This window comes from Vibrio sp. TH_r3, assembly GCF_033101115.1.
Taxonomy (GTDB): Bacteria; Pseudomonadota; Gammaproteobacteria; order Enterobacterales; family Vibrionaceae; genus Vibrio.
The window spans coordinates 1-47,654 of sequence record NZ_JAWMPW010000025.1; the positions used below are offsets into that span (position 1 = coordinate 1).

At 39.5% G+C, this 47,654-nt stretch carries 35 protein-coding genes; 19 read left to right on the forward strand and 16 right to left on the reverse strand.

What is annotated here, in order from left to right; all coding sequences use genetic code 11:
- Together R3X26_RS15915 and R3X26_RS15920 are read left to right on the forward strand one after the other, a co-directional pair.
- On the forward strand, window positions 1-599 hold a 599-nt coding region (locus R3X26_RS15915; protein WP_317718316.1), incomplete at its 5' end, for an antitoxin Xre/MbcA/ParS toxin-binding domain-containing protein.
- Between the two features lie 2 nt (window positions 600-601).
- Window positions 602-1,063, forward strand: a complete 462-nt coding sequence (locus R3X26_RS15920; protein WP_317718317.1) for an RES family NAD+ phosphorylase — start codon at window positions 602-604, stop codon at window positions 1,061-1,063.
- A 63-nt stretch (window positions 1,064-1,126) separates the two neighbouring features.
- Here R3X26_RS15920 and R3X26_RS15925 read toward each other — a convergent pair whose 3' ends face one another.
- From R3X26_RS15925 to R3X26_RS15935, 3 genes are all read right to left on the reverse strand, one after another.
- Entirely contained in the window at window positions 1,127-1,819 is a 693-nt protein-coding gene (locus R3X26_RS15925) for a 1-pyrroline-5-carboxylate dehydrogenase (protein WP_317718318.1), read from the reverse strand.
- Between the two features lie 11 nt (window positions 1,820-1,830).
- Window positions 1,831-5,031 (reverse strand): bifunctional proline dehydrogenase/L-glutamate gamma-semialdehyde dehydrogenase PutA, encoded by a 3,201-nt coding sequence (gene putA / locus R3X26_RS15930; protein WP_317718319.1) that lies wholly within the window; start codon window positions 5,029-5,031, stop codon window positions 1,831-1,833.
- Between the two features lie 235 nt (window positions 5,032-5,266).
- Entirely contained in the window at window positions 5,267-6,082 is an 816-nt protein-coding gene (locus tag R3X26_RS15935) for an AraC family transcriptional regulator (protein WP_317718320.1), read from the reverse strand.
- A gap of 321 nt (window positions 6,083-6,403) precedes the next feature.
- Between R3X26_RS15935 and yqfB the strand changes: the two genes are divergently transcribed.
- On the forward strand, window positions 6,404-6,703 hold the full coding sequence (gene yqfB / locus R3X26_RS15940) for a N(4)-acetylcytidine aminohydrolase (protein ID WP_317718350.1): 300 nt from the start codon (window positions 6,404-6,406) through the stop codon (window positions 6,701-6,703).
- 74 nt (window positions 6,704-6,777) lie between these two features.
- Here yqfB and argE read toward each other — a convergent pair whose 3' ends face one another.
- Together argE and R3X26_RS15950 are read right to left on the reverse strand one after the other, a co-directional pair.
- On the reverse strand, window positions 6,778-7,950 hold the full coding sequence (argE, locus tag R3X26_RS15945) for an acetylornithine deacetylase (RefSeq protein WP_317718321.1): 1,173 nt from the start codon (window positions 7,948-7,950) through the stop codon (window positions 6,778-6,780).
- Window positions 7,951-8,026: 76 nt separating this feature from the next.
- On the reverse strand, window positions 8,027-8,689 hold the full coding sequence (locus tag R3X26_RS15950) for a M20/M25/M40 family metallo-hydrolase (protein ID WP_317718322.1): 663 nt from the start codon (window positions 8,687-8,689) through the stop codon (window positions 8,027-8,029).
- Window positions 8,690-9,627: 938 nt separating this feature from the next.
- On the opposite strand from R3X26_RS15950, the gene R3X26_RS15955 reads away from it, so the two are divergent.
- From R3X26_RS15955 to R3X26_RS15965, 3 genes are read left to right on the forward strand one after another with little or no spacing between them, the layout of a single operon-like run.
- Window positions 9,628-11,016 (forward strand): ferric reductase-like transmembrane domain-containing protein, encoded by a 1,389-nt coding sequence (locus R3X26_RS15955; RefSeq protein WP_317718323.1) that lies wholly within the window; start codon window positions 9,628-9,630, stop codon window positions 11,014-11,016.
- A gap of 23 nt (window positions 11,017-11,039) precedes the next feature.
- Entirely contained in the window at window positions 11,040-11,255 is a 216-nt protein-coding gene (locus R3X26_RS15960) for a ferredoxin family protein (protein WP_317718324.1), read from the forward strand.
- 5 nt (window positions 11,256-11,260) lie between these two features.
- Window positions 11,261-13,024: an FAD-binding protein gene (locus R3X26_RS15965; RefSeq protein WP_317718325.1), complete on the forward strand. Its 1,764-nt coding sequence runs from the start codon at window positions 11,261-11,263 to the stop codon at window positions 13,022-13,024.
- A 167-nt stretch (window positions 13,025-13,191) separates the two neighbouring features.
- Here R3X26_RS15965 and R3X26_RS15970 read toward each other — a convergent pair whose 3' ends face one another.
- From R3X26_RS15970 to R3X26_RS15990, 5 genes are all read right to left on the reverse strand, one after another.
- Entirely contained in the window at window positions 13,192-13,647 is a 456-nt protein-coding gene (locus R3X26_RS15970; RefSeq protein ID WP_317718326.1) for a hypothetical protein, read from the reverse strand.
- 11 nt (window positions 13,648-13,658) lie between these two features.
- Window positions 13,659-15,611, reverse strand: coding sequence for an alkyl/aryl-sulfatase (locus R3X26_RS15975; RefSeq protein ID WP_317718327.1), 1,953 nt, complete (start codon window positions 15,609-15,611; stop codon window positions 13,659-13,661).
- A 288-nt stretch (window positions 15,612-15,899) separates the two neighbouring features.
- A complete protein-coding gene (locus R3X26_RS15980) occupies window positions 15,900-16,883 on the reverse strand; it encodes a diguanylate cyclase (protein WP_317718328.1) in 984 nt (327 codons plus the stop codon).
- Entirely contained in the window at window positions 16,873-17,502 is a 630-nt protein-coding gene (locus R3X26_RS15985) for a hypothetical protein (protein WP_317718329.1), read from the reverse strand. Before R3X26_RS15985 ends, R3X26_RS15980 begins: the two co-directional genes overlap by 11 nt.
- Complete coding sequence (locus tag R3X26_RS15990; RefSeq protein ID WP_317718330.1) at window positions 17,499-17,864, reverse strand: response regulator; 366 nt, start codon at window positions 17,862-17,864, stop codon at window positions 17,499-17,501. The genes R3X26_RS15985 and R3X26_RS15990 overlap by 4 nt, the downstream gene beginning before the upstream one ends.
- Window positions 17,865-18,050: 186 nt before the next feature.
- On the opposite strand from R3X26_RS15990, the gene R3X26_RS15995 reads away from it, so the two are divergent.
- A complete protein-coding gene (locus tag R3X26_RS15995; RefSeq protein ID WP_317718331.1) occupies window positions 18,051-18,980 on the forward strand; it encodes a DMT family transporter in 930 nt (309 codons plus the stop codon).
- A gap of 83 nt (window positions 18,981-19,063) precedes the next feature.
- Here the strand turns inward: R3X26_RS15995 and R3X26_RS16000 are convergent, their stop codons facing one another.
- Together R3X26_RS16000 and malT are read right to left on the reverse strand one after the other, a co-directional pair.
- The gene (locus tag R3X26_RS16000) at window positions 19,064-19,981 is read right to left on the reverse strand and encodes a DUF368 domain-containing protein (protein WP_317718332.1); all 918 of its coding nucleotides are present in this window, start codon (window positions 19,979-19,981) and stop codon (window positions 19,064-19,066) included.
- Between the two features lie 495 nt (window positions 19,982-20,476).
- On the reverse strand, window positions 20,477-23,182 hold the full coding sequence (gene malT / locus R3X26_RS16005; RefSeq protein ID WP_317718333.1) for an HTH-type transcriptional regulator MalT: 2,706 nt from the start codon (window positions 23,180-23,182) through the stop codon (window positions 20,477-20,479).
- A 593-nt stretch (window positions 23,183-23,775) separates the two neighbouring features.
- Between malT and R3X26_RS16010 the strand changes: the two genes are divergently transcribed.
- The 3 genes from R3X26_RS16010 (at window position 23,776) to glgB (ending at window position 31,012) form a co-directional block, all read left to right on the forward strand.
- Entirely contained in the window at window positions 23,776-26,229 is a 2,454-nt protein-coding gene (locus R3X26_RS16010; protein ID WP_317718334.1) for a glycogen/starch/alpha-glucan phosphorylase, read from the forward strand.
- A gap of 106 nt (window positions 26,230-26,335) precedes the next feature.
- Window positions 26,336-28,513 (forward strand): 4-alpha-glucanotransferase, encoded by a 2,178-nt coding sequence (malQ, locus tag R3X26_RS16015; protein WP_317718335.1) that lies wholly within the window; start codon window positions 26,336-26,338, stop codon window positions 28,511-28,513.
- Between the two features lie 285 nt (window positions 28,514-28,798).
- Window positions 28,799-31,012 (forward strand): 1,4-alpha-glucan branching protein GlgB, encoded by a 2,214-nt coding sequence (gene glgB, locus R3X26_RS16020; protein WP_411572427.1) that lies wholly within the window; start codon window positions 28,799-28,801, stop codon window positions 31,010-31,012.
- Between the two features lie 168 nt (window positions 31,013-31,180).
- On the opposite strand, the gene R3X26_RS16025 is transcribed toward glgB, so the two are convergent.
- Complete coding sequence (locus R3X26_RS16025) at window positions 31,181-32,140, reverse strand: AEC family transporter (protein ID WP_317718337.1); 960 nt, start codon at window positions 32,138-32,140, stop codon at window positions 31,181-31,183.
- A gap of 270 nt (window positions 32,141-32,410) precedes the next feature.
- On the opposite strand from R3X26_RS16025, the gene R3X26_RS16030 reads away from it, so the two are divergent.
- The 3 genes from R3X26_RS16030 (at window position 32,411) to R3X26_RS16040 (ending at window position 35,256) form a co-directional block, all read left to right on the forward strand.
- Window positions 32,411-33,268: an alpha/beta hydrolase gene (locus tag R3X26_RS16030; RefSeq protein ID WP_317718338.1), complete on the forward strand. Its 858-nt coding sequence runs from the start codon at window positions 32,411-32,413 to the stop codon at window positions 33,266-33,268.
- A 240-nt stretch (window positions 33,269-33,508) separates the two neighbouring features.
- Window positions 33,509-34,708, forward strand: coding sequence for an MFS transporter (locus R3X26_RS16035; protein WP_317718339.1), 1,200 nt, complete (start codon window positions 33,509-33,511; stop codon window positions 34,706-34,708).
- Window positions 34,705-35,256 (forward strand): DUF1415 domain-containing protein, encoded by a 552-nt coding sequence (locus R3X26_RS16040; RefSeq protein ID WP_317718340.1) that lies wholly within the window; start codon window positions 34,705-34,707, stop codon window positions 35,254-35,256. Before R3X26_RS16035 ends, R3X26_RS16040 begins: the two co-directional genes overlap by 4 nt.
- Before the next feature lie 92 nt (window positions 35,257-35,348).
- Here R3X26_RS16040 and malK read toward each other — a convergent pair whose 3' ends face one another.
- Window positions 35,349-36,467 (reverse strand): maltose/maltodextrin ABC transporter ATP-binding protein MalK, encoded by a 1,119-nt coding sequence (gene malK, locus R3X26_RS16045; protein ID WP_317718341.1) that lies wholly within the window; start codon window positions 36,465-36,467, stop codon window positions 35,349-35,351.
- Between the two features lie 427 nt (window positions 36,468-36,894).
- Here malK and malE point away from each other — a divergent pair, with 427 nt between their 5' ends.
- From malE to malG, 3 genes are all read left to right on the forward strand, one after another.
- The gene (malE, locus tag R3X26_RS16050; RefSeq protein WP_317718342.1) at window positions 36,895-38,076 is read left to right on the forward strand and encodes a maltose/maltodextrin ABC transporter substrate-binding protein MalE; all 1,182 of its coding nucleotides are present in this window, start codon (window positions 36,895-36,897) and stop codon (window positions 38,074-38,076) included.
- Window positions 38,077-38,167: 91 nt separating this feature from the next.
- Window positions 38,168-39,772 (forward strand): maltose ABC transporter permease MalF, encoded by a 1,605-nt coding sequence (gene malF / locus R3X26_RS16055; RefSeq protein WP_317718343.1) that lies wholly within the window; start codon window positions 38,168-38,170, stop codon window positions 39,770-39,772.
- An 11-nt stretch (window positions 39,773-39,783) separates the two neighbouring features.
- Entirely contained in the window at window positions 39,784-40,674 is an 891-nt protein-coding gene (malG, locus tag R3X26_RS16060; protein ID WP_317718344.1) for a maltose ABC transporter permease MalG, read from the forward strand.
- 64 nt (window positions 40,675-40,738) lie between these two features.
- Here the strand turns inward: malG and R3X26_RS16065 are convergent, their stop codons facing one another.
- Entirely contained in the window at window positions 40,739-40,993 is a 255-nt protein-coding gene (locus R3X26_RS16065; RefSeq protein WP_317718345.1) for a hypothetical protein, read from the reverse strand.
- A gap of 343 nt (window positions 40,994-41,336) precedes the next feature.
- Complete coding sequence (locus R3X26_RS16070) at window positions 41,337-41,822, reverse strand: acyl-CoA thioesterase (protein WP_317718346.1); 486 nt, start codon at window positions 41,820-41,822, stop codon at window positions 41,337-41,339.
- Between the two features lie 144 nt (window positions 41,823-41,966).
- On the opposite strand from R3X26_RS16070, the gene sbcD reads away from it, so the two are divergent.
- The 3 genes from sbcD to R3X26_RS16085 are packed head-to-tail and all read left to right on the forward strand — an operon-like array spanning window position 41,967 to window position 47,578.
- On the forward strand, window positions 41,967-43,199 hold the full coding sequence (sbcD, locus tag R3X26_RS16075) for an exonuclease subunit SbcD (protein WP_317718347.1): 1,233 nt from the start codon (window positions 41,967-41,969) through the stop codon (window positions 43,197-43,199).
- Window positions 43,196-46,906 carry an SbcC/MukB-like Walker B domain-containing protein gene (locus tag R3X26_RS16080; RefSeq protein WP_317718348.1) on the forward strand — a complete coding sequence of 1,237 codons (3,711 nt, stop codon included), beginning with the start codon at window positions 43,196-43,198 and terminating at the stop codon, window positions 46,904-46,906. Before sbcD ends, R3X26_RS16080 begins: the two co-directional genes overlap by 4 nt.
- A gap of 18 nt (window positions 46,907-46,924) precedes the next feature.
- A complete protein-coding gene (locus tag R3X26_RS16085; RefSeq protein WP_317718349.1) occupies window positions 46,925-47,578 on the forward strand; it encodes an HAD-IA family hydrolase in 654 nt (217 codons plus the stop codon).
- Window positions 47,579-47,654: the final 76 nt, after the last annotated feature.

The following is a 47,654-nucleotide window of genomic DNA, read 5'->3' on the forward strand; positions in this document are numbered from 1 at the left end:
GAGCAAGGATGCTCTTCTTTTTTATTTGTTCTACCAAAACATGCTTATTGCGTTCTGCGAAACATAACAACGAAATCATTCGGTTTACTATTACCAAAATTACTAACAATTGTCGCTTGATAAAGCGTCATATGTCGCCTAAAATTGAAGTGCTATTTACAATAAAGGGCTGCATTATGTATGCAAATGCTTATCAAATGCTTAGTGGCACAAAAGTAAAAATAGGTTCTGCACCAGAAATTTTGTCTATTATTCGTTCGGGATTACCCGTTTCTATCCTTGATAATGGTACAGAATTACTTGGTGTAAATAAAACTGAGTACGCTCAGTTGATTGGGGCGAATTTGCGAAGTATTCAGCGAAAACAGCGAACCAGTGGCAAACTTAGCCCAACATCCAGTGAACATGCCTTAATGCTTGCTGAGTTAGTGAGAGTTGCAGATGAATATTTTAATGATAGAGAAGCAACATTAAGATGGTTGAATCGTCCTACGTTGGCTTTCGCCAATACTTCTCCGTTGTCTGTTTGTGACACAGTGACCGGCATCAATATGGCGATGGAAGAGATTAACAAAATGAAATACGGGCTAACAGCATAACAATGGAGATATTTAGGCTCTGCCATGCTGGTTATGCTGATTTGTCCGGAGTTGGTGGCTTATATGGCGCTGGCCGCTGGCATGAACGAGGTGCCTTAGCTTGTTATTTGGCCTCCACCAGATCGTTAGCGGTTTTAGAGCGAATGGTGCATGAATCTCTGTCAGACATGCCTAACCTTGTGATGTTGACCATCTGGATTCCAGATGACGTTAGCATTGAACGATATTCTATCGATCAATTACCCAAAGGGTGGGATACGATTCCAGACGCAGGAATTTCGCGACCACTTGGTCAGGAATTTTTTACTAGAGGTGAGTCGCTTCTTATGCAAATTCCCAGTGCGATTGTTGCCGAAGAGTATAATTTTGTACTCAATCCTTGCCATCAAGATGTTGCAAAAATTAAAGTGGTGGAATCACGCGACTATTTCTATGATTCACGTTTAGAAAAAATGATCAGGTAACCATTAGAATGTGTTCTACATTGTCTAACCTACGGTGGTTAACCTGACCTCTTAAACTTAATTTCAAAGCGAAGCGGTATTACCTAATTCTAATAACATGGCATTGCCGCCGATTGCGGTAATATTGACGGTTCGGACTTTTTCGGTAATAAAACGAAGTACCAGCATAGGATCTCTACTGTTCGGCAATGTAGTTAGGTCAGTCTCTGCAACTAGGCAGACTATGGCATTAGGTCGAATCGAGAGAATTTGATTAATTTTAGCTGCTTCGGTTGGCTTACCAATAAAGGCTAAATTGCGAATATCTTGTTCTATAAGCGATTGATAACAATTTGTATCTATTTGTTGTAACAGTCCTTTAGGGAAGTTTAACTTGGTGTTGATGTTGGTTACTAGTTCCTTTATCGCCGTACTGTCGCTACAAATTATCACACTATTACCAGCAATAAGCATGGCGGCGAGCATCGCTACTAGCGCTTTGATACTGTTATTTTCGACTGCGTTTTCTACCAGCAGGCTAACCCCTTTTCCTTGAGTGTAAAGTTCATTGGTTTCACCGGTAGGACTGGTCAATGATATAGTTTTGGCGACTACAATGCTTGATTGAATTAATTGGTAGTAGAAAGCATGGTTTAGTTCTTTGGTAAGTTGAGTGGATATTGTTTCTACTTGCTGCTTTTTGTAACAAATTCCGGTGTGATTCCACTGTTCAAAGGCAGCCAATGCGATTGTAAATTTATCTAAAGCGGTTTCCATTTTATCATTCCTTATTGATCGGTTGTTTGAACAGCATCTTGATATGTTACTTGAGTAAAACGGTATAAATAATGTGGTCCACCAGCCTTGGGGCCTGTACCTGATAAGCCTTGACCGCCAAACGGTTGTACTCCGACTACTGCGCCGACTTGGTCTCGATTTATATAACTGTTGCCCACTTTGGCTCGTTTCTCTATCCATTGATAAGTGGTTTCGTTGCGGCTATGAATTCCTAGCGTTAGTCCATACCCAGTGGAATTGATCGCCTCTATTAACTTATCTAACTGACCAGATTTAAAACGAATGATGTGTAGAATTGGACCGAAATGCTCTTCTTTTAGAATAGAAATATCAGAGATTTCAAAAGCGACGGGTGCAACAAAATGACCTTTATTACACGATTCATCCAGTGCCAGTTGCTTAATTAATTGTTGCGTATTGGTCATTTTTTCAATGTGTTTTTGCAGTTTTTTCTTGGCGTTATGATCGATGACTGGACCTACATCGGTTTTGTGTAGATAAGGCATACCAACAGATAATTCAGTCATGGCTCCAGAAATAACGTCAATAATATGATCGGCAATATCCTCCTGAACACAGAGTACTCGCAGAGCAGAGCAGCGTTGACCTGCTGAGGCAAATGCAGAACGCAATACGTCTTTAACGACTTGTTCTGGAAGCGCGGTACTATCGACAATCATCGCGTTCTGTCCTCCCGTTTCGGCTATTAGCACAGGAAGTTCACGCAATGTTTCTGATCGAGAGTCTGCGTCATTTTCTGAAGTGGAAATGATTTGATTGGACAAAGATTGATTAGCTAATGATTGATTAATTCGCATTGCTGTTTGAGTTGAACCGGTAAAAGCAATACCGGCAATTAATGGATGAGAAGTTAACGCATCTCCGATTTCGATCCCACGACCAGGTAAAAATTGAATAACACCGGTTGGAAATCCTGCTTGGTTCATTAATGTCATGGTTTTAGCAGCAATGAGAGAAGTTTGTTCTGCTGGCTTAGCGATAACAGTGTTTCCTGCCATCAGGGCGGCTGTGATCTGACCCAAGAAAATCGCTAAAGGGAAATTCCATGGACTAATACAAACGAACACCCCACGACCTTCACGGCCAACGAAACAGGTTTCATCGTCAAAAATGTTGAGGTTTTGGGCTGAAAAAACATGCTCTTGTGTTGCGTAAAACCGACAAAAATCAACAGCTTCACGAACTTCATCGATTGAATCATGAATAGTTTTACCTGCTTCTTGGTGACAAATAGCGATTAACTCACTCATATTAGCTTCAAGCAAATCAGCGAGATTATTTAAACATGACGCTTTGAATGATGAATGCTTGTCGCGCCATTCTGGATAAGCTTTGTAGGCTGATTTAATGGCTAATTCTATCTGTTCTGGTTGAGCATAAATAACGTTGCCAACTTCAAGGTTTACATCATAAGGGGCTTTTACTGAAATAGTATTCGTTTCTGAGTTTTGCGTTATATCATACAATGGTTGACCGTTAATCACTGGGCAAGCAGTCCACAGTTTGTGCATATATTGCGAGACACCCTCTTCAAATGGTTTTCTTTCACTGTCTACATTGAGGTTAACGCCCCAAGAATTCATTCTATTAGGGAAAAGGTTCGGGGGGAGTGGAATGGCTTTATTATCGAAAGAAGTAGCAGCCAATAATTGATTCACAGGATGTTGAGTAAGTTGTTCTGGAGGGCAGGTTGCATCTACTAATCTATGGACAAACGAACTGTTCGCACCGTTTTCTAAAAGACGACGGACTAGATATGGAAGCAGGTCTTTATGGCTACCAACTGGAGCATAAATGCGAATATTGGCCTGATATTTTTTTAGAACATGGTTATACAAGGCTTCGCCCATACCGTGTAGACGTTGGAATTCGTACTGACGTTGGTTTCCCATCACTGCGATAGCGGTAACTGTTTGAGCGTTGTGGCTAGCAAATTGCGGGTACAGGTTGCGGTTGACCTGTTCACTTAACACAAAGCGGGCACAAGCGAGATATGAAACATCGGTTGCCTCTTTGCGAGTAAATACAGGATAATTGAGAAAGCCATTTTGTTGAGCTAATTTTATTTCACTATCCCAGTATGCACCTTTTACTAACCTGACTGGGATCACATCACCTTGTTCTTTCGCTAATTGATTCAACCATGCAAATACTGGTAGTGCTCGCTTAGAGTAAGTCTGTACTACTAAACCAAATTTACCCCAACCTTTAATCTCTGGGTCACGATATAGTTTTTCAAACAATTGGAGAGACAGTTCTAAGCGGTCCATTTCTTCTGCATCTATTGTCAGTGCCACATCTAATTCTCTTGCTCGTTTGGCTAATGTAATTAGTGTGGTAAACAGTTCATCCATTACTCGTTCTTTATTGGCGACATCATAACGCGGATGTAGCGCGGAAAGCTTCATTGACAAAGATGGAGTGGATTTATTCTGCGATTGAGTTTGTTTGCCTATTGTTTCAATTGCTGACATATAGTCGTGACAATATTTGCGTGCATCTTTGGCTGTTAGTGCTGCTTCACCGAGCATATCAAAGGAAAAGTCGTAGCCCATATCTTGTTGTGGATGGCCATTTTTCTGTGCTTCTTTTATATCTCGCCCAAGTACAAATTGGCGACCAAGAATGGCCATTGCTTGATTCATCGCTTGACGAATAATCGGCTCGGATAGTTTATTAACTAATCGTGAAATAGCTTTTATTGGTGTTGAAGATGGAGCGTCTTCTAGCCCACAAACTTTCCCCGTAAGCATTAATCCCCAAGTAGATGCATTAACAAATACCGAATTGTTACCTTTAAGGTGAGAACCCCAGTCGGCTACGGTGAGTTTGTCTCGGATTAAAGCATTTGCTGTAGCGGCATCAGGAATGCGCATCAAGGCTTCAGCCAGACACATGAGCAAAATTCCTTCTTGTGTGTCTAGGCTATATTCGAGTAGTAAAGCATCAATCATCTGAATCGAATTCTTGTCAGCTCGAATTGCTTTGATCAGCTCATTAGCTTCACGTTCAATCTGTTCGTTCTCTGCTAATGTTGCAGTAGCAAGAGGCAACAGTTGGTTTAATAGCTGAGTTTCATCGACCATATATAGGGATGAAATCATTACTTTTAGTTCATCGAGTGATTTCTCGAAGAGATCAGGGCCGAATAGTTCCTTTGTGTTCAACATGTGTTATGTCATCCTTGTCCGTATACCTAAACGATGTATTCCAATAATATTGCCTACCTTAGCAACAGTATTATCAGTGTATTTTTGACAGGAGAATAAACTTGCTGAAAGCTCTTATCTATTGATTAAAAGCTCTTAATATCTATGTATAAAAAACATTATCGATGGCTAGACAAATCACTATCGTCAGAGATACCTAATTTTCCTTAATGGTGCAGGCAAATGAACTAACCACTCAAGATAAGCGATTTTTTCTATATTGAGCGGGTGACATTCCTAGCTGTTTAGAAAAAGCATGACTAAAGGTACTGTGGCCAGAAAATCCTGTTAGATCAGCAATGTGCGCTAAATTGTAGCTGCCTTTTTCAATTAAGGTTTTTGCAAATTCAACTCGTTTAGATAAAACGTATTGATGGGGCGTGATTTTCATATGTTGCTTGAATAAATTATGGAACTGACTTTCACTCAAGAACACGCTTCCGGCTAATTCAGCAACCGATATTTTTTGGTTAATATGCGTTTCTATATACTTGTCGAGCGTAGCAATATCTAACCTACAGGGCCGCTTATGAACTTGAAAAGCTTCGATATGCTTGTTTAGTAGTGCAATTATGGTGTTGTTACAACTTTGACTTAATAGAAGATCAGAAGGATTAGATTTAATCTCGATGGCGAGCATATTGATTAGTTGTCGCATCTGGCTATCTAATTGGAAATAATAGCCCTTCCAAGCGAGTTCATTAATTTGGTTGAGAATAAGTTGATTGATTTCTGTATCGGCGAAGAGATTAAGTACAACAATATCTGAAGGGGTATTGACGCCACCAAATGCATGCTCAGAAGATTCTGTTATGATACAACCTTGGCCGGGGATCATAAGGTTTCCACTGCCATTGATTTCAAATTCAACCGTGCCTTGTAAACCAATTACTATTTGTAAATAGTCGTGAGTATGTCCATCTATATCGGTCGAAAGAGTGATCAGTTCTGTCGGATTAGGCAGTATAGTGCAATTGTAACTTGTGGTGTCATAGGTCATATTATTACCCATTTATATGGTACCTAACTAGGCAACTTTATCGTAATAAGAAGCGAGAATCATGCCGAAAGCAACAATATGGCCAATTACTAACAATAACCAATAAGTTAACGGTTAGTTTATGGTGACAGCTTTATCATAGTTAACCTAACAATGCACTGAATGTAGGCTAATTTGCACGAGTGCTGTGCGTTTTCAGCGGGTAATTAAACTTGACTATAAAACTTGTCTTTTTATTTCAATTAGCTTTAACGTATATAACGCTCTACACTTCACCGAATACAAGATAAATAAATTTAACACTGAAGGTTGTTGGTTATGAATTTGACTAAAATGACGTTTTTTGAACGATTTGAAGCGGATATTTTATCGGGGAAAAAGGTAATTACTATTCGAGATGAAGCAGAAAAGGATTACCGGCCAGGAGCGGTGGTTCAAGTTTCTACCTTCGAAACTGGTCGATGGTTTTGTGATTTAATGATTAAGTCAGTCGCACCTATCCAGTTTGATGAACTCAGTGAGTTTCATGCCAACCAAGAGAACATGACCTTATCGGAATTACGTGAAGTCATTCGAAGTATCTACCCCAATGCTAATGAGCTGTACGTAATCTCTTATGAACGAGTTGTCTAGCTAATACAGCCCTTGATGTTTTGTTAAATATCACACAGATGACTGGTGTGAGTGATAATTAAAGTCGAACAATTTTACTGCGTTGAGTTTGTACAAACTGAAGCGACGATTTTCCTTAAAAATGTTGTACATTGCTCTAGTTGTTGATGTTCTACATATTCATTTGCTTTGTGTGCTACGTCGATTGAGCCAGGACCGCAGACTACAGTAGGTATTCCAGCTTGCTGAAATAAGCCAGCTTCAGTGCCAAATGATAAAGAACAAAATGAGGTAGTGCCGATCGCGTTTGAACAAATCGTTTTTAGCTCTGCAAGACTGTCATCATCGACTAAACCAGGATAATTCACTCGTTCTTTCAGTTTGATGTCTGACTGGGGATTTTGGTTTTGGATGGCTGGTTTTAATGTGTGATTGACTAGAGAATTAAAAGGTCGTAATAGTATTTCACTTGAGGTGGTAGGTAACGGACGAACTTCAAAGTCAAATTGGCAATAATCAGGCACTACGTTTACCGCTGTTCCGCCTTTTATTGTACCAACCTGTATAGTTGAAAAAGGCGGTGAATAGCGATTATCATTTTCCGTAGTTTGCCATTCACGAGCACTTTTTTGCAAAAAAGTGACAAGTTCAGCAGTGTATTCAATAGCGTTAATGCCTAAATGTGGTTGAGAAGAATGAGCCGCGACACCATGAACAGAGCAACGCCATGCGCTTTTTCCTTTATGAGCGGTTGCGACTTGCATCATGGTCGGTTTACCTATGATGCAAGCAATGGGCTTGTTTTCTTGTTCGGCAAGCTGATCAATTAAACGTCTTACGCCAACACATCCCACTTCTTCATCATAACTAATGGCAATGTGTATTGGAGTGGCATTGTTAGAACGAGTTGCGGCAATAAATTCGGGTACTAATGCGAGAACACACGCTAAGTAGCCTTTCATATCGGCGGTTCCACGACCATAATATTTATCGCCCATCTTGTGTAAACTAAATGGATCACTACTCCACGGTTGATTGACGACAGGTACTACATCAGAGTGACCAGAAAAACAAATGCCACCTTTTTCTGGGTTTCCTATTGTGGCAAACAAATTAGCCTGCAATCGGTCTTCGCTATAGACACGTTTTGATGTAATCCCAAAACTATTCAGATAAGATTCTATATAATCAATGAGCTCTAAGTTTGACTGCAAGCTTATGGTTTTAAACGCGATTAATTTCTGCAAAATGTCGATAATGGCTTGCATAAACTGGTTCCTTAAAACGGTGCAATGATGCGGTTGGTTAGTCAAACAAAGTGATTAGTTAGATCAAGTGTCTGTCTTAATGGTTTTGTAAGTAGTGATATAACACGTCGATTGCTACGATCATGTCATCTAGTTCCATTGCTTCTTGAGGGTTATGAGAACCGTGCTGATTTCTGATAAAAAGCATACCAGTAGAAATACCTTCATTAGCAAATATCGCAGCGTCATGACCTGCACCACTTGGTGTTAAAAATGGATCTAAGCCACATTTTTCAGCCGAGTGCTGGAATCCTTTGATAATATTCTTGTCTAGCAACGCAGGTTTAGATGAAATCTGAGAGCCAAATTCAAATTTAACATTTCGTTCACGTTCTATTGATTGAGCTTCTGATTTCAAAATACTCTCAACCGTCTCAAGAACATCAGGATACTCACTTCTCGCTTCAAAGCTAAAAGAAACATCACCGGGAATCCGGGATATGGCATGTTCGTGTTGATTCGTTGACATAATGCCACTGGTTAATACTAGATCGGAATTATGGTCATTTAATGTTCTCCAGTGGTCATCTAATCGCACTAATAAATTTGCGACCGAGAAAACTGAATCATGACGATACTCTCTTGGCACTGCGCCTGAATGACCCGCTTCGCCAATACAATGGATGGATTGATAGCGGATATTACCGCGAATTCCTGAAACGATTCCTGCCGCCCCATCATAATTACCACCTTCCGGCATGCTATCTATGTGTGAACCAATCAGTGTGTAATATTGTATTTTTGTTTTTATTATTAACTAATGTTTTTTTGCAAAGGCATATTGGTATATTTAGTGAAAAATTGATCCTGATCTAATAATATTATACATATGATTATTATTTGTTTTTGATTGTGAAGCTCGTCCAGTGATTATTAAAATGTTATAGAAATATGTTCTATAAGTAATTAAATTAATTGTAATGACATTTGGTCGCTAATTAGTGTCATTTCAAGTATTAATATAATTTAATTATATATTAATTATTTCATTATAACTCCAACGTTGCTCTGCACCGTTAAAATAATTGAACACATTATGTTTATAGAGCTATCTATTGTTTATTATTTACGCTGTCTTGCTAAGCTATATATGGAGAATTACTCATTTCCTACGTAAGTTTACTAAACCTGACGCTCACGTTGTTTTGAAAAGCGACAATATTTAAATAAGATTATTTTGCATCGCAGTTAAATGCTTGATGCTTGGTTTGCTTGATGCTTGGTTAACGCATCGATAAGGATAATTTGATAGCTTCAACGTATTTGAAATAACTTTACCCATTTAGTAATTAAATATTTCTTTAATAGAAAACAGGCTAAATCAGTAAAGATTGGTAACATGTTCGCCCTTATATAAATAGGCAATGGAGAAATTTTGACTACGTATCAATGAGGACTTAACGGTTAGTATATCGGATGTGTCATTTAAACACTGACCGTTGTCACATGAAGAATGTTAGTTCAAAGTAAGTCTTTTCTTTCCTTTTTTGTAATTCATTTCTTTTTTGTATTCCTTAACCCTTCCTTAACCGCATGGTTAGTATCATTTGCTTTATCAGAGCAAAGATGAATTTTTGCTATTGAGATTTTGACTATCTCACCAAGAATTTTTTAACAATTATTAATTGGAAGCTAACTATGAATACTGAAACAATGTCTTTGGTTCAGAATACAAAAAACTTACGGCGTTCTAAGTGGCATATTAGGAATGGTAAGCTTTTGGCCGGTTATGCGGTTTTATTAAGCTTACCGTTTATAGCGGCACAAACGTTAAATATGGATAACAAAGGGCTTTATTTTAGTTTGTTAAGTATTTTTAATGTCATTGCTATGATGGCATTTTTTGTTCAATTTCCACTTGGCAGCCGCGTAAAACAAGTTCCGCTATTTGTCAATATTGACTGGAGTATTTCTAAACATAAGAAAATAGGCCAGTGGATTGGTTTCTTTTTTCTGCTCCATCCGATTTTTATTCTGGCGCCAAAATTTATCCAATCATTCGATGATGGTATTCGAAGTGTAATTAATGTCATTACCGCCCCACAAATGTTGACAGGTTTAACTGCTTGGGTAGCGATGATTGTTTGGACCTTAATGGCGGTGTTTAAGAATAGACTCAAACTTAGTTACGAGATGTGGCGTCTGACTCATGTCGTTGGGTTTGTCATTATAGCGATATTAGCCACCCTGCATATTACTAGCGTGGGAAGCCACGGTCAGTTTGAAGCAGAGTTCAATACAGGATGGTGGGCGCTTTGTACTGCGTCTGTTCTGATGGTTGCTTACAATTATCTGGCTAAGAAATGGGTTATGAAAGCTAAGCCATTTACCTTAGTCGAGGTAAAAAAAGTGAGTAGCCGAGATTGGCAGGTAACGTTGGAAAAAAATAGCCACGATGACTTTGTTTTTAAAGCCGGCCAGTTTGTGTGGCTAAATACGGATAAATCTGTCTTTAGTATGAACGAGCACCCATTTTCTATCGCTTCTTGCACCGATGATCTTCCACGTTTCTCGCTGTTGATTCGAGAATTAGGCGATTACACCTCACAACTCGATAAACTTTCAATTGGTCAGAAGGTATTTGTTGATGGGCCATATGGAAGTATGAGTTTAGACAGTAGTAAAAATGCTGAATCGGTTGTTCTTATTGCTGGTGGTGCTGGTATTGGTCCAATGCTGAGTCTATTGAGAGAATTAGCTGTACAAAATGATAAGCGTCCGGTGCGATTAATTTATGGCAATGGTGATTACCAACAGATGGTGTTGCAAACGGAGATTAAGCAATTAGAAAAGAACATGCCGGATTTTCGTCAGCAATTGGTTTGTATAAATCCAAGTAATGAAGCTGACGTTCGACAAGGCGTTATCGACAAAAATTGTATTGAGAATGTTTTGCAGCATATGAATGCGAGTCATTGCAATGTTTATCTATGTGGCCCCCAAGGGATGATTTCTTCGGTAAAAATGAGTCTCAAGTCACTCAATATTGCTTCATCAGATATCTATTACGAACAAATTTCATTTTAACGACAAGTTTTAGAGGTAAACGTATGCCAATAAGTCAAATATCCGGTTGTATAGGCTGTAAGGCTTGTATTGAGAGTTGTCCGACCGATGTGATTCAGTTTGATGAAAAAAAACAGAAAGCGGTGATTACTTATCCAGAGGATTGTCAGATCTGCCATTTATGTCGGCTTTACTGCCCTGTTGGGGCGATAACCATTACGCCTGAAAAAACATTACCTGTTATGGTTTCTTGGAGGTAGTCATTATGAGTAAGAAGATAGATCTATCTAGACGTCAATTTATTGGTGTCGCCGGAGGAGTAATTGGTGCATCTATGTTCGCTTCTGCCGCTTTTGGTGCTGAAGCTCCAATAGAGAATAAGCCGAAAATTGATGCAGATGAATTCACCCAAGAGTCTTATGAGACCGATGTGCTGGTTATTGGATCAGGATTTGCTGGTTTGTTTGCTGCGGTAAAAGCGCATGATGCTGGTGCTAAAGTGATGATGGTGTCGAAAGGACGCTTAGGCAGTTCAGGATTGACGCCATTTGCTAAGGGTGTTTTTAGTTACGATAAAAATAATGCATCAATGAGCATCGATGAGTTCGTCGCGAAGGTATCAGAATCGGCTATCGGAACCAATAACCCAGTATTTACTCGTCAATTAGCAGAACATTCCTATGATCGAGTCGAAGAGCTTAAATCTTGGGGTTTTTTTGATTCGCCTTTGTGTAATAAATCTTTTATGCGTCCGATGGAACAACGCAATATTCCATTGCATGAGCGAGTAATGGTGACGCATTTAATGAAAGAAGATGGCCGTGTCGTCGGAGCGGCTGGTTTTAGTCTTAATGAAAATAAAGTTGTGTTTTTTAACGCCAAAACCGTTGTGCTTTGCACGGGTTCTGGCGGTTTCAAACCTAATGGTTTTCCAATGTGTGACGTAACACATGACGGGACTATCATGGCCTATGATATTGGTGCGGTTGTGACCGGTAAAGAATGGAATGATGGACATCCAGGCTCTGCAGTAAACTCAGGCTCTTGTTATGATAACTGGCATGGGCAAATCGAAGAAAAGCCATCGGTTAATGGCATCATGGTTAATCATCACCTTGGTGTCGACTTAAACTATAAAGCTTATACTCAAGGCGGACCTGTCACCATGGGCCCTCCACCGGGTCCCGGTCAGAGTAAGGAGGGCAGTGAGAAAAACATATCGGGAGGACCTTATGTACCCGAAGCATTTAGGCAAACTGATATGCCACCAAAACCTGATCAAGACAGAGGTATATTTTCTCTCTTTAGCAGTAAAGGTCATTCAGGTCCTCCTGGTATGGGAGGAGAGCAAGTTGGTGGTTCAACTGCAGGAATGGCTATTCATAAATCAGAAGGTATTGTTCCAATTGATGAAACAGGCCTAAGTTCTATACCTGGCTTGTATGCAGCGGGTGATGCTTTAGGTTCATATATGTCGGGTGGCATTTATACTCAGATCGGTGGTTCAGCTGCGGGCTCTTGTGTTCAAGGCGCGTTTGCTGGAGAAGCTGCAGCGAAAGCCAGTAAATTGGTAGCGATGATACAGGTTAACACGTCTACACAGGAACAGATTCAACAAGAGATATTAGCGCCATTGAAGCGAACTCATGGTTATAGTCCTGCGTGGGTTACTCAGGTTCTGCAAGGTGTCATGATCCCTAATTTTGTACTTTATATTAAGAAAGATCGCATGATGCAAGGTGCTTTAGCTTATGTGGAAGAGTTAAAAGAACACCATGCAGAAATTCTGCTAGCAGAAGATCGTCATCAGTTGCGCTTAGCGCATGAAACTAAAAATATGATCATTACTGCTGAGATGAAACTTAAGGCTTCCATGATGAGAACTGAGAGCCGATGCAGCCACTATCGTTTAGATTACCCAGAAGTAGACTATGAAAATTGGCAAGCTTGGATCAATATTCAGAAAGGAGATAACGGTGAAATGGTGTTTAGCAAACAACAATTTGATAAATGGCCAGAACTGGCTTAGTTGTTAGAAAACGCTCAAACGCCAAATAGAATAGAAATGCCGTTCATTGCATGAACGGCATTGTATTTTGGGATACCTACAGTTACCTAGACATTTGTATTCGACAGAGCCAAAGTTTACTGCAAAGTAACGTTAAAGAAACCATATAAGCACTGAATGCTTTACGGCTACTGTACCAGTATCATGCCTAACTGTTGAGATTGTTGGTATGAGATTTTCTCTGAAATTACGTTGCTTAATGCAAACTCAGACGTTACCAATACCCGTTCATTATTCTCAGGCATAAGAGAGTGTACCTTTAATTCTCCAGATTCAGAGAAGCTGCTCCATAAATGACTATCTGCCAAATAAATATAACCATCTTGTGGTAAATATTGTTTATTTTGTTTGACGAATAATTTTAGCCACCAAACTGCACGTTGAAGCCCTTGCGGGCCTTCTAATACTTCAGGTTTGTTGATGTGTTGATTTAATACGGCTTTTTGCGTGGCAATTACGACATCAAGAGAGCCCGGATAACTTTCCATAAATGGATTAACAACTTGCCCTTCATAAGAGCAAGCCCAGCTAGGGTTTGCTCCGATAATCAAAAAGGCAATTAACGTCGACTTTAATATCTTCATGTTAATTTCCTTTAAGGTGTGACAATGTTGAACCAGAACTCGAACGTATCTAACATGCCGATAAAGTCTTTAAATTTACTCGCATCGCCATCAATGATTATGTCGCCATTGGCAATAGCTTTTTCTAGCGTATTGGTACCAATTTGAATATCGTCCAGCGTTGCTTTAGACATCTTAAGGCTGACACTTGGTTCATCTGTTAGAACTTTAGAGTAATTTAATACCGAGTTTTCAATATAGAGAGTGTATTGCTCATCTAAATCGGTGAAATCAATATTCATTGAAAACGCCATTCCTGCCGCTTTTTCTGGCAGGATTTTTACTGATAGATAGTCGAACAACATTTCTGGAGGCATATTTTTAATAATGTCTGCTGAGGCGGTAGCGAGTCCACCTGACGCAGCAACACCGTTACGAAGTTCAAACGCGCCTTGTAAGTAGACAGAACGCCAAGGCCCTGATTCGGCTTGATAACCTAATTGCTCGTATGCATCCGCTAACAGTTCTTTACCTTTGGTATTTGGGTTGGCAAACACCACATGTTTTAATACTTCAGCAACCCAGCGGTAGTGACCTTGAGCGAAATCTTCTCTTGCTCGGTCTAATACTGCCTTTTCACCGCCCATATACTCTACGTATTTAATCGCAGCATTAGTGGGTGGTAGATTATTTAGATCAGAAGGGTTACCTGTGTACCATCCCATATAACGTTGATAAACAGCTCGGCTATTATGACGCAACGTACCGTAGTAGCCTCGAGTTGCCCAGTTGTTTTCTAATTCAGGAGGGAGGGTGATAATTTCAGAAATCTCTTCGCCTGTATATCCTTGGTTCATTAGACGTACAGATTGGTCATGAGTAAACTTGTAAATATCACGTTGTTTTTTAAAATAAGTTACGATGTCTTGTTGACCCCAAAGTGGCCAGTGGTGACTTTGAAATTTAACTTCTACATCGCCGCCCCACATTTCTATGGTTTCATTCAAATAAGTTGACCATTTTAATGCATCTCGGACTTGTGCACCGCGAAGGGTTAGAATGTTATGCATGGTGTTAGTGGTGTTTTCTGCCATCCACAATGCTTTTTTGTCTGGGAACCACGTATTCATTTCAGTTGGCGCTTCAGTTCCTGGCGTATATTGGAAGACCATTTTAATTCCATCTACCGTTCTCTCATCTCCAGTTTTGGTAATTGTATCTGTTGGAGCGATTAGAGTTGGCTCACCTGTGGAAGTGGTTTGACCCAATCCACCATTGATACCACCAAATTCGTTTCGCGGTAACATTGCTCCATACATATAAATCGCTCTTCGACCCATTGCGTTACCAGCAATGACATTTTCAGATACAGCATGTTCAACGAAACCATTGGATGCAATAATTTGTACATCGCCAGAAAGGACATCTTTTTCGTCGATAAGTCCTCTAACACCACCAAAGTGATCTATGTGGCTATGACTATAGATAACCGCTTTGACAGGACGTTCACCTAGCTCTTGATTAACAAATTCTAACGCGGCACTCGCGACTTCTTTAGTTATAAGCGGGTCGAAAACTATCCAACCTGTTTCTCCTTCTATGAATGTAATATTGGATAAATCATATCCACGTACTTGATAAATTCCATCGGTAACTTTAAACAAACCGTTGATCATATTTAACTGAGCATTTCGCCAAAGACTTGGGTTGACGCTATCAGGAGATTCTTTATCTAACGCAATGTATTGCTTGTAAGACTCTAAATCCCAAATGACATCACCATTGGCATTTTTGATCGTTACCGTATCTTGTGACGCGATAAGACCACGTTGAGCATCCTCAAAATCTTTTTTATCATTAAAAGGGAGTGAGGCGAGTACTTCTTTATTTGCATCTATTGTCGCTTGTGTTGCAGGTTTTGCATCAATTGCCATAGCGTTAGCTGAAGTGGCTATTGTTATCAGGAAGGCAATACTTTTTCTCATATCTAGATCCTTGAATAAAATTCCGTTGTTGATTTACCACGAATGGGTATCTATTAATTTGTGTCGTGTTTTATTTACTTGTATTTAATTAAACTCTTATTCAAGAACAATAAATATTTAAGAATAATAAAATCTCACGATACATTTACATCATAGCAACATTTTTGATGATTTATATGCAACAAATACATTTAAATTTGCTGTCGCATCTATAAGAATGATTATTCGAAGTGGTATTGGGTTGGAATTGAGTGAGATTCGCGGCGGTTTGTCTGGTGAATTATTGAGTTACTCTGAACGATCAAGTGCGGAATCAAAGTAACTAATGCATTGGTTACGACCATTTATTTTGGCTTCGTATAGTGCCATATCTGCTTGATTTAATAGTTTTTCAAAATGATTCTTTCTGCTATCTGATGAGCAGCTAAGCCCAACACTGATTGAAATAAATAGTTCTTTTGAATCGTAGTAAAAGGGTTGATCACAGATTATTTTTCGTAGTTTTTCTGCAACTATCTTGGTCAGTTCGATAGATGTTTCTGGTAGGAAAATAGTAAACTCTTCGCCACCATAGCGACCAATTACATCTACAGAACGTAGAGCGCTTGAACATCGTTTAGAGACTTGTCGTAGTACTTCATCTCCGCATAAATGGCCATGTTGATCGTTGATTTGTTTGAAGTGGTCGATATCAAATATGATGACGGATACATCTCCACCATAACGATTGATGCGTTCGACTTCACTAACAAAGCGTTGTTCCCAATAGGTCCTGCTAAATAGTTGCGTTAAGCCATCGATATTACTAATTCGTTCTAACTCAGCGTATGCTTTTTTAAGACGCATGGTCGACATTGCAGTATCAGTAACATCTTTAATGGTAATGCAAACGTATTGTACGTTATTGTTTTCATCACAGATGGGAGTGAAACAGCAATTCTGGTACATGTGATCTAAACCACCAGTGACAGAACGACCATTAGAAAATTTAAATAGATAAGGTCTATGTTCCCAAGAAGTATAGGATTGATGATTAAGTAAAAAAACGCTGTTAACTTTTCGTTTAAACCAAGTACTAGCTAACTCGCTAAAATGTTCAAGGAGATTAGAACCAATAATGTCAGTCTCAGAATAATCACTATGAATAGCCATAAATCGATTCCATAAGTGAACGGTAAAATTTTTATCTATGACAAAAACTCCACTGTCTAGGCAGTCGATTACATTAGTGTTATATGAGAAGGCTTCTCTACGAGGGACGTTAGAGTTCATCAAGAAGTTTATCTAAAATAATTTGCAAGTATGTAATTGAAGTATCCGGTAATAATAATAGTAGCGCACATTGAAAAGCGTATTTCTCGACACGATATTCAATTTTTATAGATAATGCATGTTCCCAAGAAACTTGTTGTTTATCTAGTAAATTTTCGACAGAAATAGACTGTCCAATAAGAGACGGCGGCGTGTGAAAAAACTGTTCAGAGAGCTGCTCAGCGATGCCATTTAAGCATGCGCCATTAATTATATTCGAAATCTCTAATAATGTTTCTTGCTCAAAAGAAGGCGTAATTTCTTCATCAAAAGCTAATAGCTGCGCTAAGTCATTAAAACTTGTATTGCTAAAAATAGTCAGTGATTCGCCACTAAATTTTGCTTTATTAGCGTTGGCAGAGAAGCCTTGTCGAACGGCAGAAACTTCATTTTCTGGAATTAATTTACGCAATGCGGAAACTAGGTCATTTGAATGAATAACTTCGATTGCAGGTATGGATAAAGTTACGTATTGCTCAAACAGTACAGAGAGTGATTTTCCTGCTTGGCCCATGCCAATATTACAGATTTCTTGTAAATAATCGCGTTGATCTTCTGTGAAATGTAAACTATTTATCATAATAAGCTATGTTTATTTAAAACGTCGAGTATTGTTGTTGCTGAAGCTGGTTTAGTAATGAAATCTAGAGCTCCATTGGCTTCAACCCTGCGTTTTGCTTCTGCTTGAAGGTCAGCAGAGACGACGAATGTTTTGACGGTAATTCCTTCAGATTGCATACGTGTTAATACTTCGAAACCATCTAGTACAGGCATGGTTAAATCTAAGAATAATACATCAAAGTTACTGTTTTTAAGCGCTGCTAAAGCGTCTTCCCCATTTGCAACAAAAGTGACATCACTTTGCCATGTATCAGGCAAGTTTTTTTTCAATTGCTTTCTAGCAATATTTGAATCATCACAAATTAAAACTGAAACCGTCATCGAAGTCCTTCAATAGTCATTGCATGACATTACAATATGTTATTAAGAGAATACATTTTAAATCATGATTAGTCACATAATTAGTCAATCTGGATCAGTTTTTTTTAGTAATTGATATCAATTTAGCATACTGTGACTGGGTCACACGTTAATTATTGATATATAACCCACGGATGAAGTGAGACCATGATGTCTAACAATTTGAAAGGTAGCCTGTTTATGATGTTCTCAATGGTTACTTTTGCTGTTGAAGATATGTTCATAAAAGCCGCAGCTCAAACGGTACCGATTGGATTGGTATTGGTTCTATTTGGTTTAGGTGGAACAACGTTATTCGTTTTACTCACTTGGAAAAAGAATGAGCAGGTATTCCATCCTGCTTTATTTTCTCGTCCAATTTTAATTCGTGCTAGTTGTGAAATTGTCGGACGATTAACTTTTGCTTTGGCTATCACACTAACTGCACTATCAAGTGCCTCTGCTATTTTGCAAGCCACGCCATTAGTAGTGGCAGTTGGAGCCGCTGTATTTTTTAAAGAACGTGTTGGAATAAAGCGTTGGATAGCCATTACGATTGGTTTTGTTGGCGTAGTATTTATTATCCGACCAAGCGTGGATGGATTTGATGTAATGTCATTATTTGCTGTGATTGCAACACTTGGCTTTGCTGGTCGAGATCTCGCGACACGAGCTGCCCCAATGGCGTTATCTCACGTACAATTAGGCGTGTATGGTTTTTTTGTATTGATACCAGCAGGGTTAAGTTTGATGTTTTATCATGGCGATGCTTTTATTATTAATTTTAGTGCTGCAGTGCAAATTGCCTGTGCAACTGTTATTGGTGTAATTGCGTACTATTCATTAACAATAGCAATGAGAACAGGTGAGGTGTCAGTAGTGTCGCCATTTCGCTATACTCGGCTTGTTTTTGCTATCATTATTGGCATGGTGGTTTTTGGTGAGACGCCAGATTGGATGACCATGGTCGGCAGTCTTCTTATTGTATCGAGTGGGGGGTACTTTTTGATCCACCATCGATTTGAGGCGAGTGCAATAACAGCCGATATAGAAGAGAGCATGGTTGGTCAACAAACGATTAAGGTTGTTGATAAATAAGTGGTTAGAGCGACAAAAAATCGTTTTTTAGTTTGAATTTTGTCACTCTAAAAGCTAACTATAGTGATGTGTGTCCTGTCTTCTCAATTACTTTTGGTTGAGTGTTTTTCAAGCAGTAGTACCCCACCGATAGCCAGTACTGCCATTGTTATTGACAGCAATAATTGATGTGGTTGTGACGTAAGGGCTTCATACTGAAAAGGCGTTAAATTGTGTTGAATTAACGGTACTTGTTCTCCGTGAGAATTGATTCTCCAACTTATGGTTTCTTTCCAAGGCCAGATTTTTGGTAATGTGCCAATCATCAATCCGGTTAAAAACATGAGTGTTGAATCTCTAAAGGATTTTAGTAACCAAGACAATAGATGAGAGAAAGTCAGTAAGCCTAAGACGCAACCACCAGCAAATAGTAAAAGGACATCAATTTGTATTGCTTTAGCCGCAGCTAATATTGGCGCATACATCCCCAGCAACAGAAGAATAAAACTGCCAGAAATACCCGGTAAAATCATTGCGCAGATCGCTATGGCTCCTGCAATGACGAAGTTGATGGTGGTTGCACCCATTTCCAACGGTTGTAAAACGGTGATGACGTAGGCAAAAGCGATCCCTAAAATCATACAAACCCCTCTAATTACATCCTTGTGTTCAACTTGTTTACTGATATGAACTACTGAGACAACAATTAATCCAAAGAAAAATGACCAAAGCGGAATAGGGTGAGTGATTAGCAGCCATGAAATGATTTTTGCTAAAGTGAGGACACTGGTAATGATACCGGCAAAAAGGCTAATTAAAAATAACCCATTAATGTGAGTAAAAGCAGCTTTAAATCCGTTTTTTTTCCACAAACTGAATAGGGATGGATTTATACGTTGAATACTTTGAAGAAGTGTATCGTATATTCCGGTAATAAAAGCAATGGTTCCGCCGGAGACTCCAGGTACAACATCGGCTGCCCCCATCGCGAGACCTTTTAGAAATGTGATTAAGTAATTCATGAATACACGTGTTGGTTGGTTTAGCGCTGAGTATACAAGAAATTGGTAATTAGAGAAAAGAATGAAATTCGTGCAATGCAATTATTAGCATATTTTAGTTTTTGCAATTTGCAATTTGCGAATAGCAATATGCAAAAAATATGAATTGAAAATTGAAATTTGGCTTATATTTGGCTCTTTATATAGAAAAAACCAATAATAAAAGTTGGCACACATACTGCATTATTATATTCGACCCTTCTTAAAGCCGAGGGTCACCTAGCCAACTGACGTTGTTAGTGAATAAATATTGTTCACACTATCTATTAACCAATCGCAATTTTGCGGTTGGTTTTTTTTATTGAATACACGCATTATATTGGCTTGTAATACCCTGTTCCTGTTCCTGTTCCTGTTCCTACGCTGTTATCTCATATTATTCGTAGCTTAATTGTATACTCTTGCTAATTGAAGCTGCAATGTTACCTACCATTCCAAGTAGTTTGGTTATAATATCTAATTAATTAAATTAATTAAATTTTCTGCCATCTCAATAGCATTTTTTCTATTAGTTATATTTAGTTTTTGATAAAGGTTTCGAATGTGTGTTTTGATTGTTGTCCCTGCTACATCGAGTTCTTGCGCTATTTGTTCGTTACTAAAACCAGAATAAATCAAACCAAGTACTTGCCACTCTCTTTGTGTTAACGGGCTGGTTCTGACTAATTCAGGAACATTAGGCTGATGAAGTAACTGATGAATAAACTCTTCATCAAAATGTATCGATCGGCTGCGTTGCTTGTCTGAGATATCATTGATTAATTGCTGCGCTCGATGTTTTTCTAGTTCACCCAAGGCTGACCGGTTTATTAATTTTTGCAATACCGGAAGAAGCAATCCGCCATCTATAAGAAAGTCTCCTAAGATACTTGTTTGATTGGTCATTATTAGTGCTTGTTCAAGTTTTTCTCTCGCGCTTTTGTCATCTTGCTGTTTAATAGCCAATATCGCTTGCATGACTAGGTTTCGGTTTATATCAGAAATTAAATTTGAGTCAGCAGCTTGTTTAGTAAGGAAGGATAAGCTGGTATCGGCATCTTCGTATTCACCAAGATAGATCTGTACTCTAATAATGTTGCGCCATTGCAGTTGTAAGAAATGGTTTTTAGCGTCGGTTGGTTTAATAGCTGATGCTAACCATTGTTGCATTGATTCTATATCGTTGCGCGCTTGCCAATAAAGAATGAGGGAAAGGGAAGCATTAGCAGTCCAATCTAGATGATAGCTTGATTGTGTCAGTAACTGTTCTATTTTTGTAATAAATTTAGTTGCCTTATCCAATTCGCCTCTGCCAACAGCAATGCGAGCTAGCATAGAATAACTATGTAAATGCTTGCTTTGATCGGTTACCCCCAATACTTCAATACCTGTGTATGCATGGTGTTCAGCTTCATCTAATCGATTCCAACACCATAAAATTTGGGTTTTTAATCGCAATGCAAACTCATGTAACGGAAGTTGTTGCAATTTTTGATCTTCAATTAATTTGAAAGCATGATCTAGCATTTCAAATGCGGCTTGGATAAAGCCTTGCGCAACCAGAATTTCGCTTTGTTGCAAAATAGCCCAAAGTGCTTGATGATAAAGTTGATGTTGACGAGCTAATTTTTCAGTCTGTTGCATAAGAGGTAATGCACGCTCTAGTTGCCCCAAAACATGGTTCACTTCACCAACGATTGATATCGCGACAATACGGCTATGATATATCGTGGTATCTAATTGGCTTAAGGCGAGTTCGGCGTATTCTAGTGCTCGTTGTGGATCATTTTTATTGATGGAAATTTGTGCCAGCAATGCATTGACTTGACCTTGGTCAGTAGTGGTTAATTTGAGTTTTTGTTGCTCCATTTTAATTAGCGATTCGGTTAACATATCTTCTACTTCATTGTATCTATGTTGACTTTGAGATAACCATGCTCGCAATAGCGGCAATTTCATGTCGCTGTATAGTAAATCACTATCAAGTTTATTTAGTGCATTATCCAGTACCTTTAGATCACCTCGATTAAACATTTTCCAACCGGAATCAAGGATTATTTTGCTCATTAGCGTACTATCTTGAGCGTTTTGAGCGTGAAAAAGTGCTTGGTACGGTACACCCAATTTCAGCCAAGTTTCAGCCGCTTGGCGATGTAAACTAACTTCTTCATCATTGATGTTGGTTTTTCTTTGGTGAGTGAGAAACTCGGCGAATAGATGATGAAAACGATACCAGTTTTGTTCTCCTTCCAAGCGATAGATAAACAACCCAAATCGATTAAGAGATTCTATCATCGCCAATGAATCGGTTCGGTTGGTGATATTATTAACTAAAGTGTCGTTAAATGTTTCTAATATAGAACAACGCATTAAAAAGTTTTTGGTCTCTGAATCGAGTATGTCAAAGACTTCTTCTATTAAATAATCCCAAAGATGCGCATGATTAAATTTTGCGACCGATTCAGCCGATTGAACTAAAGTTTTTTGTTGGTACTGGGCTTGTAAGGCAATTAGTTGTAAGGCAGAAGGCCAACCCTCTACATAAGATTGTAAATTATATGCCGTGGTATCATCGATTCCGTCGGCAACACGTTGATTGAAAAAGCGTGTAGTTTCTTCTGTGTCGAATGCTAATGCCTGATTATCTATCTCGAGCATTAAATCTCGTACACGCAGATTAGCTGTACCCAAGGGAGGGGAACTTCTACTGGTAACTACTAACGTCATATTATCCGGCATGTTTTTTATGAAGAACCGCATAGCTTCGTGGATCTCGTCTGAGTTTATAAGATGGTAGTCGTCGAGTGCGACATAAAACTCATCAAAATAATTAGATAGCTCTACAAAAATTTCTTCAAATAGAGAGGTAAGCGAAGAAAACTGTCGCCTTTTAGCTAGTGTTTCAGAAATAGGACACTTATTGTTAGTTGCCTTATTGATAGCGTGAATAAAATAGTCAGCGAAGCGGTTAGAATCATTGTCACTATTATCTATGCTAAACCACCCTACAGCGCTTTTATTTGCAAGCCATTGGGTTGCCATGGTTGTTTTCCCATAGCCAGCAGGGGATCGAAAAAGAACCAGTTTATAAAAAGGGGCTTGTTGCAATAAATCGAGTACTCTTGGTCTCATTATTGCGTTGTGCAATCGGCTTGGTCTGGTTAATTTTGATGGTATCAACATAAGTCATTTCAATTAGTTATTGTGTGATTTTTCAGTCACTATCTTTGTGTGTACATTGTGAAATTTGACGATAAAAAAGTCGCATAAGCTTCTAGGAATGTCATTTAGACGACAAAGAGACAACATAGAAGCTATCCTACGCTAAGCGTTGCCCTAGCGTACATTCCCATTCTCAAATATGTATGACATGGCGCAAATTACTGATCATCTACGCCCTAAAATTGAGTCATTGGTCACATATTGTGTAAGTGGGGGATATAATTAACGATGTTACTTGTACATATTAGTGTCACTGAAACAATTCTGAGCTTTAATTATTTTGTGACCAGATTTACTTTTTTGAGAGTATTTTGTTTTCAGGTTACTTTTAGTCTTTCGAGATTAATTTAGGTAAAAAAGATGCACGCGTGATCTTTGTCACTTACGTTCGCCTTGTCGGCTTCAATAATGTGATTTTGATCTTTAATTATGCGGAGGACGACTTTCTACGCCCTAGATACTCCTCCTCCTTCTCCTGAATCATGGGAGGATGTTCTGCTTGATAATTCAATGCAGGATGAGCAAAAGATGAATGAAAACTAAGAGATGTCGTTATGAAACCAACTCAACAAGCTAAATTCGATAAAGCCTCATTTCAGGCTAATGTTAAAAAGCACTTAACCGCAACTTACGCAACAACAGTGGAGAACGCTGATTCACGAGCATGGTATTTAGCAATGGGGCGTGCGTTAGCAGAGTTAACCACATTTGATCTACTTGAAACAGAAAATGATCCAGCAATTAAAAATGCCAAAAGTGTTAACTATTTGTCGCTTGAATTTTTGATTGGGCGTTTAACTGGCAACAATTTAATTAGTATGGGGTTGTATGGCCAAATTACAGATGCGATGAGTGAGTTAGGTCAAAGCCTTTCTGATTTGCTAGAAGAAGAACGCGATCCATCGTTGGGTAATGGTGGCTTAGGTCGTTTAGCTGCTTGTTTTATGGATTCTTGTGCAGCACAAGAGTATCCGACGATTGGTTATGGGTTGCATTATGAATATGGTCTTTTTAAGCAGTCTTTTGAACACGGGCACCAAAAAGAAGCACCAGACGCATGGCGCGGTGTAGAGGGGTATCCGTGGGAAATTGCTCGTCCAGAATATGCACAGCAAATTGGTTTTTATGGTCATGTAGAATCTGAATATGTTGACGGCGTTGAGAAACGTCGATGGGTTCCAGGAATGCAAGTACAAGGTATGCCATGGGATCTACCGATTGTTGGTTATGAAAGTGACACAGTTTATCCATTGCGCTTATGGGAATGTCGAGCCATTGCCCCTTTCTCATTAGAAAGTTTCAACAATGGTGATTACTTTGAAGCTCAACATGCTCTTATCGACTCGGGGAATATTACAAAAGTACTTTACCCAAATGACAACCATGAAAAAGGTAAAACACTTCGTCTAATGCAGCAGTATTTTCATAGTGCGGCTTCTATTGGCGATATTCTCCGTCGTCATGACGCGGCAGGGCATGACATAAGGGATTTACCAAAATACGAAACAATCCAACTTAACGATACTCATCCAACGGTTTCAATTCCTGAATTGATGCGCATTCTGATTGATGAACGTGGTCTTTCGTGGGATGACGCATGGGGGATTTGTTCTAAAACCTTCGCCTATACCAATCATACCTTGCTGCCTGAAGCCTTAGAAACGTGGAGTGAATCTCTGATTCAACGTTTACTACCTCGTCATATGGAAATTATCTATCACATTAACCATTTATTTTTGATTGAAGTACGAGCTAAATGGCCAGGTGATGTAGATAAGCAGCGTAAGCTCTCTATTATTCAAGAAGGCTTCCATCGTATGGTGCGTATGGCTAATTTATGCGTAGTGGGTTCATATGCAGTTAATGGTGTTGCGGCCCTACATTCTGAATTAGTTAAACGTGATTTATTCCCTGAATTTAACGAGTTATATCCAAACAAACTACAGAACGTCACCAATGGTGTAACGCCGCGTCGTTGGTTGAAATTCTGTAATCCAGGGCTTTCTAATCTAATTTCAGAAAAAATTGGGACAGACTGGCCTGCCGACCTCGATCAATTAACTCAAATCGCCAAATTTGCCGATGATAAAGAATTTCAACAACAATATATGGCGGTTAAAAAACAAAACAAACAGCGTCTTGCTGATTGGGTTAAAGATAATATGGCGATTGAATTAGATACTAACGCCATTTTTGATGTGCAAATTAAGCGTTTACATGAATATAAGCGTCAACATCTAAACTTGTTACATATTTTGTCGTTATATTATCGTTTACTTAATGACCCTTCGTTTGATATGGCTCCTCGAGTAGTATTTTTTGCTGCTAAAGCTGCGCCAGGTTATCACTTGGCAAAAGAGATCATCTACGCAACCAATAAGGTAGCTGATAAAATAAACAACGATGAACGTGTTAATAACAAGCTTAAAGTGGTCTTTATTCCCGATTACCGTGTCAGCATGGCCGAAATCATTATTCCAGCGGCGGATGTTTCAGAACAAATCTCTACAGCAGGCAAAGAAGCATCAGGTACGGGTAATATGAAGTTAGCGTTAAATGGTGCATTAACGATTGGTACAATGGATGGTGCAAATGTCGAGATTCGCGAAGAAGTGGGAGATGAAAATATCTACATTTTTGGACTCGATGTTGATGGAGTAGAAACATTGCGTGCCAGCGGTTACAACCCGTTTGATTACTACAATTCAGATTCATTATTGAAAGCATCAATGGATTTGCTATTAGGTGATGAATTTACACCGGGTGAACCAGGAAAATTACGTGCAACGTTTGATAGTTTACTCGATGGTGGTGACCCATATTTATGTCTTGCGGATTTTGCTTCTTACGTAAAAGCACATGAAGATATGGATGCACAATACCGAGATCAAGAAGGCTGGGCGCACAAAGCCATTCTTAATACAGCATTAGTTGGTAAGTTCAGTTCTGACCGTTCTATTAGGGATTACGTGAATAATATTTGGAAGCTTAAAGCAGTTAAACGTTAATTTATGTGTGAATAAGAGCTAAAGGTTAGGCGAGGCATGAGTGCCTTGTCTAACCAGTTTACAAAAAATTATCGATGAAAATACTCATGCAGTTTCGGAGAAAATAATGCAACAACAATCAGCACTGAAAAAAGTGGCCGAAATGGCGAGAATTACAGATAACTATATTAGTGCGTGGGGCAAGCCAGCAACGGTGAAAGATGAGACTATTCGTCGTCTATTAGCCGCGTTAGGTTATGACACCTCTAGCGATGAAAAACTGCTCAAGTCTGCTGAAAAAATTCATAAAAAGCCAGTTTTAGATTCTGTCCTTGTTGTTCGTGATAATGAACAACCTGTCGAAGTCAGTCTGCACTTGGGTGCTAGCGCGCGTGAAAGTGAATTTAATTGGCGCTTAGAAACTGAGCAAGGTGACATTCTTGAAGGATACTTGCAGTCACAAATCGTAAGAGATGATCGTTCGGTAGGAGGGGATTTAGTTTTTCAATTGCCTAACCTAGCGTGGGGTTATCATAAGCTTATTATTACTCGTAAGCGGCGTAAAACTCCCTATGAAATGACCCTTATAGTGACGCCTCAGTCTTGCTTTAAGCAAGCGGAAATAGAAAAAGGGAAGAAGATGTGGGGGCCAAGTGTTCAGCTTTATACACTTCGCACTCAACATAATTGGGGTATTGGCGATTTTGGTGATTTGAAGCAGTTGGTTGCTGAAGTGGCTTCTCGTGGTGGGGATTTTGTTGGCTTAAACCCAATACATTCGTTATTTCCTGCCAATCCTGAGGGAGCGAGTCCATACAGTCCATCTTCCCGCCGTTGGCTAAACGTGTTTTATATCGATGTTAGTTCGGTTCCAGAATTTGTGTTAAGTGCACAAGCTCAACAGAAGGTAGGAAGCGCTGAATTCCAACATAGATTACAAAGAGTGCGTGATTCTCATTGGGTGAACTATACCGAAGTCGCTGAACTTAAAATGAGTGTTCTACCATTACTTTACGAAGAATTTAAAATTCGCCATTTACAGAATATGACTGATAGAGCGGTTGAGTTTTTAGATTTTGTTGAGCAGGGTGGTGACAGTTTATTACATCAAGCTGCGTTTGACGCAATGCATACCACTTTTCATAAAGAAGATTCATCGATCTGGGGTTGGCCAGTTTTCCCAGAACAGTACCGTCGTTTTCAAAATCCTGCTGTCAAAAAGTTTATCGAAGACAACCAAGATTTAGTGCAACTCTACCTCTATTTACAATGGGTAGCAGACAATCAGATAAATGAAGCTCAAGTTCTAGCAGAAGAAAAAGGTATGGCGATAGGGCTATATCGTGATCTCGCTGTGGGGGTAGCAGATTCCGGCTCCGAAACATGGGCGGATGATAACGTATTAGTTCATGATGCGAGTATTGGTGCTCCGCCAGATATTTTAGGTCCGTTAGGACAAAATTGGGGTTTACCGCCACTTAATCCGCTTGTTTTGAAACAGACAAACTATGATGCTTATATTAAATTGCTCCGTGCAAACATGAAACATTGTGGGTCTTTGCGAATTGATCATATTTTGGGGCTATTACGTCTTTGGTTAATCCCAAAAGGTGAAGGTGCGACGGAAGGTGCTTATATTTATTATCCTGTAGAAGACATGTTGGCTATTCTGGCATTGGAATCTCATCGCCATCAATGTTCGGTTATCGGTGAAGATCTTGGTACAGTACCAGATGAAATAGTTGAGGTTCTGGCAGACGCAGGTGTGCATTCTTACAAAGTCTTTTTCTTTGAAGTGGCTGAAGATGGTGGTTACTATTCACCAAAACATTATGCAGAACAATCCATGTCAGCGTTATGTACTCATGATATGCCGACACTTCGTGGTTTTTGGCATTGTGATGATCTGAAAATGGGTAAAGAATTGGGGCTCTATCCTGACGAAAAGCAATTGAAACTACTTTTTGATAATAGATTGAAGTGCAAACAAGAAATATTGAATAGCGTTGCGTGGCATGGTTTTTTACCTGAATGCGTAGGTCGAGATGCGACAATGGTTCCAATGGATCAACATCTAAGTGAAGCATTACAGCTCCACCTTGCTGCTGGTACTTCAACGCTACTTAGCGTGCAGTTAGAAGACTGGTTAGAAATGGATAAACCGGTCAATATCCCTGGTACTGTGGATGAATACCCTAACTGGCGACGCAAACTTTCCATGAGTTTAGATGACATCTTTTCACGTGAAGAAGTGAACCGAATTGCTAGAAGACTTACAGAAGTGAGGCAGCAAGCGGAAAGATAGGATATTTTCTCTTACAAAATATCGGATAAGTCACTCCATATTTTTTCGTAGTCCTATAGAATGAAAGGTAGCTAATACCCGCTTTTAGCGGGTGTTTTTTACTGAGTAAGTCAGTTTTAATTGTGGTCGTTAGCGCTTACCCTATTTAGGTTTTCCATAATTAGGGACATTTCACGCTCCTGCTTGGCTTCTGGAGTTCTAGTCGCCGAAATATGAAAGCGACTGAAATACTGGCTATGAAGAAGCATGCTAGTAAGATTAAATAAAGCCAATCAGTAATAAAGCATGAAAATCAAAAATTTTATAGGGAGACGTCAGTTGAAAAAAACAGAGATTTCTAAAGAAGTACAAACGTTTGCTCTGCTTTCTAAAGCATCATTTTCCGACCCGTTTTCTTTTTTGGGGCCGTATCAACAAGCTGAAGATATCGCCTTACGTGTCTGGCTGCCGGGCGCCAGCAAGGTCGAACTTGTCGTGGGAAATGAGCCTAGAGTTGAATTGGAGCGCATTAGTGGCGATGGTTTCGAACTAAAACAAGCAAGAGATTTAAGGTTTACTCATTATAAATTGGCTATCGATTGGGATGGTACTGAACAAATAATGGATGATCCTTATCAGTACCATGCTTTGTACCAAGAATTTGAAGAACTGCATACTCCAATACAAATGTATCATCATATGGGAGCGCACTTTGTTGAGATGGAACGTGATGGTCAACAAATAAGTGGTACGCGCTTCTTGGTTTACGCTCCACATGCTTCTTCGGTCAGTTTAATTGGTGGATTTAATCAATGGGATGGTCGCCGTAATCCTATGCAAAAATTAGATTACGGAATCTGGGGACTTTTTTTTCCGGATTTACCAGAAGGAACTCAATATAAGTACGAAATAAAAGGTCCAAATGGTGAAGGGCTTCCACATAAAGCCGATCCATGGGGTTTTTATGCAGAGCAACACCCTTCTTTTGCGTCCATAACCTATAACCATAATCGGTATCAATGGAAAGATAAAGCATGGCAAGAAAGAGAGGTAACGGAGAAGCGTAAAGAAGCCTTATCTTTTTATGAACTGCATGTTGGATCGTGGAAGAGAGATAAAGAAGGTAATTTTTTAACTTATCGTGAATTGGCTGCTGAGCTCGTACCTTACCTAAGTGATCTTGGTTACACCCATGTCGAGTTAATGCCTATTTCAGAATATCCGTTTTATGGTTCTTGGGGCTATCAACCGGTTGGACTGTTTGCCCCAACCAGTCGTTTTGGTTCTCCAGATGACTTTAAGTTCTTTGTCGATGCGTGCCACGAAGCCGGGATTGGTGTGGTACTAGACTGGGTTCCTGCACATTACCCTGCTGATAGCCATGGCTTGGCTAACTTTGACGGTACGCCGTTGTACCATGACCCTGATCCTCGTCGAGGATGGCACCAAGATTGGAATTCTTACATTTATGATGTAGGTAAAGAACATGTACGCCGCTTTTTAGTCTCTAATGCGCTCTATTGGTTTGAACAATTCCATATTGATGGTATTCGTGTCGATGCGGTTGCGTCTATGTTGTATTTAGATTATTCACGGAGTCATGACCAATGGTTGCCAAACCAAGACGGTGGTAATGAGAATTATGATGCTATCGCAATGTTTAAATGGGTAAATGAAGAAGTTTACAAGCATTTCCCTAATGCCATGACTATTGCAGAAGAATCGACCGCTTTCCCGGGTGTTTCTGCGCCAACCTTTATGGGTGGCTTAGGCTTCGGCTTCAAATGGAATATGGGGTGGATGCACGACAGTTTATCTTATGTGCAAGAAGATCCTGTTCATCGTAAGTATCACCACAATACTATTACCTTCCCACTTATCTATGCACACAGTGAAAATTATGTTCTGTCACTGTCTCATGATGAAGTTGTTTATGGCAAGCGCTCTATACACAGTAAAATGCCTGGAGATGAATGGCAGCAAACCGCTAACTTGAGAGCTTATTTAGGGTATATGTACGGTCAACCAGGCAAGAAATTGAACTTCATGGGTACGGAGTTTGGTCAAACTAGCGAATGGAATCACGATGAACAGTTAGAGTGGTATTTACTTGAATATGAGCGTCATCAAGGAGTACAAGCACTCACACGTGATTTGAATTCGGTTTATCGTGACGAAGCTGCAATGCATGATCAAGATTGTGATCCTAAAGGGTTTGAATGGCGTCTACAAGATGCGGATAACGCGAGCGTTTTAGCTCATGAACGGATCAGTGAATCAGGAGAGCGAATTCTGGTTATAACCAATTTTACGCCCGTTCCTCATGAAGCATTTCGTTTAGGGGTACCAAATAAAGGCAAATATACCTTGTTGCTCAACACCGACGATGAAAAATACGCTGGAAGTGGATTTAAAGTCACGAAGACGATAAAAACAGAAAAGGTAACAAGTGAAGGTTTAGATCATTCTCTGAAAATGAGTTTACCGCCGTTATCAACTTTGTATTATAAATTGACTTAAATGTAGATGATTTAAGTTTAGATAACAAAAACAGGGCCTGTTACTGGTAAAGTAACAGGCCCTATTTTTGTGTTATTGAAAGAGTGATCATCAAAATGACTCTTAACAAAGAGTGGCAACAAGTGGCGATTATTCGATTAACTACAGTAGTTAGCCGATATTACTTGGTTACATCAGCCCTAAAGTAGATAGAATAAATATACCTGCAGTACAACTCAATAAAGAGCCTACGGTGGTGAGGGCGATAATATTGGCCGCTAAAGTGGCATTACCTCCCATGGCTCTTGCCATCACGTAGCTTGCGGCCGCTGTAGGTGCCGCACTCATGAAAAAGATAATTCCTAATTCAATTCCTCTGAATCCAAAACTGATTGCGATTAAAGTAATAGCAACTGGCGCTAGAATAAGTTTATTAAATGTGGCAAACCAAGTTGAATTTTTATCGTGCTTGAGCGATTTAATATCTAGCGAACCACCCGTACAAAGCAAAGCTAGAGGCAATGTCATACGAGCAAAATACTCACCAGCATCCGCTACCATTTCTGGCACAGGGATAGTTAAAGCATAAAATAAGATACCCAACATAATCGAAATAACTAATGGGTTTTTAGTAATCGTCTTGACTATCACTCCCAGAGCTTTAAAGCCGCTTCCTTTTTCTTGTTTCGGACTTAAAGCGATAACGGCTAAAATATTATAAAGGATGGTCATTGGTGCGACATAAATTGCAGCCAACGCAACACCAGAGTCACCGTAAGCATTGGCAATGTATGCTAAGCCGATAATAGCGGTATTAGCTCTGTAGCTCCCTTGAATCGATACGCCGTTGTCGCTAGAGTTAGGGAACATTTTGTTGGTAACAATAGTGATAAAAACAAAGAACACCAAGTTTGCTGCGATACCATAGCCGATAAACGCAGTGCTATTGGAAAAGTCGTGCTCAGAACCAATAATGCTTAAAAAAAGCAGGGCAGGTAAGGTGACTTGGAAAACGAGTTTAGAGGCAACGTCAATAAACTCGTCATTGATAAGCCCTATGCGTTTTAATATGACGCCTAATAGTAGCATTAAGCAGATTGGCCCTGTAATCGAGGCGGAAAATAGCAACTGGTCGATAAAATTGCCCATGAAATTCCTTTTCTGGCGGTGAGTAAATAAACTAAATGAAGTTAATACTGTAAGTGAGTAAACAAAGTAATACGTTAATCGTATAAAAATTAACTTATAACGAAGACAACACGTCGGAAAAATAGGCGTGTTGATGAGTATTGTGTCACATCAATTTAAAAATGAAAACTAATCAAAAAGTTGGTCATGTTTCAGTAATGTTACTATCACTTTTTATTTGAACTGATATAGTGCATTTAATCTAAAAATAGCATACTTAATGGAATAATCGTGAGCGAGAAAATATATTTTAATACTGCAGGAAAATTTAGCCTTAAAAAGCAGCTGGTTAACTTAGTAACTCGTTTTCATCATTCTATTGCGCCAAATCATGCTAAAAAAACAGCTAGGCAACTTCTTCTTACTCCGGTGAGAAGTAAACCATTTAATACGGAGCCAGCAGGATTGATCCATGGTCATATAGAAACATCGGAAGGACGCATAAAAACCTACTCATTAGGTAGTGGTCCGTTATGGGTTTTGACTCATGGTTGGTCTGGTTCATCGAGCCAGTTTTACCCACTGATGGAACACATTGCCTCTAAAGGTTTTACCGCTTTTGCTTATGATCAACCTGCACATGGTAAAAGTGGCGGCGCCTATGGCCACATTCCTGCGTTTGTTTTTTGTTTAGAACAAATATTAGATAGTGTCGAACAACCGGTTGCTGGCCTTGTTGGTCACAGTATGGGGACAGCATCGGCTCTAGAGTGCAAGCACAGCAAAATAGCTGGCTGTCCGATGCTATTAATTGCGCCTGTTTTAGATTATTTGGATAATCTGTTTGATAGTATTGAACGTTCAGGCTATTCGCTTAAATTATTCAAAGAAGTGGTCGGGGAAGTTGAGCAGCAATACCATTACCCTATTCACGTAATCGATCCGTATCAGCATTTAATGCAACGTATTTCGCCAACCATAATTGTGCATGATGAAGATGATAAGTTTACTAAATTTACGGTTTCTCAGCAGGCTGCTAAGCAGGGCGAAAACGTGTCTTTAGTTGCAACAAAAGGGCAGGGGCATGGCAGGGTGATGAAATGTCAGCAAGTAATGGACAGCTTCGATAGATTAGCTAGTCAATTGTGATAATAGTACTTTGCTAATAATAAAATGATAATAGTAACGTGTTAACGATCATTATTTTCGTCAATCATTATTAGCCGTAAGGTATTAACAACTCTGTGATATTAGGCAAACAATAACGATGAAAATTGTTCTATAAATAACTATGTAGCACGTAAGTTATTATTTACTATTTGCTACCGTTTCTCATTTATCGATGTTTCTAGTTCTCGCATGTTTCACGTAAATAATAGATGACCTTGTATGATTGAATATGGTAGTGCCGCTTACAAAAAAGTCAGCTTTACGATGGCATTAGGTTCGTTTTTGATTTTTTGTAATCTTTATTTCTTTCAACCTATTCTTCCGCAGTTGGCTAAAGAACTTGCCATTAGTGCTACTCAAGTAAATTGGATCTTTGCCTCCACGACATTAACACTGTCACTATTTTTAGTTCCTTGGGCATTGGTGTCTGAATCGTTTGGTCGGAAAAAGGTGATGTTAATCGGGTTATTTTCTCCTCCCATTATCAACTTATTTATGCTGGCTGATTCGAGTTTTTATAGCATGGTCATTGCCAGAGCGTGCATGGGCATTTCTTTGGCTGCTTTTGCGTCTGTGGCCGTTGCTTATATGGCCGAGGAAATGTCTCCTGCTGCGCTTACTCAAGCGGTTGGTGGCTATATTGCTGCTAATTCTTTAGGTGGAATTACGGGGCGAATTGTTGGTGGGGTTGTGACTGACTTCTTTAGTTGGCAAGCAGCCGCGATTATCATTTCGGTAGCAACGTTTATTGGCGGTGCTGTGGTTTTGAAAAATTTACCACAACAAAAATACTTCAAGCCACAACGTGGTGTATTTTTTCACCATAACCGTCAATTAGTTCAACACCTCAGGAATAAAGAAGTCTGGTTTGCCATGTTGATTGGTGGCTTTAATTTCGCTCTGTTTGTTAATCTTTTTTCTGTTATTAGTTTTCGGTTATCAGATGCACCGTATAGCTTACCATCAAGCCTTACTTCTCTTACCTTTTTGTGTTATTTATCTGGCACGTTAAGCTCTCGATACAGCGGCCGCTGGGCGCAAAAATACCATTCTATTTCGGGTATGGTTCTTGGCACGGTGATTACCGCAACCGGCATGTTTATCGCTTATCTTGACGGCATTGGCACCATGTTAGTCGGTTTACTTTTGATTAGTAGTGGTGCTTTTTTTACGCATGCTTTAGCCTATGGATGGGTCAGTCAAAAAGCGATCAGAGCCAAAGCAACGGCGACGGCTTTATACTTGGTGCATTATTATATTGGTGGTAGTTTAGGCGGCTTTATACTTATCTATTGTTGGCAAAATGGTGCATGGGAATCGGTAATGGCAGGTGGAACCCTATTTTGCGTAATGATATTTATTCTGTGTTATTTACTCAAAACTCACGAGCTTGGTTCTATAAAAAAGGAAAATTTGTGACCGATAATCAAATAATTGCTCAAACTCAACAATGGCTAGAACAGGTGGTTATAGGCCTTAACCTGTGCCCTTTTGCTCATAAGCCGAATATTAATAAGCAGATTAAAATAGCACTATCAAATGCTACGACAGAAGAAGCGTTACTGGGGTTTATTCTTCTACAGTTGAAAGAATTGGATAACACCGAGCCTAAAGAGCTTGAGACGACATTAGTTGTTGTGCCAAATATGCTCGAAGATTTTATGGAATATAATTTTTTTCTAGATTGGGTGGATGCGCTTTTAAAGCAAGAAAACTACCAAGGTATTTATCAAGTTGCTACTTTTCATCCTAATTACTGTTTTGGAGGAACCGAACCAGAAGACGATGAAAACTTAACCAACCGTTCTCCGTTTCCGATTTTGCATTTAATACGTGAAGAGAGCATGGAACGAGTGTTAAAACATTACCCTGATCCAGAATTGATACCAGAACGAAATATCGAGCGAGTTCAATCTTTGACTAATGAAGAGAAGCAAAAACTCTATCCTTATTTGTTTAGCGGTTAATCTAGACCAGATAATCTATAATTTTGCATTACTAAACATTGCATAAAAAACCTTGTTGATTAACGCAAGGTTTTTTGTGTATTGCTCGATTTTTAGCTAAAGTCGACACCATTCTCTTGATAAAGTCGACGACATGCTCGGCCATCGTTATGAAATAAGTGACATCGGTGCGCTGCCAAGCCAATAGCAAATTTGTCGCCCTCTTCTACCGGTAGGGTATCGGGAGCACGATAAATAACATTCGCATCAGCACTGTCTAGGTGTAAATATATTTGTGTTTCATTACCCAGTTTTTCCACTATTTGAATATTTCCCTCTATAGTTGCATCCGCTTGCTCTGCGTTCAATAAATGCTCAGGACGAATACCTAAGGACATGCGTTCTCCCTTAGTGACACTTGATCCTTCAACTGGGATCCAAAGCGTATTGCCATTAGAAAGTTCAACTTGAACGCGTTCTTCTTCTACGTGCTCAATCTGAACACTGATAAAATTCATTTTTGGCGAACCAATAAACCCAGCGACAAAACGATTTTTGGGATAATGATAGAGTTCTAACGGTTTACCCACTTGTGATACAAACCCCTCGTCCAAAACCACAATTTTATCTGCCATGGTCATGGCTTCTACTTGATCATGAGTAACATAGATCATGGTACAGCCGAGTTGACGTTGAAGCTTGGTTATTTCGCTGCGCATGTTGACTCGAAGCGCTGCATCTAAGTTAGAAAGCGGTTCATCCAGTAAAAATAAATTGGGTTGAGAAACCAGAGTGCGCCCAATAGCAACACGTTGACGTTGACCACCTGATAATGCTTTTGGTTGCCTTTCTAGAAGGTGACCCAGTTGTAAAATCTCAGCCGCGTGTGAGACGCGTTTATCTATTTCAGTTTTGTCTGCTTTAGCGAGTTTTAGACCAAACGACATGTTGTCATAAAGATTTAAGTGCGGATAAAGGGCATAAGATTGAAAAACCATTCCAACCCCACGTTTAGAGGGCTCAACGTCATTCATTCGTTCACCGTCAATATATAAGTCACCAGATGTAATGTCTTCTAATCCTGCGATACAACGTAATAAAGTAGATTTACCACAACCAGATGGTCCAACAAAAACGACAAATTCCCCTTCTTGGATCTCTAAATCAATATTTTTGGAGATTGTTAGGTCGCCGTACGCTTTACATACATTTTTTAAAGTGACACTTGCCATGTGGTCTATCCTCGATTGGTTTGATACCGCTAGTCATTCATGTATTGATGATTGTTTTTTAATAGACAGTCAACAGTGTGAATACCGGTCTAGTTTGTGTTGTTTTTGGCTATTTTACATCCTCCACTACAAGCCGATATTAGGGGGGAGTAATTAAGGATGAGGTTGAAAAAGGAGCTAATTACAAAATTAGATCTGGCTCAAAAAAACACCTATACAAACTGAGAATGAAATCACATTTAAGATCCTTTTTGTGATTTGAAACAGTAAGTCACTCTGACGTTGATCACGAAAACGACTCTTTTCAACAAGGGCGTAGAATGCAGGATGATGATACTTAGCCAATATTTTTACATCATGAGCAGAGAAATTTGACACCGCGTTGTTGTTACTGAATCGCCTTAATTTATTCAAAAAGGATATAAATATGAAAAACGCCCTAAGCACAGTTGCTATTTGTACGTTAACTGCATTTTGTTCATTGAATGTGAACGCTGCAATTGAAGAAGGCCAACTTACTATTTGGATTAATGGTGATAAAGGTTATAACGGTCTTACTCAAGTTGGGAAAAAATTTGAGGAAGATACCGGTATTAAAGTAACAGTAGCGCATCCAGATGGTCTGCAAGATAAATTTCCGCAGACGGCGGCAACTGGAGATGGCCCTGATATTGTATTTTGGGCTCATGACCGATTTGGTGGTTATGCTGAAGCTGGGTTATTAGCGGAAATCAATCCATCTCAAGAGATCAAAGACGCTATCGTCGATTTTGCATGGGACGCAGTGCAATATAATGGCAAGTTAATTGGTTATCCTGTTGCTGTTGAATCTTTATCATTAATTTATAACAAAGATCTTGTTGCAACCCCACCTACGAGTTGGCAAGAGATAGAAGCGTTAAGTGCAAAACTTAATCAACAAGGCAAAACCGCCATCATGTGGAACCTAAAAGAACCGTATTTTACTTGGCCTTTAATGGCAGCAGATGGCGGCTATGCGTTTAAGTACACAGGTTCAGGTTATGATGTAAAAGATGCAGGTATCGCTACTGATGGAGTGAAAGAAGCGATGCATTTTGTTAAGAGTCTGGTAGATAAAGGCATTATCTCCGCTGATATGGACTATTCGGTTTCTGAATCTGAATTTAACAAAGGCAACACGGCAATGACCATTAATGGCCCATGGGCATGGGGAAATATCGAAAAGTCAGGGATTAATTATGGTGTCGCGACTTTGCCAACATTTAACGGGCAATCTTCTAAACCATTTGTTGGGGTGTTAACTGCTGGGATTAGTACGGCCTCACCGAACCAAGATCTAGCGGTTGAGTTTATTGAAAATTACTTGCTTACCAATGACGCGTTACACGAGGTAAATAATGACAAGCCACTTGGTGCTGTCGCGTTGAATTCTTTCCAAAAAGAGCTAAATAGTGATAAGCGCATCTCGGCAACGATGAATAATGCAATGAATGGTGAAATTATGCCCAATATTCCACAAATGGGCGCATTTTGGGTTGCGGCTAGAAATGCCATTATTAATATTGTCGATGGTCGTCAAGGCGTTGATGAAGCACTTGAGGATGCTGAAAAACAGATGGTTAAGTAATGGGTTAATTATCTAATTAATTTTAGGTCGCATTATAGGAGAGTGATTTCTCTCCTGATTTTTCTCCCTTTCATTGCCAATGGGTTTTCATATGCAGTCAACTAAAAATAAAGATCTGGACACATCTTCCTCATTTTCTTCTAGTGAGGAATGGTCTTCTAGTAAAAAAATAACTTCGAATCAGAAAATAGTTATCAAATGGGCCTTATTGGCAATGATTGGTGTTGTTAATGGTTATGCCACTATTATTATGTATGTACGTGGTGAGGTTGCATTTGCTTTGCTTACGGTAATATTAACTGCGTTAGCCTTGTATATTTTTGCAAGCAAAAAGACGTATGCTCATCGCTATATTTATCCCGGTATCGCAGGGATGATCTTGTTCATTCTGTTTCCATTAGCCTATACCGTTGGTTTAGCTTTTACTAATTACAGCGCCAGTAATCAATTATCTTTAGAGCGGGCTCAGGCCGTATTATTGGATCAAACTTATCAAAGTGGAGAGAGTTATCCATTCTATCTGTATAAAACAGCTGACGGTCACCGACTTGTGGTTAAAGATGCAGACCAATTGCTCGCCACTGAGCCGTTTATATTACAAGGGTTTGCCAAAAGTGAACTTGATTTATTGGCTATCGATCAAGTTGTTGGCGAAAAAGAAAAAATAAAGACCATTATCCAAAATAAAGTCGCTTTAGCCAACGTTGATCTGCATTTGCCAAACGGAGCAGATATTCGTATGAGTGGGTTAAGAAAGTTTGCATCTGTTATGCCACTTTATACCTTGGCTGATGATGGTCAGTCGATGACGAATAATAAAACCGGTCAGAATCTATATCCAAATATGGATAGTGGATACTATCAGGTAGTCGATGACGCGGGACAGTTTATTGGTGCGGCAATCTCTCCAGGATTTGTGGTTAATATTGGTATCGATAATTTTGAACGCGTTTGGCAAGACGATGGAATAAAAGAACCTTTCATTAGTATTTTTATTTGGACGGTCGCATTTGCCGCGATAACGGTGGGTCTGACACTGATTATTGGCCTTGTTTTGGCCAGCATTGTTCAATGGGAATACCTTAAAGGCCGAGCTATTTATCGCGTGTTATTGATTCTTCCTTATGCTGTTCCTGCGTTTATTTCTATCCTTATTTTTAAAGGTTTATTTAACCAGAGTTTCGGAGAGATAAATATGGTTCTAGAGGCGATGTTTGGTATTAGTCCAAACTGGTTTTCTGATCCTATTTTGGCACGAACCATGGTGATCATTGTGAATACATGGTTAGGCTTTCCTTATATGATGATCCTTTGTATGGGGTTGCTTAAAGCAATACCGGACGATTTATATGAAGCATCAGCGATTGACGGTGCTGGTCCTTTTAAAAATTTCACCCAGATCACTTTGCCAATGATGATCAAGCCACTAACGCCTTTGCTGATAGCGTGTTTCGCATTTAATTTCAATAACTTTGTGATGATTTACCTACTAACCAGCGGGGGGCCCAATATGATTGGAACGTCCGAGCCTGCAGGTTATACCGATTTGTTAGTGAGCTATACCTACCGCATTGCTTTCGAAGGCGGTGGTGGTCAAGATTTCGGTTTGGCGAGTGCTATCGCGACACTGATATTTTTACTCGTGGGTGGTTTAGCTTTACTAAACTTACGATTTACCAAACTGTCACAGGATTAAGGCGAAATATTATGGCGATAGTACAAAGTAAAAATTTAAAATACCGAGTATGGGCAACGCATATAGCTTTGTGGCTTTTTTTATCGATGATTATTTTCCCTATGTTAATGATTATTGCGATATCTTTTCGAGAAGGGAATTTTGCTACAGGCAGCTTGATCCCTGACAATCCATCGTTAGAGCATTGGAAGTTAGCTTTAGGCTTTTCTGTTACCAATGCCGATGGTTCGATTACACCACCACCGTTTCCTGTTTTATCCTGGCTGTGGAATTCAGTTAAAATAGCTGCTATTTCATCAGTGTTTATTGTCGCGTTATCAACAACATCTGCTTACGCGTTTGCTCGAATGAGATTCACTGGTAAAAACACAATCCTAAAAGCAATGATGATTTTTCAAATGTTTCCTGCGGTACTGGCATTAGTCGCAATGTACGCTCTGTTTGATAAGTTGGGGCAATACATACCATTTTTAGGCTTAAATACCCATGGTGGTTTGATTTTCTCTTACCTTGGTGGTATCGCGTTACATGTATGGACAATTAAAGGTTACTTCGAAACGATAGATAATTCCCTAGAAGAAGCGGCTGCGCTGGATGGTGCAACACCATGGCAGGCATTCCGTTTGGTGCTTTTACCTTTATCGGTGCCAATTCTTGCTGTGGTGTTTATTTTGTCGTTTATTACAGTTGTTGGTGAAGTACCAGTAGCTTCATTATTACTCTCCGATGTCGACAAATATACCCTTGCGGTAGGAATGCAACAGTACCTTTATCCTCAAAATTATCTGTGGGGTGATTTTGCTGCCGCTGCGGTGCTTTCAGCCGTACCCATTACTGTCGTATTTTTACTCGCGCAGCGCTGGTTAGTCGGAGGTTTGACCGCCGGTGGTGTGAAAGGATAAGAAGATAAAAAATAAGCGACCGATTATGGTCGCTTATTTATTTAGAAAAATTGTTAGTAGCCATTCAATTTAGTTCTTTATTTGAAGGCGCGCAGCCAACGTACTGCATCAATACGTAGATACTCTCTTCATGCAGCGCAACTTTTCGAAATAGATCAGCAAATATGTTGTCGCCACCGAAACAAGTTTGAATGTAATGGTTAATATCTTGGCTTTTATACCCTTCTACATACATGGTACGTACCCATTGATACTCAACCGCTCGTGGGTTAGCGATGGTATCATCGCTTAATGTGATAAGGGTGCGATCTTCTATCAATGTAAAGCCTACTGTTTTAATTTTGAAGTAAAGGTGACGGTTGAGATTGGCGGTTAAACTAATTATTTAATGGTATAGCTATATCAAAATACAGACATATTAAAACGTCGCTATACGAAAACTAGCCACCCGAATTAAAACAGAAATATATTAAAGAAAAATGACAAATTGATGCGAAATAACGGTTTATACTTATTTTAGTATGCTAGAAGAGTAACGTTAAATACGTCAAATGGTATGAATTAAACACAAAATGTGGCCGAAGGTTTTGGTTACTAACCTTGCGAAAGAAGCCAATCCTACTTTCGCAGAGTTGTGATTGGCTATAGTACTGAATATGAGTCTATTTTAGCATTTTGACATGCATTTCCATTTCTTCACCAATCTGTTTGCGCATATTCATTAGCTTTATTGCTGAATCACGCAGATCGATGTCTTCCTCGGTTACTGGGGTCCATTCTGGTATTTTGGTTGGTTTTCCGCCGGCATCAACCGCAACCATGATAACAATACAGTGAGTGGTCAGTGTTTTGTCTAACTGTTTGGGGTCGCTGGCTTGCACATCAATAGCCACGTGCATAGAGCTTGTTCCGGTATAAATAATTTTGGCACTCACTTCGACGAGGTTACCTACATGAATCGGTGCAACAAAGCGAATTCCGCCAGCGTAAGCGGTGATGCAATATTTACCGCTCCAGCCCGCTGAGCATGCGTAAGCGGCTAAATCGACCCATTTCATTACGGCTCCGCCGTGTACTTTGCCACCAAAATTCACATCGCCAGGTTCCGCTAAAAATCTAAGTGTTATTTCCCTTTGTCGTTTGGCCATTTCCATTTCCTAATTATTTTGACATCCCTTTCAGTATCAAACAAAAATAAGCGAGATAAAAGGGCTATTCGTTGTATGAAAGTAACTTAATTGGCACAATCAGACAATCACTAGCAGATTACCTGACAACATAAGAAAATCTCCATGCGAATTCTTCACACATCAGACTGGCATCTTGGACAGTCGTTTTTTACCAAGAGCAGAAAAAATGAACATCAAGCCTTTATTGAATGGCTGCTTAATTTGGTGCAAGAACAGGAGATTGATGCGGTGATTATTGCTGGTGATGTCTTTGACTCTGGCACACCGCCAAGCTATGCACGTGAATTATATAACCGCTTTGTAGTGCAGATGAATGCTATCAACTGTACCTTAGTTGTGCTCGGAGGGAATCATGATTCAGTATCCATGCTTAATGAATCCAAGCCATTGGTGGAATGTTTAAATACCCATGTTGTAGCGAACACATCGGATGATTATTCTAGTCAAATTATTGAGTTATCATCAAATGGACAGATAGGGGCCCTGCTATGTGCCGTGCCTTTTGTTCGTGCACGAGATGTTATGCATAGTATGGCCGGTTCTTCTGGTACGCAAAAACAGAAGCAACTTGGTGATGCTATTAAGGCTCATTATTTTGCTTTATATAACCAAGCCAAGACAATACGTGAACAGAAAAACTTAGCCGTACCGATTATCACTACTGGTCATTTAACTGCGATGGGAGTAACTAAAGCCGATTCTGAACGCGACATATATATAGGTTCGTTAGATGCTTTTGCCGCAGATGGCTTTCCTCCGGCGGATTATATTGCACTTGGACATATTCACCGACCACAAATAGTCGCTAAGTCAGAGCATATTCGTTATTGCGGGTCACCGATTCCACTAAGCTTTGATGAGCTTAAATTCACTAAACAAGTCGTATTAGTTGAATTTGACCATGAGACACGTACTAAGATACAGATTATTGAGGTGCCTACCTTTCAGAGAATGGCAATATTAAAAGGCGATTTACCATCAATAGAAAAACAACTGCAAACCTTTCGAGATGTTACCGAACAATCACCGGTTTGGTTGGCTGTTGAAGTAGAAGTGCAAGATTTTCTATCTGATTTACAGCAGCGTATTCAATCTTTAACCGAAGATCTTAATGTGGAAGTATTACAACTGCGTCGTGCCAGAAGCCAACAGAAGCAGAGTCTACAACAAGAACAGTTAGAAACACTCTCTGAGTTAACGCCTATCGATGTGTTCGAAAAAAGAGTTGAGCATGAATCGTTGCAATCTGAAGATGAAACAGCAAGGTTAACTAGAATAACAACACGTTTTGAGCAAATCGTAGCAGAAGTAGAAAGTGGAGAACAAAGTGAATGAAAATTTTAAGTCTACGGTTTCAAAATTTAAATTCTTTAAAAGGTGAATGGAAGATAGATTTTACTCAACCTCCTTTTTCTGAATACGGTTTATTTGCGATTACTGGCCCAACAGGAGCAGGTAAAACTACTATTTTAGATGCCATTTGTGTTGGACTTTATCATTCGACGCCAAGGCTAGGCGGTATTACCAATTCAAACAATGAATTGATGACCAGAGGGTGCACAGAATGCTTGTCTGAAGTTGAGTTTGAAGTAAAGGGCAAAGCGTATCGTGCATTTTGGAGTATGAAGCGTGCGCGAGGAAAAGTGGATGGAAATCTTCAACCTGCCACGGTCGAATTAGCCGAAGTACAAACAGGCAAAGTGTTAGCAAACAAAGCGACGATCAAAAATGATTTAATAGAATCCATTACCGGTTTGGACTTTGGACGATTCACCAAATCGATGTTGCTTTCTCAAGGGCAGTTTGCGGCATTCTTAAATGCGAAAGAATCTGAACGAGCGGAATTATTAGAAGAACTGACCGGAACAGAGATTTACAGCCAAATCTCTCAGAAAGTACACCAGCATTATAGTGAAGCGAAAAACACCCTGGCCAATTTAGAAGCGCAAGCCAAAGGCGTGCAACTTCTTAGTCAAGAAGTAAAAACTGAATTGATTTCACAACAAACACAGCTAAATAAACAACAGCAAGCTCGTAAAGCAGAGTTGTCCAAGTTAGAAGAAAAGGTCAATTGGTTTGGCAGCTTAGACAAATACTCTCACCAGAAGGCACAGGCCGAGCTACAGTTAAGCCAAGCAAGCCAGCAGTTGAAGCAAGCCGAACCAGAATTAGAAAAACTCGCGGCGAGTGAACCTGCAGAAAAAATTCGCTCGCCTTATTTGCTTTTGCAGCAAGCCAATCAGCATCGACAACGATTAGAAGCTCAGTTAAGCGATAAGCAAAAAGCCATTCAAGGGTTAGATGATAAGGTAAAGCAGCTTGAGTTAATCACCATTCAAGTAACCGAAAAACAAAGAATCGCTAAACAGAATAACAACCAATTGGAAGATTTAATTAATCAGAAAATCATTCCGTTAGATAACCAGATAAAACTGGAAAACAGTCAATGCGAAACATTACAAAAGCGGTTGACTGAACAGCAACAACAATACGCTGGCTTTCAAACCTTGCAACAGAGGGTAACAAAAGATTTACAACAAGTTGACAAGGCGATTAGCACCATTAGTCAATTTAAACAAACACACCAAGCGGATGCCTCCCTGAGCCAACATATGGCCAAATGGCAAGAACAACTTAAACAGATAGAGCGTCAATCTGAGGATATCCGACAACAAAAAACGAGTCTTGCTGAACTGGAACAACAAATAAACCAATTAGTTGGCCAAGAGAAATTAGCTCAGCAGCAGCAAACAGAAAGTTTCAATCAGTTAGAGCAAAGTAAACAACGCGTCATTCAAATAGAAAATGATAAATCGACGTTACAAGCAACGTTTAATATTGCCGACTCTTTACCAGAAGTAGAAAGCCAATTAGATTCACTAAATAGTCAGTTAGCGGCTTTGCAAAACTTGCAACACCTACAAACCCAGTGGTTTGGTTTTGATGAAGAAAAGCAAGAAAAACTAAAAACGATAAAACAACTTGAACAAAAAAAACAAACTGAAGAGACAACACGTGTTCATTTGAGAGAACAGTATCGATTGCATGAAAATCTGTTTAAATCACTCGAGCAGCAAGTAAAACAAGAACAAGCCTTGCTAGAGCAAGAAAAAGTTTTAGCTAACTATCGTCGCCAATTAGAACAAAATAGCCCTTGTCCTTTGTGTGGCTCCACGGAGCACCCATTAGCTGATCATAACCAAAAATACGATGTGCCAGCAAAACAAGCTGAATTAGATTCGGCAAAGATCGCGCTTGATGATACTCGCAGCCGTGGTTTGGAATGTAGGGGCAATATTGAATTAATTGATGGGCAATTACAAGAAGCCTTCAAGCGTATTAATTGGCTTGAACAGGAACAAAATAAGCTTGTTGAACAGTGGCAACAAGTGGCGAATAGTATCGCTTATTCGCATGGGATTACTGACGATTGGTTAAGCAAGTTTTCTCAGCAGCAACAAGAAAAACGCAGCAATTTGGCCGATTTTATGGTTAAGTTTCGTCATATTGATGGGCAATTACAACGAGCGAAAGAACAAGTAGTACAGGCTCAACAAGTGTATTTTCAGCAGGAATCTGCTACAAAATTACAGCAGCAGCAACGAGAAAATGAACAAAAAAATAAGCACGATGTAATACAACGATTAGAAAACATGAATTCGTCTTTGGCTTTGCAGCAAACCCAACTGATAGCGAGCATTACTGAATGTGGTTACGATTTAGCTACAGATACCGACCTATCGGTGTGGGTCGAACAAAAGCGTGAAGATATGCAAAACTGGCAACTGAACGAACAACGGTTTACCGAGCTTCACACGGAAAGAACCGCATTACAGTCCAATTTGGAAGTACATTTGTCTCGTCTTGCAGAAATAGAGCAAATTCTTGAACAAGAACATCAGCGTTTGCTCGATCAACAGAATAAACGCGATCAATTAGTTGAAAGTCGAACCGAACTATTTGGTGCAAAAGTGGTTGAACAAGAGCGACAAACTAGCCGCCGCGATTTAGCACAGGCCGATGAAATACAGCTTGAAGCAGTGAAACATAGCCAACAAGCGGAACAAGATCTGAAAACAGCCCAAGGTGAATTGACATTATTAACCAGCAACTTAGAGACGGTACAACAGACATACCACGAACAACAGCAAAATTGGTTTACATTGCTTGAGCAAAGCCCGTTTAGTTCGACAGAATTATTTGAAAGCGCTTTGTTAGATTATGAACAACGGCAGCATTTAATCGACTTGAAGACCAGATTAACCTCTGATTTTGAACGGGCACAAGCTGTCGCCGATACCGCTAACAAACAAGTTGAAGAATTGTTAAGTCACCAATATGCCAGCCAATATCAGCAGCAAGATAAAAGCGCAGCTGAGCAAGAATTACAACAGCTGAAAGAACAGATTTCACAGACGTCTAAGCGAGAAGGGGAGTTGCAAAACGAACTTCAATCCGACCAACGTAGACGAGAGCAACAGCAAGGTTTGTTGGACGAAATACAAAGGCTGCGCAATGAGTATGATGATATTCAGTATTTACATTCGCTTATTGGATCGCAAAAAGGTGATAAATTCCGCAAATTTGCACAAGGGTTAACCTTGGACAACTTGGTTCATTTGGCGAACCGTCAATTAGGTCGTTTACATGGTCGTTACCAATTACAACGTAGGCAAGATGAAGGTTTGGAGTTGTCTGTGGTCGATACGTGGCAAGGTGATGTAGTAAGGGATACTAAAACCTTATCTGGCGGAGAAAGTTTTTTGGTTAGTTTGGCGTTAGCTCTTGGTTTGTCTGATTTAGTTAGCCATAAAACCAGTATTGATTCTTTGTTTTTAGATGAAGGTTTTGGCACTTTAGATGCAGAGACCTTAGACCTAGCCTTAGATGCATTGGATAGCTTAAATGCTTCTGGCAAAATGATTGGTGTGATTAGCCACGTTGAAGCGATGAAAGAACGTATACCAGTTCAGCTAAAAGTGAGTAAAAAAAGTGGCTTGGGAGTCAGTGAATTGAATTCGGTTTACCGGGTTACTACTTAATATAACGTGGATGTATCAATGAAAAATAAACGACTATTTATTTTCGATATGGATGGCGTGTTACTCGATTCGGAGCCCTATTGGCGAGCCGCTCAGATTGACTTGCTTGATCAATTTGGTGTGCGAATTTCAAGCGAAGATTGTATTCGAAATACGATGGGTAAGCGAATTGATGATATTGCTATTTTTTGGATCGATGAATTTTCTTTGAATGTTGAACCAGAATATTTTGCCACTTTATTACTGAAAACTACCGCCGGTCTGATTCGACAAAATGCTAAGGCCAATCCAGGTCTTTATTCATTAATTGAATTTTTACAGCAACATAGATTTGTTATCGCGTTGGCTACGTCGTCGAGTAAGGAGATTATCACCGCTGTGCTACAAAAACTTCAGCTCGAAGATGTATTTGCAGTAACAGTGAGCGCCGATTCGGTAAAAAGAGGCAAACCGGCCCCAGATGTATATTTAAACGTTTGTGCTCGGTTGAACATTTCTACCGAATATGCATTAGCGTTAGAAGATAGTTTAACTGGGGTAAAATCTGCGCTCGCTGCCAATATAACCACCATCGCTATACCTGAGACTGGTAATGCAAATGTTGATTTCAGCTCCGCAGATTTTATTGTGAGTAGAATCGGCGATGTGATTAAGTTACTTGAAAGAGATTAAATCCGGGTTAATTTATTTTGGTAACCAACTGTTTGTTTGCTAACTAATAATCTCCAAGTCTTACTAATTGGAGCAA

Excerpts from the sequence above, each read along its gene's own strand:
- R3X26_RS15990 (WP_317718330.1), bottom strand. The coding sequence starts at position 17,864 with ATGACGGTTTCAGTTTTAATTTGTGATGATTCAAATATTGCTAGAAAG.
- yqfB (WP_317718350.1), top strand. The coding sequence starts at position 6,404 with ATGACGTTTTTTGAACGATTTGAAGCGGATATTTTATCGGGGAAAAAG.
- malE (WP_317718342.1), top strand. The coding sequence starts at position 36,895 with ATGAAAAACGCCCTAAGCACAGTTGCTATTTGTACGTTAACTGCATTT.
- R3X26_RS15970 (WP_317718326.1), bottom strand. The coding sequence starts at position 13,647 with ATGAAGATATTAAAGTCGACGTTAATTGCCTTTTTGATTATCGGAGCA.
- R3X26_RS15960 (WP_317718324.1), top strand. The coding sequence starts at position 11,040 with ATGCCAATAAGTCAAATATCCGGTTGTATAGGCTGTAAGGCTTGTATT.
- R3X26_RS16035 (WP_317718339.1), top strand. The coding sequence starts at position 33,509 with ATGATTGAATATGGTAGTGCCGCTTACAAAAAAGTCAGCTTTACGATG.
- R3X26_RS16025 (WP_317718337.1), bottom strand. The coding sequence starts at position 32,140 with ATGGGCAATTTTATCGACCAGTTGCTATTTTCCGCCTCGATTACAGGG.
- R3X26_RS15935 (WP_317718320.1), bottom strand. The coding sequence starts at position 6,082 with ATGGGTAATAATATGACCTATGACACCACAAGTTACAATTGCACTATA.
- malF (WP_317718343.1), top strand. The coding sequence starts at position 38,168 with ATGCAGTCAACTAAAAATAAAGATCTGGACACATCTTCCTCATTTTCT.
- R3X26_RS15925 (WP_317718318.1), bottom strand. The coding sequence starts at position 1,819 with ATGGAAACCGCTTTAGATAAATTTACAATCGCATTGGCTGCCTTTGAA.
- R3X26_RS15955 (WP_317718323.1), top strand. The coding sequence starts at position 9,628 with ATGAATACTGAAACAATGTCTTTGGTTCAGAATACAAAAAACTTACGG.
- glgB (WP_411572427.1), top strand. The coding sequence starts at position 28,799 with ATGAAAATCAAAAATTTTATAGGGAGACGTCAGTTGAAAAAAACAGAG.
- R3X26_RS16000 (WP_317718332.1), bottom strand. The coding sequence starts at position 19,981 with ATGAATTACTTAATCACATTTCTAAAAGGTCTCGCGATGGGGGCAGCC.
- malT (WP_317718333.1), bottom strand. The coding sequence starts at position 23,182 with ATGTTGATACCATCAAAATTAACCAGACCAAGCCGATTGCACAACGCA.
- R3X26_RS15965 (WP_317718325.1), top strand. The coding sequence starts at position 11,261 with ATGAGTAAGAAGATAGATCTATCTAGACGTCAATTTATTGGTGTCGCC.
- malG (WP_317718344.1), top strand. The coding sequence starts at position 39,784 with ATGGCGATAGTACAAAGTAAAAATTTAAAATACCGAGTATGGGCAACG.
- malQ (WP_317718335.1), top strand. The coding sequence starts at position 26,336 with ATGCAACAACAATCAGCACTGAAAAAAGTGGCCGAAATGGCGAGAATT.
- R3X26_RS15980 (WP_317718328.1), bottom strand. The coding sequence starts at position 16,883 with ATGAACTCTAACGTCCCTCGTAGAGAAGCCTTCTCATATAACACTAAT.
- malK (WP_317718341.1), bottom strand. The coding sequence starts at position 36,467 with ATGGCAAGTGTCACTTTAAAAAATGTATGTAAAGCGTACGGCGACCTA.
- R3X26_RS15985 (WP_317718329.1), bottom strand. The coding sequence starts at position 17,502 with ATGATAAATAGTTTACATTTCACAGAAGATCAACGCGATTATTTACAA.
- R3X26_RS16070 (WP_317718346.1), bottom strand. The coding sequence starts at position 41,822 with ATGGCCAAACGACAAAGGGAAATAACACTTAGATTTTTAGCGGAACCT.
- R3X26_RS16080 (WP_317718348.1), top strand. The coding sequence starts at position 43,196 with ATGAAAATTTTAAGTCTACGGTTTCAAAATTTAAATTCTTTAAAAGGT.
- R3X26_RS15995 (WP_317718331.1), top strand. The coding sequence starts at position 18,051 with ATGATGTCTAACAATTTGAAAGGTAGCCTGTTTATGATGTTCTCAATG.
- R3X26_RS15975 (WP_317718327.1), bottom strand. The coding sequence starts at position 15,611 with ATGAGAAAAAGTATTGCCTTCCTGATAACAATAGCCACTTCAGCTAAC.
- R3X26_RS15920 (WP_317718317.1), top strand. The coding sequence starts at position 602 with ATGGAGATATTTAGGCTCTGCCATGCTGGTTATGCTGATTTGTCCGGA.
- argE (WP_317718321.1), bottom strand. The coding sequence starts at position 7,950 with ATGCAAGCCATTATCGACATTTTGCAGAAATTAATCGCGTTTAAAACC.
- R3X26_RS16010 (WP_317718334.1), top strand. The coding sequence starts at position 23,776 with ATGAAACCAACTCAACAAGCTAAATTCGATAAAGCCTCATTTCAGGCT.
- putA (WP_317718319.1), bottom strand. The coding sequence starts at position 5,031 with ATGTTGAACACAAAGGAACTATTCGGCCCTGATCTCTTCGAGAAATCA.
- R3X26_RS15950 (WP_317718322.1), bottom strand. The coding sequence starts at position 8,689 with ATGCCGGAAGGTGGTAATTATGATGGGGCGGCAGGAATCGTTTCAGGA.
- sbcD (WP_317718347.1), top strand. The coding sequence starts at position 41,967 with ATGCGAATTCTTCACACATCAGACTGGCATCTTGGACAGTCGTTTTTT.
- R3X26_RS16085 (WP_317718349.1), top strand. The coding sequence starts at position 46,925 with ATGAAAAATAAACGACTATTTATTTTCGATATGGATGGCGTGTTACTC.